The 56,813-nt window shown below is 72.0% G+C and carries 46 protein-coding genes and 2 pseudogenes (2 of these 48 running past the window's edge); 26 read left to right on the forward strand and 22 right to left on the reverse strand.

The features are described from left to right. Positions 1–228 carry the 3' end of an alginate lyase family protein gene (locus ACFY9S_RS18435; protein ID WP_391129385.1) on the forward strand. It extends 1,023 nt beyond the left edge of the window, so 228 of the gene's 1,251 nt are visible here — the last part of the coding sequence; its start codon lies beyond the left edge, outside the window; it ends in the stop codon at positions 226–228. A gap of 102 nt (positions 229–330) precedes the next feature. Beyond that, positions 331–1,875: a carboxylesterase family protein gene (locus ACFY9S_RS18440; RefSeq protein WP_391129388.1), complete on the forward strand. Its 1,545-nt coding sequence runs from the start codon at positions 331–333 to the stop codon at positions 1,873–1,875. Here the strand turns inward: ACFY9S_RS18440 and ACFY9S_RS18445 are convergent. From ACFY9S_RS18445 to ACFY9S_RS18455, 3 genes and pseudogenes are all read right to left on the reverse strand, one after another. After that, positions 1,823–2,377, reverse strand: coding sequence for a zinc ribbon domain-containing protein (locus tag ACFY9S_RS18445; RefSeq protein WP_391129391.1), 555 nt, complete (start codon positions 2,375–2,377; stop codon positions 1,823–1,825). The two genes, ACFY9S_RS18440 and ACFY9S_RS18445, sit on opposite strands and share 53 nt — an antisense overlap. After that, positions 2,353–2,802: pseudogene (locus ACFY9S_RS18450) on the reverse strand (transposase); the annotation flags it as partial. The pseudogene ACFY9S_RS18450 and the gene ACFY9S_RS18445, both read right to left, overlap by 25 nt. A 99-nt stretch (positions 2,803–2,901) precedes the next feature. Further along, on the reverse strand, positions 2,902–3,198 hold the full coding sequence (locus ACFY9S_RS18455; RefSeq protein WP_391129394.1) for a helix-turn-helix domain-containing protein: 297 nt from the start codon (positions 3,196–3,198) through the stop codon (positions 2,902–2,904). A gap of 341 nt (positions 3,199–3,539) precedes the next feature. Here ACFY9S_RS18455 and ACFY9S_RS18460 point away from each other — a divergent pair, with 341 nt between their 5' ends. After that, a complete protein-coding gene (locus tag ACFY9S_RS18460) occupies positions 3,540–4,352 on the forward strand; it encodes a MerR family transcriptional regulator (RefSeq protein WP_391129595.1) in 813 nt (270 codons plus the stop codon). A gap of 5 nt (positions 4,353–4,357) precedes the next feature. On the opposite strand, the gene ACFY9S_RS18465 is transcribed toward ACFY9S_RS18460, so the two are convergent. Next, positions 4,358–5,416 carry a substrate-binding domain-containing protein gene (locus tag ACFY9S_RS18465; protein ID WP_391129397.1) on the reverse strand — a complete coding sequence of 353 codons (1,059 nt, stop codon included), beginning with the start codon at positions 5,414–5,416 and terminating at the stop codon, positions 4,358–4,360. A 205-nt stretch (positions 5,417–5,621) separates the two neighbouring features. Between ACFY9S_RS18465 and ACFY9S_RS18470 the strand changes: the two genes are divergently transcribed. After that, positions 5,622–6,491 (forward strand): MBL fold metallo-hydrolase, encoded by an 870-nt coding sequence (locus ACFY9S_RS18470; RefSeq protein ID WP_391129400.1) that lies wholly within the window; start codon positions 5,622–5,624, stop codon positions 6,489–6,491. 127 nt (positions 6,492–6,618) lie between these two features. Further along, positions 6,619–7,299, forward strand: a complete 681-nt coding sequence (locus tag ACFY9S_RS18475; protein ID WP_391129403.1) for a methyltransferase domain-containing protein — start codon at positions 6,619–6,621, stop codon at positions 7,297–7,299. A gap of 180 nt (positions 7,300–7,479) precedes the next feature. On the opposite strand, the gene ACFY9S_RS18480 is transcribed toward ACFY9S_RS18475, so the two are convergent. After that, positions 7,480–8,151 (reverse strand): TetR family transcriptional regulator, encoded by a 672-nt coding sequence (locus ACFY9S_RS18480; RefSeq protein ID WP_391129406.1) that lies wholly within the window; start codon positions 8,149–8,151, stop codon positions 7,480–7,482. 131 nt (positions 8,152–8,282) lie between these two features. Between ACFY9S_RS18480 and ACFY9S_RS18485 the strand changes: the two genes are divergently transcribed. Continuing rightward, positions 8,283–9,440 (forward strand): serine hydrolase, encoded by a 1,158-nt coding sequence (locus tag ACFY9S_RS18485; RefSeq protein WP_391129598.1) that lies wholly within the window; start codon positions 8,283–8,285, stop codon positions 9,438–9,440. Between the two features lie 277 nt (positions 9,441–9,717). On the opposite strand, the gene mmuM is transcribed toward ACFY9S_RS18485, so the two are convergent. Beyond that, entirely contained in the window at positions 9,718–10,623 is a 906-nt protein-coding gene (gene mmuM, locus ACFY9S_RS18490) for a homocysteine S-methyltransferase (protein WP_391129409.1), read from the reverse strand. 129 nt (positions 10,624–10,752) lie between these two features. On the opposite strand from mmuM, the gene ACFY9S_RS18495 reads away from it, so the two are divergent. After that, positions 10,753–12,135 carry an amino acid permease gene (locus ACFY9S_RS18495; protein WP_391129412.1) on the forward strand — a complete coding sequence of 461 codons (1,383 nt, stop codon included), beginning with the start codon at positions 10,753–10,755 and terminating at the stop codon, positions 12,133–12,135. A gap of 9 nt (positions 12,136–12,144) precedes the next feature. Beyond that, positions 12,145–13,263 (forward strand): aminoglycoside phosphotransferase, encoded by a 1,119-nt coding sequence (locus ACFY9S_RS18500; RefSeq protein ID WP_391129415.1) that lies wholly within the window; start codon positions 12,145–12,147, stop codon positions 13,261–13,263. Between the two features lie 45 nt (positions 13,264–13,308). Here the strand turns inward: ACFY9S_RS18500 and ACFY9S_RS18505 are convergent, their stop codons facing one another. Next, positions 13,309–15,402, reverse strand: coding sequence for an autotransporter (locus ACFY9S_RS18505; protein WP_391129418.1), 2,094 nt, complete (start codon positions 15,400–15,402; stop codon positions 13,309–13,311). Positions 15,403–15,617: 215 nt separating this feature from the next. Between ACFY9S_RS18505 and ACFY9S_RS18510 the strand changes: the two genes are divergently transcribed. The 5 genes from ACFY9S_RS18510 to ACFY9S_RS18530 all read left to right on the forward strand — a co-directional run bounded on the left by ACFY9S_RS18510 (position 15,618) and on the right by ACFY9S_RS18530 (position 22,183). Next, the gene (locus tag ACFY9S_RS18510; protein WP_391129421.1) at positions 15,618–16,739 is read left to right on the forward strand and encodes a family 43 glycosylhydrolase; all 1,122 of its coding nucleotides are present in this window, start codon (positions 15,618–15,620) and stop codon (positions 16,737–16,739) included. A gap of 1 nt (position 16,740) precedes the next feature. After that, the gene (locus tag ACFY9S_RS18515; protein WP_391129424.1) at positions 16,741–18,153 is read left to right on the forward strand and encodes an RICIN domain-containing protein; all 1,413 of its coding nucleotides are present in this window, start codon (positions 16,741–16,743) and stop codon (positions 18,151–18,153) included. Between the two features lie 285 nt (positions 18,154–18,438). After that, positions 18,439–19,482: a GDSL-type esterase/lipase family protein gene (locus ACFY9S_RS18520; protein ID WP_391129426.1), complete on the forward strand. Its 1,044-nt coding sequence runs from the start codon at positions 18,439–18,441 to the stop codon at positions 19,480–19,482. 79 nt (positions 19,483–19,561) lie between these two features. Next, a complete protein-coding gene (locus ACFY9S_RS18525; protein ID WP_391129429.1) occupies positions 19,562–21,244 on the forward strand; it encodes a DUF2264 domain-containing protein in 1,683 nt (560 codons plus the stop codon). A gap of 117 nt (positions 21,245–21,361) precedes the next feature. Then, positions 21,362–22,183 carry an isocitrate lyase/phosphoenolpyruvate mutase family protein gene (locus ACFY9S_RS18530; RefSeq protein WP_391129432.1) on the forward strand — a complete coding sequence of 274 codons (822 nt, stop codon included), beginning with the start codon at positions 21,362–21,364 and terminating at the stop codon, positions 22,181–22,183. Positions 22,184–22,583: 400 nt separating this feature from the next. Here ACFY9S_RS18530 and ACFY9S_RS18535 read toward each other — a convergent pair whose 3' ends face one another. Both ACFY9S_RS18535 and ACFY9S_RS18540 read right to left on the reverse strand, forming a co-directional pair. Continuing rightward, positions 22,584–23,174, reverse strand: coding sequence for a WHG domain-containing protein (locus ACFY9S_RS18535; RefSeq protein ID WP_391129435.1), 591 nt, complete (start codon positions 23,172–23,174; stop codon positions 22,584–22,586). Between the two features lie 529 nt (positions 23,175–23,703). Beyond that, a complete protein-coding gene (locus tag ACFY9S_RS18540; RefSeq protein ID WP_391129438.1) occupies positions 23,704–24,471 on the reverse strand; it encodes a hypothetical protein in 768 nt (255 codons plus the stop codon). Positions 24,472–24,711: 240 nt separating this feature from the next. Between ACFY9S_RS18540 and ACFY9S_RS18545 the strand changes: the two genes are divergently transcribed. Further along, on the forward strand, positions 24,712–25,980 hold the full coding sequence (locus tag ACFY9S_RS18545) for an MFS transporter (RefSeq protein WP_391129441.1): 1,269 nt from the start codon (positions 24,712–24,714) through the stop codon (positions 25,978–25,980). Here ACFY9S_RS18545 and ACFY9S_RS18550 read toward each other — a convergent pair. The 7 genes and pseudogenes from ACFY9S_RS18550 to ACFY9S_RS18580 form a co-directional block, all read right to left on the reverse strand. Continuing rightward, positions 25,970–26,405, reverse strand: a pseudogene (locus tag ACFY9S_RS18550) (ABC-2 family transporter protein); the annotation flags it as partial. The gene ACFY9S_RS18545 and the pseudogene ACFY9S_RS18550 sit on opposite strands and share 11 nt — an antisense overlap. A gap of 200 nt (positions 26,406–26,605) precedes the next feature. Beyond that, positions 26,606–29,479, reverse strand: coding sequence for a glycoside hydrolase family 2 TIM barrel-domain containing protein (locus tag ACFY9S_RS18555; RefSeq protein WP_391129444.1), 2,874 nt, complete (start codon positions 29,477–29,479; stop codon positions 26,606–26,608). Between the two features lie 12 nt (positions 29,480–29,491). Next, positions 29,492–30,388 (reverse strand): carbohydrate ABC transporter permease, encoded by an 897-nt coding sequence (locus ACFY9S_RS18560; protein WP_180989680.1) that lies wholly within the window; start codon positions 30,386–30,388, stop codon positions 29,492–29,494. Next, positions 30,385–31,350, reverse strand: coding sequence for an ABC transporter permease subunit (locus ACFY9S_RS18565; RefSeq protein WP_391129447.1), 966 nt, complete (start codon positions 31,348–31,350; stop codon positions 30,385–30,387). The genes ACFY9S_RS18560 and ACFY9S_RS18565 overlap by 4 nt, the downstream gene beginning before the upstream one ends. Before the next feature lie 20 nt (positions 31,351–31,370). Then, positions 31,371–32,636, reverse strand: coding sequence for an extracellular solute-binding protein (locus ACFY9S_RS18570; RefSeq protein WP_391129450.1), 1,266 nt, complete (start codon positions 32,634–32,636; stop codon positions 31,371–31,373). 219 nt (positions 32,637–32,855) lie between these two features. Next, complete coding sequence (locus tag ACFY9S_RS18575) at positions 32,856–34,103, reverse strand: ROK family protein (protein WP_391129452.1); 1,248 nt, start codon at positions 34,101–34,103, stop codon at positions 32,856–32,858. Between the two features lie 199 nt (positions 34,104–34,302). Further along, the gene (locus tag ACFY9S_RS18580; RefSeq protein WP_391129455.1) at positions 34,303–35,067 is read right to left on the reverse strand and encodes an ANTAR domain-containing protein; all 765 of its coding nucleotides are present in this window, start codon (positions 35,065–35,067) and stop codon (positions 34,303–34,305) included. A gap of 135 nt (positions 35,068–35,202) precedes the next feature. On the opposite strand from ACFY9S_RS18580, the gene ACFY9S_RS18585 reads away from it, so the two are divergent. Then, positions 35,203–35,553, forward strand: a complete 351-nt coding sequence (locus ACFY9S_RS18585; protein ID WP_391129458.1) for a MarR family transcriptional regulator — start codon at positions 35,203–35,205, stop codon at positions 35,551–35,553. A 545-nt stretch (positions 35,554–36,098) separates the two neighbouring features. Here ACFY9S_RS18585 and ACFY9S_RS18590 read toward each other — a convergent pair. Next, a complete protein-coding gene (locus ACFY9S_RS18590) occupies positions 36,099–37,355 on the reverse strand; it encodes a D-arabinono-1,4-lactone oxidase (protein WP_391129461.1) in 1,257 nt (418 codons plus the stop codon). A 166-nt stretch (positions 37,356–37,521) separates the two neighbouring features. On the opposite strand from ACFY9S_RS18590, the gene ACFY9S_RS18595 reads away from it, so the two are divergent. The 6 genes from ACFY9S_RS18595 to ACFY9S_RS18620 all read left to right on the forward strand — a co-directional run bounded on the left by ACFY9S_RS18595 (position 37,522) and on the right by ACFY9S_RS18620 (position 45,223). Beyond that, positions 37,522–38,529 (forward strand): NAD(P)-dependent oxidoreductase, encoded by a 1,008-nt coding sequence (locus ACFY9S_RS18595; RefSeq protein WP_391129464.1) that lies wholly within the window; start codon positions 37,522–37,524, stop codon positions 38,527–38,529. A 126-nt stretch (positions 38,530–38,655) separates the two neighbouring features. After that, entirely contained in the window at positions 38,656–39,975 is a 1,320-nt protein-coding gene (locus ACFY9S_RS18600; RefSeq protein WP_102912238.1) for a radical SAM protein, read from the forward strand. A 236-nt stretch (positions 39,976–40,211) separates the two neighbouring features. Beyond that, positions 40,212–41,702, forward strand: a complete 1,491-nt coding sequence (locus ACFY9S_RS18605; RefSeq protein ID WP_391129467.1) for a cellulose binding domain-containing protein — start codon at positions 40,212–40,214, stop codon at positions 41,700–41,702. A 208-nt stretch (positions 41,703–41,910) separates the two neighbouring features. Next, entirely contained in the window at positions 41,911–43,017 is a 1,107-nt protein-coding gene (rsgA, locus tag ACFY9S_RS18610; protein WP_391129469.1) for a ribosome small subunit-dependent GTPase A, read from the forward strand. A 302-nt stretch (positions 43,018–43,319) separates the two neighbouring features. Then, complete coding sequence (locus ACFY9S_RS18615; RefSeq protein WP_391129472.1) at positions 43,320–44,729, forward strand: AlkA N-terminal domain-containing protein; 1,410 nt, start codon at positions 43,320–43,322, stop codon at positions 44,727–44,729. Further along, positions 44,729–45,223: a methylated-DNA--[protein]-cysteine S-methyltransferase gene (locus ACFY9S_RS18620; protein WP_391129475.1), complete on the forward strand. Its 495-nt coding sequence runs from the start codon at positions 44,729–44,731 to the stop codon at positions 45,221–45,223. Before ACFY9S_RS18615 ends, ACFY9S_RS18620 begins: the two co-directional genes overlap by 1 nt. A 4-nt stretch (positions 45,224–45,227) precedes the next feature. On the opposite strand, the gene ACFY9S_RS18625 is transcribed toward ACFY9S_RS18620, so the two are convergent. Next, the gene (locus ACFY9S_RS18625) at positions 45,228–45,710 is read right to left on the reverse strand and encodes a DUF456 family protein (protein ID WP_391129478.1); all 483 of its coding nucleotides are present in this window, start codon (positions 45,708–45,710) and stop codon (positions 45,228–45,230) included. A gap of 593 nt (positions 45,711–46,303) precedes the next feature. Here ACFY9S_RS18625 and ACFY9S_RS18630 point away from each other — a divergent pair. Then, positions 46,304–48,100, forward strand: coding sequence for a protein phosphatase 2C domain-containing protein (locus ACFY9S_RS18630; RefSeq protein ID WP_391129601.1), 1,797 nt, complete (start codon positions 46,304–46,306; stop codon positions 48,098–48,100). 65 nt (positions 48,101–48,165) lie between these two features. Continuing rightward, entirely contained in the window at positions 48,166–49,908 is a 1,743-nt protein-coding gene (locus tag ACFY9S_RS18635) for a pyruvate dehydrogenase (protein ID WP_391129481.1), read from the forward strand. Here the strand turns inward: ACFY9S_RS18635 and ACFY9S_RS18640 are convergent. Further along, positions 49,905–51,311, reverse strand: a complete 1,407-nt coding sequence (locus ACFY9S_RS18640; RefSeq protein WP_391129484.1) for a helix-turn-helix domain-containing protein — start codon at positions 51,309–51,311, stop codon at positions 49,905–49,907. The two genes, ACFY9S_RS18635 and ACFY9S_RS18640, sit on opposite strands and share 4 nt — an antisense overlap. Positions 51,312–51,543: 232 nt before the next feature. On the opposite strand from ACFY9S_RS18640, the gene ACFY9S_RS18645 reads away from it, so the two are divergent. Both ACFY9S_RS18645 and ACFY9S_RS18650 read left to right on the forward strand, forming a co-directional pair. After that, positions 51,544–52,167 (forward strand): hypothetical protein, encoded by a 624-nt coding sequence (locus ACFY9S_RS18645; RefSeq protein ID WP_391129487.1) that lies wholly within the window; start codon positions 51,544–51,546, stop codon positions 52,165–52,167. A gap of 427 nt (positions 52,168–52,594) precedes the next feature. After that, positions 52,595–53,077, forward strand: coding sequence for an ATP-binding protein (locus ACFY9S_RS18650; RefSeq protein WP_391129490.1), 483 nt, complete (start codon positions 52,595–52,597; stop codon positions 53,075–53,077). A 57-nt stretch (positions 53,078–53,134) separates the two neighbouring features. On the opposite strand, the gene ACFY9S_RS18655 is transcribed toward ACFY9S_RS18650, so the two are convergent. Together ACFY9S_RS18655 and ACFY9S_RS18660 are read right to left on the reverse strand one after the other, a co-directional pair. Continuing rightward, complete coding sequence (locus ACFY9S_RS18655) at positions 53,135–54,175, reverse strand: DUF2637 domain-containing protein (protein ID WP_102913248.1); 1,041 nt, start codon at positions 54,173–54,175, stop codon at positions 53,135–53,137. A gap of 304 nt (positions 54,176–54,479) precedes the next feature. Continuing rightward, positions 54,480–55,331, reverse strand: a complete 852-nt coding sequence (locus ACFY9S_RS18660; protein WP_391129493.1) for a (2Fe-2S)-binding protein — start codon at positions 55,329–55,331, stop codon at positions 54,480–54,482. Positions 55,332–55,508: 177 nt separating this feature from the next. On the opposite strand from ACFY9S_RS18660, the gene ACFY9S_RS18665 reads away from it, so the two are divergent. After that, the gene (locus ACFY9S_RS18665) at positions 55,509–56,321 is read left to right on the forward strand and encodes an FCD domain-containing protein (RefSeq protein ID WP_391129496.1); all 813 of its coding nucleotides are present in this window, start codon (positions 55,509–55,511) and stop codon (positions 56,319–56,321) included. Positions 56,322–56,659: 338 nt separating this feature from the next. Here the strand turns inward: ACFY9S_RS18665 and ACFY9S_RS18670 are convergent, their stop codons facing one another. Beyond that, positions 56,660–56,813, reverse strand: the end of a protein-coding gene (locus tag ACFY9S_RS18670) for a hypothetical protein (RefSeq protein ID WP_245936575.1). The gene runs 614 nt beyond the window's last position; the window shows 154 of its 768 coding nt (coding positions 615–768); its start codon lies off the right edge, out of view — the gene reads right to left on this strand; its stop codon occupies positions 56,660–56,662.

Below are 56,813 nucleotides of genomic sequence, written 5' to 3' on the forward strand. Positions count from 1 at the left end.
AACTGCTCCCAGCAGTCACACACCGCGATCAGCTCCATCTCCCGCGCCCAGCCCCGCCCGGTGTGGGCCATGCTCCACTACCACTACGGGCGGCGCCTGCTCCTCGACGACAAGTACATCGCCCAGATGTGCTTCTCCGTCCCCGCCGAGGGCGGGGGAGGCGACTACGGCACCACCAGCGGCGGCTTCGACCAGCTCGGATTCGGCACGCTGATGTACGCGAAGTAACCCGAACAGCCCTCCCACCCGCTCGTGCACCGGAATACCGGGCCACAATGAGTTGCTCTGATCTTCACGGTGCACGAGCGCGGTGAGGGGGCTGGTGGACGTATGACGGCAGACCGGACGGACCCCGTGGTGAGGACGCCCTTCGGTGCCCTGCGGGGCCGGTACGAGCGCGGTGTCGCGGTCTTCCGCGGCATCCCGTACGCCGCCCCTCCCTTCGGCCCCCGTCGCTTCCGCCCGCCCGTACCCCTCCCGCCCTGGGAGGGCGTCCGCGACGCCGGCGCCTTCGGCCCCACCCCGCCGAAACCCCCGTACTCCGAGGCCTTCGCGCACTACCTGTCCGACCTGGTCGTACCGGGTGACGACTGCCTCAACCTCAACGTCTGGACCCCCCAGCCCGGCCCCGGAGCCCGCCTCCCCGTCCTGGTCTGGCTGCACGGCGGTGCCCTGACCAGGGGCTCGTCCGCCGTACCCGTCTACGACGGCCACTCCTTCGCCCGTGACGGCGTGGTCTGTGTATCCATCAACTACCGGCTGGGTGTGGAGGGCTACGGCCTGTTCCCGGACACGCCCCCGAACCCCGGCCTGCGCGACCAGATCGCCGCCCTGACCTGGGTGCACGAGGCCATCGAGGCCTTCGGCGGCGACCCCGGCCGCATCACCCTCTTCGGACAGTCCGCCGGGGCGATCAGCATCGGCGCCCTCATCGCCGCCCCGCAGGCCCAGGGCCTGGTCCGGCGAGCGGTCCTGCAGAGCGGGCCGCCCGAGGCGTCCGAGCGGGCCAAGGTACGGCGGATGGTGCGCCGTATGGCCTCCCGGCTGAAGATCCCCGCCACCGCCGAGGCCTTCGCCGCCGTCGACCGCGACCTGCTGCTGCACACCCAGGCAGAGGTGGGCAAGCTCAGCAGCCCGGTGGTCGGCGGCCCCGCCTTCGGCATCGTCATCGACGGCGACGTCGTCCCACGCCACCCCCTGGAGGCCCTCACGGACGGCGGCGCCGCGCCCGGCGTCGAGCTGATGATGGGCTGGACCCGCGAGGAGTACCGGCTCTGGCTGGTGCCGGGCGGCCTCCTGGAGCGCGTCGACCGCCTCGGGGCCGTCGCCTTCGCGGCAGCCATGGCCCGCTGCCACTGCGGCAGCGAGGTCCCGCGCGGCTACCGCGCCCTGAACCCCGAGGCGAGCACGGCGGACATCGTGGGCCAACTGGTCACCGACCGTCTCCTTCGCATCCCCCTGCAGTACCTGGCCGACGCCCGTACGGAACCCTCGTACGCCTACGAGTTCGCCTGGCCCTCGAACCTCCCCGACCTGGGCTCCTGCCACGCGCTGGAGCTGGGCTTCGTGTTCGACACCGGACAGGCCGCGGAGTCCCGGAAACTGGCGGGGGAGGGTGCCCCGCAGGAACTGGCCGACGAGATGCACGCCGCCTGGGTGCGCTTCGCCACGGACGGCGACCCGGGCTGGAAACGCTGGGACACGGCCCACCCGGTACGGGTCTTCGGGGACCGCGCACCGGACGCCGAGAACGGCGTCGCCTACACGGCGTACGGCCCTCGGGACCGCGAACTCGCCCTCTGGGCGACCGACGCCGCCGCCGTCACTCCTGAGGAGCCAGTGCCGACAGGAAGGCGCTCCAGGTGGCGGGGGTGATGGTGAGTTGACATCCTCCCCTCCTGAAAGAGGGGGATTCCAACCCAGGTGGGTTGGGTTCACGGGCGCTCGAACGGCTGGTGGCCGCTGTCGCCCCTCCGGCACCGGCTGAGCACCGGGGGCGGGGGATCCCGTCCTGTCCTGCCGCGACGTTGGTTGCTGCGTTGTTGTCCGCGTTGCAGGTGAAGCCGCAGGACACGCACTCGAAGTCAGCTTGGCTCTTGCGTGACTTCTTCTCGATCCATCCGCAGGCGCTGCACCGCAGGCTGGTGTAGGGGGCGGGAACGTCTTCGACCCGGCCGGGGCTTTGTGTCCGGTGCGCTGCCGGAGCAGGCCCCAGCCCTGCGCGAGGATCGCCCGGTTCAGGCCGGACTTCTGCGCCACGTTCGTGCCGGGCTGCTCCACGGTTCCCTTCGCGGAGCGGGTCATGTTCTGGATGTTCAGCTTCTCGAACCGGACAAGGCCATAGGAGCGGGCGAGCATGGTGCTGGTCTTCTCGCACCAGTCCTTGCGCCGGTTCGCCTCCCGCGCCCTGAGCCTGGCGGCCTTCGCGTACTCGGCCGCCTTCTGAGGGCTGTCCTTCCTCGCTCTGGCCGCCCGCCGCTCATGCTTTCGGACCTGGGCGCGTTCCTTGATGGTGAGCTGTGGGCAGTTCAGCTTCCGGCCGTCCGAGAGGGCAGCGGTGATCGTGACACCCCGGTCGATGCCGATCACCTCGCCCGTGCCGGGCGCCGGGGTCGGCTCAGGGACGACTGCGAACGCGATGTGCCACTGCCCGTTGCGGAAGGTGACCCGGAACGTCTTCGCCTCGGGCAGCTTCGCACCCTTGCCCTTGGCGCTGAGACGGAACCGGACCCAGCCGCAACCGGGCACTTTGACCTGAGCCCACCGCCGGTTGAGCCTGTGCACGACGACCGACCGGCCCATGACCTGCTTGCCGGTCTTCGCGTTCAGCTTCGGCGACCCGTCAGCGTTGTACTCCGGCACTCGGCCGGCGCCGATGACCCTGAAGCCCTCGTGCCGGTACTACATGCGCCAGGTCGGCTCACCGAACCCGGACGTGAACCTGGCGTTCTTGGCCTTGGCGAAGTCCTTCAGTGCCTGCTGCTGCACGTCCGCGTTCCCCGAGCCCAGCCACTCGTTTGCCTGCCGGGCCTCGGTCAGCTGACGGCACTGCTCCGCGAAACCGGGCGCACTCCTACGCCACCGCCGCCAGTGCGCATGCTGCTCAACGGCAAGGTTCCAGACGTACCGGGCGTGCGCGCAGTGCGTGAGCATCTGCTCGGCCTGCGCGGGCGACGGATACATCCGGAAACGTGACACACCACGAACCTAGCCACCCCGTTCGCCTCCCGCGCACGTCTTCGGTCAGCATCACCCGTGAGAGTGACCGGCACGCTTTCGCCTTCCAGGGCAGTCCCCGACCACAGGACCCTCAACCCGCCGGCACCACGAACGGCTCGAGGTCAGCCTCACCGCCGTCTCTCCCGAGACGCCGAATCGCCCTGGCGGCGATTCGGCGTCCCTTGCCCCGTAGCGCGGGAGCGGGCATTCACTCCGGCCCTGAAGGACCGGGCACCCTGCCCGGCAAGCAAGGTGGTGTGAGTTCGAAGGCGGCGGGGATTGACCCTCACACCGTGTCAGCCAGTGAAGTGGATGACGTCATGTTCAGCATCGGAGCATTCGCCAAGTACGGCGGCGTGTCAGTGCGCATGCTGCGCCACTACGACGCCGTGGGGCTGTTGCGCCCCGCCCATGTCGATCCGCACACCGGCTACCGGTCGTATGAAGCCGACCAACTGGCCCGGCTCAACCGCGTCATCGCCCTCAAAGAGCTGGGCTTCACGCTCGAACAGGTCCGCGCCATCCTCGACGAGCAGGTGGACGCGGCGGAGCTGCGCGGCATGTTGCGGTTGCGGCGTGCGGAGCTGGAGTCGGCCATGGCGGCCGATGCCGCCCGGCTGGGGCAGGTCGAGGCGAGGCTCCGGGTGATCGAGAGTGAGGGACGGATGTCGTTCTACGACGTGGTGATCAAGCGAGTCCCGGCGATGCGTGCGGCGGAACTGACGGCCGTGGTGGAGAGCTTCGAACCGCGCTTCATCACCCCGGTGATCACCCCTCTCTACGAGGAGTTGTGGAGCCGGATGCAGGCTGCCGGGCTCCGGGCGAGCGGTGCGGCCGTCGCCTACTACGAGAATCTCGACGGTCCGGTGACGGTGCACGCGGCCATCCCTGTCGACGCCGTACCAGATCTTTCGCAGGACTTCGCGGTGGTCGACCTGCCGGCGGCGGAGGTCGCGACGCTGGTCCATGACGGCCCGATGGAGCACGTCATCCCCAGCGTCCAGGCGCTCGCCCGCTGGATCGACGCCCATGGCTACACGTCAGTCGGCCCCGCCCGCGAGGTGACGCTCTCCTGCCCCAACTGTGGCGATCACTCGGTGACCGAGCTGCAGGAGCCGGTCGCTCGCCCCTGAGAGCACTAGCGGGCCGGCGGCGCCCCCACCGAGTCCCGCATGACAACGTGCGTGCCCAGCAGCAGGTGTTCGTCCGGGGCGCCCGGGGTGCGCTCCAGTACCGTGCGGACGGCGAGGCGGCCGAGTTCCTCGTAGGGGACGTGGACCGTCGTCAGGGCGGGGTGCAGGTCGCGGGCGAAGGGGATGTCGTCGTAGCCGGCGAGGGAGACGTCGTCCGGCACCGTCAGGCCCGCCTCGTGCAGTGCGGTCAGGGCACCGGCCGCGACCATGTCCGTGGCCGCCACCACCGCGCTGAAGTCCAGGCCGTCCTTGAGTGCTTGCTGCGTCAGACGGTGACCGGAGTCCCGTGTGAAGTCGCCGTGCAGGACGAGGGACGGGTCCGGGTCCAGGCCGCGGGCCCGGTGTGCGGCGAGGTAACCGTGTTCGCGGCCCAGGGCCGTGGTGTGGTCCGTCCGGCCGCCGAGGTACAGCACCCGGCGGTGGCCCTGCGCGAGCACGTGGGCGACCAGGGTGTAGGCGCCGCCCTCGTTGTCGTACTCGATGACCGTCACCGGAGCCCCCGGGTCCAGCGGCGGCCGGCCGCAGAGGACCAGCCGGGAACCGGCCGAGGCGAGGGAGTCGGCCATGCGGTGGGTGCGTTCGCGGTACTCGGGGGTGTCGGCCGTGCCGCCGACCAGGATCACGGCGGCGGCGCGCTGGGCGCGCATCATCTCGACGAACTCCAGCTCGTGCCGGACGTCGCCCTCCGTGCTGCACACCAGGCAGAGATGCCCGAGACGGGTCGCCTCGCGCTCCACCCCGTGGGCCATGTGCGCGAACGACGGGCCGGTGATGTCCTCCAGGACGAAGGCGAGGGTGGGCGTGCCGACGCCCGCGACCGCCTTGGCCCGCGCGTCCGCCACGTAGTCAAGCTCGCGGACGGCCCGCATCACGCGGCCGCGCGTCGCCGCGCTCACCGGGTACTCGCCGCCCAGCACCCGGGACACCGTCGACGCGGAGACCCCCGCGCGCGCCGCCACGTCCCGGATGGTGCTACGGCTCGCGTCCCCGCTCTTCCTCGTCATGCCTGCCTCGTCTCTTCCGGGCACCGGTCCGCGCCCACCCCCGAGGGAACCGCGGCAACACCGTAGCAACCGGTTCCCTGAACGGAGGCTAGCAGTGGGGAGGGAGGGGGAGGAGCGGTGTGCGGGGACCGGTGTCTTCTTCTCGTGCTCGGCAGATCCTGGTAACGCTGGAGCTCCGCATGGAAGGCGTGGAAGGATCGCGGCCATGTCTCCCAGCGTTCCCCGCCTCCGGATCGGCTCGACCGAGATCATCGCCCTCGCCGACGCCGAGGGCCCGTTCTTCTCCTCGCGTGCCGAGGCCTTCCCGGAGGCCACGGCCGCGCAGTGGGCCGAGGTCGACCGCTACGACCCGGGCGCGGTCGACGCCGAGGGCCGCTGGCGGCTCCAGTTCCGCGCGTACGCGATCCGCGGCGACAACGGCCTCACCGTCGTGGACGCCGGGATCGGTCCGGCGGACAGCCCGGCCTGCTCATGGGCGCCCGTGCCCGGTGTGCTCCCGGAGTCGCTCGCCGCCGCGGGCATCGACCCGGCCGAAGTCGACACCGTGGTGCTCACACATCTGCACACCGACCATGTCGGGTGGGCGGTCGTGACCGAGGCGGCCGTCCCGTCAACGGGCGGCGCGGTGGACGGCAACGCCTCGGCCGGCGGCGCGACCAGCGGCCGCCGCCCTTATTTCCCGAACGCCGAATACCTTCTTCAGCGGGCCGAGTTCGACGCCCTCGACGCGCTCAACCCGCAGCTTCGCGAGACCCTCACCGATCCGCTCGCGGCCGCCGGCCGGCTCCGGCTCCTCGACGGGGACACGCCGCTGCGCGCCGGGCGCGCGGTCGCCACACCCGGTCACACGCCCGGCCACCAGAGCGTGCTGGTCGCTGACGGGCGCGACCTGGCGCTCGTCACCGGCGACCTCATGGTGCACGCCCTCCAACTGCTCCACCCCGAGCTCGCCTACGCGCACGAGGTCGACCCTGTGGCGGCCAGGCATTCGAGGGAGCGCATGCTCGGCCGCGTAACCGGCACCACGCTGCACCTGGCGACGCCGCATTTGACGGAGCCGTTCCTCTCGGCATGAGCGCGGCCTTTCGGCACGGGGCAGGCCGCGAGGGCATGCAGATGCTGCGTCTCTCGATGATCCGCGCCGGTTTGCCGGACCGGCAACAGGAGTGGCAGAGGCGGGTTAGGTGGGCGACGGTGGGCCCGTGACCGACAACATCGCAGCGGGATCGCCCAAGTCCGGAAACCCCTCGTCCGCCGACGGATACGTGGGAGACCCCGTGGTGCGGGCGGAGTGGGACAACCGGTACGCCGACAGGCAACAGTTGTGGAGCGGCCGGCCCAACGGTGCGCTAGTGGCAGAGGTCGCCGGGCTCACACCCGGGCGGGTACTCGACGTCGGCTGCGGCGAGGGCGCGGACGCCGTCTGGCTCGCGCGCCGCGGCTGGGACGTGACCGCGCTCGAGGTCTCGGGCGTGGCGCTGGAGCGGGCTGCCGGGCACGCGCGGGACGCAGGCGTCGCCGTTCACCGGATACACGCCGCACTCACCGAGGCGGCGCTCCCGCCGGCCTCCTTCGACCTGGTTTCCGCGCAGTACCCGGCCTTGCTGCGCACCCCCGACGCCGCGGCCGAGCGAGCGCTCCTCGCGGCCGTCGCACCCGGCGGTGTGCTGCTGGTCGTACACCACGCGGGGATTCACGCCCAGCAGGTGGACGACAGCGGCTTTGATCCGGCTGACTATGTCCGGCCCTCGATGGTCGTCGACGCCCTCGACGACGACTGGGAGGTAGAGGTGAACGAACAACGGCCACGCGTGGCACCCGACGGTGGCGCCGGCGCGCACCATACCGACGACCTGGTGCTGCGCGTGCGCCGGCTGCGCTGAGAGACTCCTCGGCGTTTGAGCTGGTTCACCCGCAACAGCGCCACAGGGCTCGGCTGGACCGTCGGGGGGGCGGCATCGGATTGGCCCTCAACGCCACGATCGCCCTTCTCGCCGAACCCGCCTGAATCCGCGTCAGACGCGACGAGTTCCAGCAGCGACGTCGATACCGGAAGCGGGCGGCTAACCCTTCGGCCGGCTTGGGCGGATCGCGGCCTCGATGTGGGCCAGTTGGGCGGCGAGGATCTCTTCGAACGCGGCGCGGCGATCCACCCCGAGAGGACGGACGTCGCGGGCGAAGTGGGCCAGGTTCGGGAAGCGTTCGGGGTCGGCGCCGAGTACCGCGACGCGGAACAGCTCCATGCCCTGTTCGTGCTCTCCGGGGGTGACGGCGCTGACCCCGGCCTCGGAGGCGATCAACGCGGCGATGAGGACCGCGATCCGGTGGTAGCGCGCCGGGATCTCCTCGTCGGGCAGTCCCGATGCGCGCAGTGCCTGGAGCACCTCTTCCATGACCATCCGGGAGCCGGTGCCCGATGAGGCGTAGCGTCCCCATACCGCGGCGAGTTGGGGCTGTCGGCCGAAGGCTTCCCGCACGCGCAGGGCCAGGGCGGTGATGCGCTGCTTCCAGTCGCCCTCGGGGCGGTAGCCGTCCATCGCCGCCAGGAGGATCCGGTCGGCGACCGCGCGCAGCAGTTCGGTCTTGCTGCGGAAGTGCCGGTAGAGGCTGGAGGAATCGGTCCCGAGGGCCGCGGCGAGCTTGCGCACGCTGAACGATTCCGCGTCGCCCGTGCGCAGCAGTTCCGCCGCCGCATCCAGGATCTCTTCGGTTGACCAACGCCTGCGGCCTGCCATCTCTGCTCCTCTCGCCGGACCCCAGAATACCCGTGCACTTGGCGTTGCACGCACCGCGTGCATAATGAGGACATGAGTATGCCGGGCGAGTCGGCATGCCACTCGTGCCCTGTTGTCCGGGTGGGCGACCGATGCGGTGTACACCCGGGGATCACGAAAGGACGCATGACGTGAAGAGCTCACTGGATCGCGCGGCACTGAACACCGCCTTGGAAAACGTCCACCGCGCCGGGATGACGGGCCTGTTCGCCGAGGTGAGAGATCGCGACCAGGTCTGGCGCGGCGCCGCCGGGGTCGCCGATGTCGTCACCGGCCGTCCCGTCACCGCCGACATGCGTCACCGGGTCGGCAGCGTCACCAAGACCTTCACCGCCGCCGCGGTCTTACAACTGGTCGAGAGCGGTCAGGTCGGCCTCGACACACCGATCGGCCGATACCTTCCAAAGCTGGTCCCCGGTGCACCCGGTGACGCGATCACGGTCCGGATGCTGATCAATCACACCAGCGGCCTCGCCGAGTATCTCCCGTACGCCTACCCCTCGCTCAAGGCGTTCCCCGTCCTGGCGGACACCGGGCCCCAGAGCCTGGACGACCACCGCTTCACGCGGTTCGACCCCGCCGAACTGATCGAGATGGGGGTCACCGCGCCTGCCGTCGGCGCCCCGGGCGGCACTCCGGGGGTGTACTCCAACACCAACTACCTGCTCCTCGGCGAACTCCTGGGACAGGTGACCGGGACTACGGCCGAGCGGTACATCACCCGGAACGTCATCGAGCGCGCCGGGCTCCGGGACACCGCGTTCCCCACCGGGTCGTGCGTCGACGGGCCGCACACGCAGCTCTACGAGGCGTGGTTCGGCATGATCGACCCGCCGCGCGACTACAGCGTCTACGACATGTCATGGGTGGGGCCGTCGGCCTCGCTGATATCGACCGTCACGGACCTCAACCGCTTCTTCGGCATGCTGCTGGCCGGAGAGATCGTCAGTCCGTCGTCGCTTGCGCAGATGCAACGCACCGTCCCGGTCATCTCCCAAGAGGGAAAGACGATCGACTACGGCCTCGGCGTGCACCCGATGGAGAGTCCCGGTGAGGGCACCTTCTGGGGCCATGGCGGCACGGTCTGGGGTGGTGGAGCGCTGGCCATGACCCGTGCCGACGGCAAGCGGCAGGTGTCCGTCGCGGTGAACCTCCAGAGGTGGAACCGGCTCGACTCATCCGGCACGCCGCAGGCCCACCCCATCGACGACGCGCTTGTGACTCTTCACCGCGTGGCGATGTACGGCTGACCGGGACCGTGAACCGTTCCTGAACAGTGTCCAGGAGTGACATTTGTTCCCAGCTCTTGGAACTGCGCGCATCCCGAACGGTGTTGGATGCGCTGGTCTCCCGCGTTCGCTGTGTCCCCGTCCGGCTGCGTGCATCGTGTGCACGCTCCGTGACGGGTGGGCGGGTTCCCTCACCCCCGGCTAACCCCCGGTCGGTGCGCCCGTCGTACGGCGCGTCACCGGCGCGCACCACTGCGCAACCCCGAGAAGCCGCCGCCTGCGGCGCGGGGGACCACCGTCAGCCGCTGAACCCGGCGATGTCCGAGATCGCCTTCGGGCCCACCCGGCAGCATCCGCCGATCAGCCGGGCCCCCGCCTGCTGCCAGGCCTTCACCTGGCCGACGGTGAAGGTGGAGCTGCCGGTCCAGGCGCGGGCCCCGGCGTCCCACGTCTCGCCGCTGTTGGGGTAGACGACGACCGGCTTGCCGGTGACCCGGGCCGCCGTCGCGGCCGCGCCGTCCACGTCCTGCGGAGCGCAGCAGTTCACCCCGACCGCGATCACCTCGTCCGCCTCGGCGGCCAGCGCGAAGGCCTCCTCCAGCGGCTGCCCGGCCCGGGTGCGGTCACCGGCGACGGAGTACGTCAGCCAGGCCGGCACACCGAGCCCGCGCACCGCCCGCAGCAGCGCAGCCGCCTCGTCCGCGTCCGGGACCGTCTCCAGTGCGAGGACGTCGGGCCCGGCCGCGGCCAGCACCTCCAGGCGCGGCCGGTGGAAACGCTCCAGCTCGTCCACGCTCAGCCCGTAACGCCCCCGGTACTCCGAACCGTCCGCGAGCATCGCCCCGTACGGGCCGGCCGAGGCCGCCACCCACAGGGGCCGCGGGACTCGCGCCCGCCGGGCCGCCTCCCGGGCCGACTCCACGCTCAGCGTCATGAGTTCGGCCGCCCGCTCACGGGCGATCCCGTGCTGGGCGAACCCCTCGAACGTGGCCTGGTAGCTGGCCGTGATCGCCACGTCCGCACCCGCCCGGAAGTAGGCGAGGTGCGCCTCGGTCACCGCCTCCGGCTGTTCGGCGAGCAGCCGCGCCGACCACAGCTCGTCGCTCAGGTCGTGCCCGGCCGATTCGAGCTGGTTGGACATGCCGCCGTCGAGGACGACCGTCCCGGCGGCAAGGGCTTCGGCGAGGGTGATGGTGCTCGTCATACGGACGACCGTAGCCGAGATCCGCCCGGGGCCCCCAGCCCAATGTGTCCATCACGTGAACAGATCGATCAGTATGTGGGATGGCGGCTACGATCAGGATCTTCCCCCTCCGCTTGTACAGGAATCCTCATGACCGTCCCCAGCCCCACCGAGGCCGCCGACCCCGTCGAGCCGCCCGGCCCCGCGGCGCCCGCTCCCCGCCGCACCTTCGGCCTCGCCGCCGCCACGGCCCTCGTCATGGGCAACATCATCGGCGGCGGCATCTTCGCCCTGCCCGCCACCGTCGCCCCCTACGGCACGGTCAGCCTGCTCGCCTTCCTCGTGCTCTCGGTCGGCGCCGTCCTGCTCGCCCTGCTGTTCGGCAAGCTCGCCCGACGCAGCCCCGTCACCGGTGGCCTCTACGTCTACCCGCGGGACGCCTTCGGCGAGTTCGCCGGGTTCCTGTCGGCCTGGTCGTACTGGACCATGTGCTGGGTCAGCATCGCCGCCCTGGCCGTCGCGGTCGTCGGCTACGTCGACGTCCTGATACCCCTGCACGGCAACCACGCCCTCCAGGCCCTCGTCGCCCTGGCCGCCCTCTGGCTGCCCGCCGCCGCCAACTTCGCGGGCACGCGCTGGGTCGGCACGGTGCAGGTCGTCTCCACGATCCTGAAGTTCGTCCCGCTGCTCCTGCTCGCCACGGTCGGCCTGTTCTTCGTCGACGCGGACAACTTCGGCCCGTTCAACGCCTCCGGCCAGAGCGTCTCCGGAGCGCTCGCCGCCTCCGCCGCTCTGCTGCTGTACAGCTTCCTCGGGGTCGAGTCGGCCGCCGTCAGCGCCGGCGAGGTCCGCGACCCCGAGCGCACGGTCGGCCGGGCGAGCGTCCTCGGCACACTGGCCTCCGCCCTGGTCTACGTCCTCGGCACCGTCGCCGTCTTCGGACTGGTCCCGCACGACCGGCTCGTCGACTCGGGCGCCCCCTTCGCCGACGCCGTGAACACGATCACCGGGGGCGGCTGGGGCGGCACCGCCATCGCCCTCGTCGCCGTCGCCTCGATCACCGGCTGCCTCAACGGCTGGATCCTCATGGCCGCGCAGATGCCGTACGCCGCCGCCCGCGACGGCCTCTTCCCCGCGCCGTTCGCCCGCCTCGGCAAGGGCGGCGTGCCCGGCTTCGGGGTGTGGGCCTGCGTGGTCCTCGGCAGCCTCCTGATCGGCCTCAACTACACGGCCGGCCCGGACACCACCTTCCGCGTCCTCGTCCTGATCACGACGTTCACCGGCTGCGTGCCCTACCTGCTGTCGGCCGCCGCCCAGTTGTACTGGCTGGCCCGCGGCACCCGCGACCGGGTCCGCCCCGCAGGTCTCGCCCGGGACCTGACCGTCGCCGTCCTCTCCTTCGGCTTCTCCTTCTGGCTGATCGCCGGCGCCGGGTACGCCGCCGTCTACCAGGGCGTGCTGTTCCTCTTCGCCGGGATCCCGGTGTACGTGTGGCTGCGGGGACGCAAGGACACGGCGGAGGCGTCGGCATAGCATCGGGGGATGCCCGAAGTCGCTGCAGCGCATGCCGAAGTCCGCGAGGTCCTGAAGGTCCCGGCGCACGAGGCGGTGTTCGAGCCGCTCCCGCACAACCCGGCGAACGGTGTCACGGCCGGGGTGTGGCGGGTCGCCGGCGGCGGCCGCTCGGCCGTCCTGAAGGTGCTGACGCGCACGAAGGAGACCGGCGTCACGTGGTCGGCGTCCAACGACCCGCGGCACTGGAACTTCTGGCGCCGCGAGGCGTACGTCTACCGGTCCGGGCTGGCAGAGGTCTGGCGGCGGCACGGCATCCGCGCGCCCCGGCTGCTGGAGTGTGCCGAACGCCCGGACGGCGACGTGGCGTTGTGGCTGGAGGACGTGCCGGGCGAACCGGCGACGACCTGGTCCCTCGCCCGCCACGTCGACCACGCCCACCGCCTGGGCGCCGCACAGGGCGCGGTCGGTGCGGGGGAGGACACCCCATGGCTCTCCCAGCGCTTCCTGCGGGACTACACGTCGGACAGGACGACGGATGAGGCCCTGCTCGACGACGACCGGGCCTGGCGGCACCCCCTGATCCGGGAGCACTTCCCGCCCGGCCTGCGCGAGGACATGGTCCGCCTCCACCACGACCGGGAGTGGTTCCTCACGGTCATGGAGTCGCTGCCCCGCGCCCTGAGCCACCTCGACCAGTGGCCGGCGAACGTCCGCTGCGGCGGCGCCGGGACCAGCGTCCTGCTCGACTGGGCGTTCACCGGCGACGGCGCCCTCGGCGAAGACCTCGGCAACTACCTCCCGGACTCCGTCTTCGACCTGTTCGTGCCCGCCGCCGAGCTGCCCGGCCTGGCCAAGGCGGCGTACGACGCCTACGTGCAGGGACTGCGCGGGAGCGGCTGGCACGGCGACGAACGCCTCGTACGGCTCGGCGTGTGCGCTTCCGCCGTGAAGTACGACTGGCTCACGGCACTGATGCTGGCCCGGGCGGACGAGGAGCCGGTGGCCTATGGCGGCGGGGGCGCCGTCCCGGCCGGACTCCGCTACCGGGAGCGGGGCCTGACCTTGGCGTTCCTGGCCGAATGGGCGGCCGAGGCACGACAGCTGGCTCCCGGGCTCGGGTTTCCCGAAGCCCCCAGCGGCCGCTGAATGGTCCTTGAGCCCGGCGACGGAAGAGAAGGAGCACCGGGCGGGTCAGCGCCGCCCGCGGCCCGCGTGCCGTCCGCCCCCGCGCCCCTTCCGCCCGCGTCGTGTCGCCACCGGTATGGCGAGGCTGATGGTCAGGGCGGCGCCGAGGGCGTAGGGCCACCAGCCGAAGCCGACGGTGTCCGAGGCTCCGGCGCTGCGCGGGTTCGCGGGGGCCGGGGCGGACGGGGCAGTGGCCGAGTGGCCGGCGGTGGTGACGGCTGTCAGGACGACGTCGTTGCCGTCGCCGCCCCGGTAGCTGATGCGGTAGGTCCTGCCCGCCCGCTTCACACGGGCCCCTTCCCTCAGGCCGGTGAAGGTTCCCGAGGTTCTGGCCTCGCCCCTGTGGTCGAGCACGGTGATGTCGTGAGCCGTGTGAGGAGCGGCCGGCACGTCGAGGTGCCCTGCCAGCCGAACCCGGCCCGTCACCGTCAGCGGCTCGTCGCGGAGGACCAGTGAGCCCTTCGGGCTCTGGGTGTAGGAGCCGTCGACGGTGAGGCCCGTCGTGACGGTGCCGTCGTTGGTGACCGTGCCGCTCACCGTGCCTTCGCCGGTCAGCGTCGTCGCCACGCGCAGACCCGGCCGGCCCGCGTCCAGCTTCGCGCCGGCCGTGGTGAGCCGGATCGACCTGCTGCGGGTGAGGGTGGCCCCGTCGCGCAGTGCCAGCGTGCCCCGGGTGACCGTGGTCGTCCCGGTGTAGGTGATCCCGCCGCCCGTCAGGGTCGTCGGGGCGGTGCCCGACTGGGTGAGGGAGCCGCTGCCGCCGACGCGGGACAGGGTGAGGGGCCTGGCCGTGTTGCGCAGGACCAGGGAGCCGTCGTTGACGAGCCGGTAGTGGGCGCCGCCGGTGTACAGGCCGCCGTCGCCGCCCCGTTCGCCGCTGCCCAGGCGCAGGACCGCGCCCTTCTCCACCGTGGTGGAGCCGTCGTAGTACTGGACGGCCGCGAAGGTCACGTCGTTGCCGGGGGTGCCCGCGATCACGATGTCGCCGGCGCCGGGGGCCGACAGGGTGTCGTGGAACCTGCCCCCGCCGATGGGGGCGCCCAGCGTCACCGGGCCGTTGTAGTCGAAGGTGAGCCGGGAGCGCGAGCGGGCCGCCAGCAGGTTGATGTAGACCGTCTCCGCCGTGCCCGGCATGAAGATCCGGTCGGTCGTGCCGTCGCCCCACCGGACGTTCGCGCCCTTGATGTTGGTGCCGCGCTTGTTGACGTGTCTGCGGGCCGGCGTCCAGTTGAGGGCCGGGTCGCTGAGCGACGGGTCCGTGTCGCCGCCCCGGTCCGACCAGCTGTACTGCCCGGTCAGGACGACCTTCCCGCCGGGCCGCGACTGGACGTTGATGTCGCTGCCGTACTCGCGCTGGTAGAAGTCCATGCCCATCGTGACGGTCCGGCCCAGCGGGGTGTCGGCCGTCCAGGTGCCCTGGTTGAGGACCTTGCGGACACGCGGGAGCGAGGTCGCGTACTCGGGCCGCCCGGCGTTGGTCTGCGTGCCGTTGTCGATCACCCCGGAGAAGGAGTGGGTGCCCGACAGGTCCCACGTGCCCCACAGGAACCTGGGCTGCGTGATCAGGCCCGAGCCGCTGATCGTGCCCAGGTTGTAGGCGCTCTTCAGCGACAGCCGCAGGGTGCCGTCGACGCGGATGTTGTCCTGGTTGAGGCGGAACGCCGGGGTGTTGTACGGGAAGTGGCCGATCAGGCCCGTCGTCCCGCCGTCGCCGTACTGGAGCGTCGCGCCCCGCTCCACCGTGATCGCCGGCGGGTCGGGGCGGGTGACGGTGACGTACGGGTGGTTGCCGCCCGGCGTGAGCACCTGCTGCCGCTGCCGGGACTTCGGGAGCGTGAAGTCGCTGTCCCTGGTGAGGACCAGCGTTCCGCCGCCGCGCACCGTGAGCGTGCCCTCGCCGCGGAAGACGCCGTCGTACGTCGTCGTCCCGGGCGGCACGGTGACGACCGTGTCGCCGTCGAGCGTCACGCTTCGCCCGGCCAGCACGTCGGCCGTGACGTCCCGGGGGCCGGCGGCCACCGCCGGGGGAGCGGTGAGCAGTGAGGCGACCGCCGCGAGGACGCCCGCGGCCGCTGCTGTGGTGTGGGTGAGGCTGGGCACATGACCGGAGACGGGTCATGCCCTCGCCGATAACAGAAACTTCGGCGCCCGCTGTTTCCGGAACAGGCCGGACGGGTTGCTCCCGTCAGACCCGTTGACCTCCTCGTGTCACCCCCTTACCTTTCCACCGTTCGTAATGACAGATGGTGTTCGACATCTCAGACGCCGCATCGGACGACACCGTGTGTCCCTCAGTGAGAGGCAGGCCCCACCGCATGAGCCGCGACCGCGACCACGCTCTGCCCGAACCCCCCAGCCGCAGACTGCTGCTGAAGGGCGCCGCAGCCGCCGGCGCCCTGGCCGCAGTCCCCGCCCTCCCCGGCGTCGCCGAAGCGGCGCCCCGGGGCGAAACCGCTGCCGGAACACCCGCCGGGCGCCCGAAGCCGGCCCCCTTCGTGAACCCGCTCGTCCGCAACCGGGCCGACCCGCACATCCACCGGCACAAGGACGGCTTCTACTACTTCACCGCCACCGCCCCCGAGTACGACCGCATCATCCTGCGTCGCTCCCGCACCCTGGGCGGACTCGGCACGGCGGACGAGTCCGTCATCTGGCGCGCCCACGCCACCGGCCCCATGGGCGCCCACATCTGGGCGCCCGAACTGCACCGCATCGGCGGCAAGTGGTACATCTACTTCGCCTCCGCGCCCGCCGAGGACGTCTGGGCGATCCGGATATGGGTGCTGGAGAACGCCCACCCCAACCCCTTCAAGGGCACCTGGGTGGAGCGGGGCCAGATCAAGACGGCCTGGGAAACCTTCTCCCTGGACGCCACGACCTTCACCCACCGGGGCAAGCGCTACCTCTCCTGGGCCCAGCACGAGCCCGGACTGGACAACAACACCGGCATCTTCCTCTCCGAGATGGCGAACCCGTGGACCCTGAAGGGCCCGCAGGTGCGGCTCTCCACCCCGGAGTACGACTGGGAGTGCATCGGCTTCAAGGTCAACGAGGGCCCGTACGTCCTCAAGCGCAACGGCCGGCTCTTCATGACGTACTCGGCCAGCGCCACCGACTTCAACTACTGCGTGGGCCTGCTGACCGCCGACGCCGACAGCCACCTCCTGGACCCCCTGAGCTGGACCAAGTCGCCGACCCCGGTCTTCACCAGCAACGACACGACCAAGCAGTACGGCCCCGGCCACAACTGCTTCACGGTCGCCGAGGACGGCCGCACCGACGTCCTCGTCTACCACGCCCGCCAGTACAAGGAGATCAACGGGGACCCTCTGAACGACCCCAACCGTCACACCCGCGTCCAGAAGCTCGGCTGGAAGCGCGACGGCACCCCCGACTTCGGCGTCCCGATCGCCGACGCGGTGAAGGTGAGCGAATGACATGAGACGTGCGTTCGCCACCCTCCTCGCCCTGTGCCTGGGCCTGTTCACGGCCCTCGCCACAGCCGGACCCGCCCAGGCCGCGCCCCGGACCGTCACCAATGGCACCCAGTTCACGGACACCTCGGGCGGCCCCCTCCACGCGCACGGCGGCGGAGTCCTCAAGGTCGGCACCTACTACTACTGGTTCGGCGAGCACCGCAACCCCGACAACACCTTCCGGTACGTCGACGCCTACCGCTCGACGGACCTGAAGAACTGGGAGTTCCGCAACCACGTCCTCACCGAGGCCAGTGCCCCGGAGCTCGCGACCGCCAACATCGAGCGGCCCAAGGTCATGTACAACGCCTCCACCGGCAAGTTCGTCATGTGGATGCACAAGGAGAACGGCACCGACTACAGCGAGGCCCGCGCGGCCGTCGCCGTCTCCGACACCGTCGACGGAAACTACACCTGGAAGGGCAGCTTCCGGCCGCTCGGCCAGCACATGTCCCGCGACATCACGGTCTTCACCGACACCGACGGCGCCGGCTACATGATCTCCGCCGCCCGCGAGAACTACGACCTCCAGATCTACCGGCTCACCGCCGACCACACCGGCATCGCGAGCCTGGTCGCCAACCCCTGGCCCGGCGGCCACCGGGAAGCCCCCGCCCTGTTCAAGCGGAACGGCGTGTACTTCATGCTGACCTCCGGCGCCACGGGCTGGAACCCCAACCAGCAGCAGTACGCCACGGCCACGAACCTCGCCGGGCCCTGGTCCGCCATGAAGAACGTCGGCGACTCGACGGCCTACGGCTCCCAGACCGCGTTCGTCCTGCCCGTGCAGGGCAGCTCGGGCACCTCGTACCTGTACATGGGCGACCGCTGGGGCAACTCCTTCGGCGGCACCGTCAACGACTCCCGGTACGTGTGGCTGCCGCTGACCTTCTCCAACTCGACCACCATGTCCATGTCCTGGTCGCCGGAGGTCACCATCGACACGGCGGCCGGGACCGTCACCGGCACCGGTGCCACGTACAACACGCTGATCGCCCGCCACTCCTCCAAGTGCGCGGACGTGACGAGCCAGTCGCTGGCGGCGGGCGCCCAGCTCAAGCAGTACGACTGCAACGGCGGCGCCAACCAGAAGTACTGGTTCAAGTCCGTCGGAAGCGGCTACTACCAGCTGATGGTCCGGAACAGCAGCCTCTGCGTGCGGGAGAACGCGAACACGGTCACCCAGGAGAACTGCGCCTCCTCCGCGACGAGCCAGCAGTGGTCGCTGACCACCACCGGCTCGTACGTCAACGTCAAGTCCCGCGCGAGCGGCGAGTGCCTCGACGTGAACGGCGCGTCCACCGCCAACGGCGCCGCGCTCATCACGTACACGTGCAACGGAGGCACCAACCAGCAGTGGACGCGCGGGACATGACGATCCGGACGGCCCCTGGGGCGCGCAGGTGGGCGCGGCGGGGATCGCCGGGGTCCAGGTGCCGTTGACGGTGACCCGGGGCCGGCCGTTCGCGTACGCCGTCGTCACACCGACGTGCGGGTGTGCGCGGCGGCCGCCTGGGCGAGAGTTGAATCGATTTCACGAAAGGGCTTTCACTCGGGTGTAGTCGGCGATCTGGTGAATGCTGCTTGGGGTCTAGAAAGCGCTTGTCCGGAGCGGTACGGTCCCCCTCCAGGACTTGTCGTGTGCTGGGAGGAGCCCGGAGTGAGACGTTTCAGCATCGCCGTCATGGCGGCGGTGACCTTGGGGACCGCGTTGTCGTCCGTACCCGCCCACGCGGGCGCGGGGAACGGCGGCCGGGGCCTCGCCCACTGCACGGCCGGCACCTGCCACTTCGACGTCACGCCGGGCACCTACGACGTCCGGGTCACCCTCGGCGGGAAGACCGCCTCCGCCACCAGCGTCAGCGGCGAGACCCGCCGGTCCCTGCTGCCGGAGACGGCCGCACCGGCGGGCAAGCGCGTCACCCGCACCTTCACCGTCGACGTTCGCACCCCCGAGGGCGAGCCCACCGGCCCCGACGGAACCCCCGGCCTCGACCTGAGGATCGGCGGCTCCGCCCCCGCCCTGGCCGGCATCAAGGTCACCCCCGCCCGGCACGCCCGCCAGATCTTCCTGGTCGGCGACTCCACCGTCTGCGACCAGCCCGGCGACCCGTACTCCGGCTGGGGCCAGCAGCTGCCCCAGTACCTCCGCGAGAGAGTGTCCGTCGCCAACTACGCCGATTCCGGGGAGAGTACGGTCTCGTATCTGGGGAACCCGAAGCTGTGGGCCACCGTACGGCCCCTGATCCGCCCCGGCGATCTGGTGCTCGTCCAGCTCGCGCACAACGACAAGACCACGGACGAGGCCACCTACCGGGCCAACCTGGAGACCCTGGTCGCGGGAGTCCGGCAGCGGGGCGGACAGCCGGTCCTTGTCACTCCCATCGTGCGGCGCTGGTTCAACCCCGACGGCACGCTGAACAACGGAACCGCGCTCCTGGTCAACGGCCTCGGTGTCGACCATCCGGCCGTCACCCGCTCGGTCGCGGCGGCCCAGGACGTCCCGCTGATCGACCTCACCGCGAAGACCAAGGCACTGGTGGAGTCCCTCGGCGTGGAAGGATCCAAGGCGCTGTACCTCACCGACGAGGCCCGGGACAACACGCACACCTCCGTGCGCGGTGCGACGGCCTACGCGGCCCTGGTCCGCGACGAACTCGTCACCCGGCATCTGGTGCCCAAGGGCAAGGTGCGGGTGGGATGAACCCCTGGGGCGCCCCGACCGGAACCGGGGCGCCCCAGGCCCGATCCGTATCCACCCGCCCGAGCACGAAAGACATCCGATGCACCTGCCTCCCGCCGACCGCACGACGTCCCCGTTCACCGGCTGCACCCGCGCCCACTGGGAGGCGGCGGCCGACTCCCTGCTCACCGCCGTAGAGCCGTACGCGAGCGAGGACCAGGCGCTCTACCACCTGCCCGGCGACCGGGCCAGCTGGTCGGGCCGCCTCTCCGACGGCCTGGAGGGCTACGCCCGCACCCTGCTGCTCGCCGCCTTCCGCCGCGACGAGAAGGCCCTGGAGCGCTACGCGACCGGCCTCGACGCCGGCGTCTCGGGCGTCTGGCCCCGCATCGAGGACCGCAGCCAGCCCCTGGTGGAGGCCGCGTCCATCGCCCTCGCGCTCCGCCTGACCCGGGACCTGCTCTGGGACCGACTGGACGACGGAGTGCGCCAGCGGACGGCCGCCTGGCTGGGCGACGCCCTCACGGCCGAACCCTGGCCCTGCAACTGGGAGCTGTTCCCGGTCACGGTGGGCGGCTTCCTCGCCGAGATCGGCCACGAGCCGGACGCCTCCCGCGCGGCGATCGACCGCGGCCTGGAACGCATCGAGCAGTGGTACGTCGGCGACGGCTGGTACACCGACGGCGACGGCCGCAAGTACGACTACTACAACGGCTGGGCGATGCACCTCTACCCGGTGCTGCACGCCTGGCTGGAGGGCGACGAGCGCCTGCTGGACCTGTACGGCGACCGCCTCTCGCGCCACCTGTCCGACTACTCCCGGCTCTTCGGCGGCGACGGCGCCCCCATGCACCAGGGCCGCTCCCTGACGTACCGCTTCGCCACCACGGCCCCGCTGTGGCTGGGCGCGCTGACCGGCCGTACGCCCCTGCCCCCCGGCGAGACCCGGCGGCTGGCCTCGGGCGCGCTGAAGTACTTCCTGGACCGGGGCGCCGTGGACGACCGGGGCCTGCTCTCCCTCGGCTGGCACGGCCCCGACGAGTCCGTCCTGCAGGGCTACTCGGGCCCGGCCTCCCCGTACTGGGCGAGCAAGGGCTTCCTCGGCCTGCTCCTGCCCCCGGACCACGAGGTCTGGACGGCACCGGAGGAACCCGCCCCCGCCGAACGAGCGGACTTCGTCACCGCCGTCGGCCCGCCCAACTGGCTGCTCCAGTCGACCCGTTCCGACGGCGTGGTCCGGCTCCACAACCACGGCAGCGAGGACGTCCGCTACGACCCGTACTACACGCGGCTGGCGTACTCCACCGTGACCGCGCCGGCGCACACGTACGACAACAGCGTCCTCGTCGCCGGCGACCCGAGCCGCACCGGCATCGAGCCGCTCGGCGCGGGCGAGGGCTGGGCGGCGTCCCGGCACACGGCGGGCGGGGGAGCCCGGGTGACGAGCGCGGTGCTGGCGCACGGGGCGGTGGAGGTGCGTGCGCACCTGGTGGTGGGCGCGGAGCCGGGGACGGAGGTCCGTGTGACCGGCTGGAGCGCACCGGACGGCCTGCGGGCGGAACTGCTGCCCGTCGTCGGCCTCGACGACGACCTCACCGGCGTCACGACCGGGGACTCCACCCTGTTCGTCGCCCTGGCCCGGCTCACCGCCGAGCCGGATCCGGCTCCGCTGGCGGAAACGGTCGCCGTGACCGCTCGCGGGGACGGGGAGCTGAAGGTCCGCTGGAGCGAGGGGCCTGAGGTGCGGGTCCGGCTGGACGGGGCCGGGGTGAACGTCGGCTGAGCTCTGCGCGGCCGGGTCCGCCTCGCGGCCTCCGTCGAGGTCTGCGCGGCCGGGTCCGCCTCGCGGTGCCTCCATGGTTCGGTCGGCGCCGAAGCGAACCGGGTCCAGCATGGCGGCATGACCGCACATCCGCAGCAGACGCCGTCGAGCCGGGCCGTGACCGCCTTCGCCGCCCTCCACCGTGCCGGGGAGCCCCTGCTCCTGCCCAACGCCTGGGACCACGCGTCCGCCCGGGCCCTTGCGGGGCAGGACTTCCCGGCCGTCGGGACGACGAGCCTGGGCGTCGCGGCGGCCGCGGGACTGCCCGACGGGGCCGCGGCGACCCGCGAGGAGACGCTGCGGCTGGCCGTCGCCCTCGGGTCCGAGCCGTTCCTGCTGTCCGTCGACGCGGAGGGCGGATTCAGTGACGACCCGGACGAGGTGGCGGAGTTCGCGCGGGAGCTGTACGCGGTCGGCGCGGTGGGCATCAACCTCGAAGACGGACTCGGACCGGCCGCCCGGCACGCGGCGAAGATCGCGGCGGTCAAGCGGGCCGTGCCCGGCCTGTTCGTCAACGCCCGCACGGACACCCACTGGCTGGGCGACGGCGACGGCACGCTCGCCCGCCTCGACGCCTACCAGCAGGCGGGCGCGGACGGGGTGTTCGTGCCCGGCCTCACCGACCCGCGCGGCATCGAGGTCCTGGTGCGCCGCCTGGAGGTGCCCCTCAACGTCCTCCACTCGCCCGGCGGCCCGCCCGTCGCCCGCCTCGCCGGCATCGGCGTACGCCGCGTCAGCCTCGGCTCGCTGCTGTACCGGCGGGCGCTGGGCGCGGCCCTGGAGGCGGCGGCGGACCTCCGGGCCGGCCGGACACCGACGGGTGCGACACCGTCGTACGACGACGTGGCGGGGCTCGCCGCGCCGGGCCGCGCGGCGGGCCAGGGGCCGATGGCGGAGTGACTTCCCAGCCGGCGACCGCTCGCAGCGTGGCCGCCGCGCCCGGATCCGCCGGGAAGAACGTCTCGACGGCGATCTCGTCGAGGGTGACGTCCCAGGGCGAGGCGAACACCGTCGTGGTGTACGGCAGCGCGAGTTCGCCGTACCCGGTCGACAGCCGTACCCGTCGCTCGGGCCCTCGACGGCTCCCTCACCGGCCCGGTGGAGCAGCGCCGTGGTCCGGCCGAACCACTCCAGGACGGCGGGGCCGGAGGGGTCGGCCTCGGCACCGTCGATCCAGTCGTACGGCTTCACCCAGGACCCGCCGCCCGGGGAGTCGCGCGCGAGGATCATGGTCCAGGGGCCGGTGCCGAGGGCGTACAGCTCGGCTGTGGCACCGGTCCGGTCATCGGACGGGGTGGGTTCAGCCGACGCCCGTCCTCTTCTCGCGGGGCCAGTTCAGAAGCAGCACGTGCAGGGCGTCGATCGCCCTGTCCCAGGAGGCCTGCACGTCACGGGGCGCGCCGAAGGCGCCGGTGGACTCCAGGGCACAGTAGCCGTGGAAGGTGCTGCGCAGCAGGCGCACGGCGTCGGTGAGGTCCGGTTCCTCCAGTCCGTAGGCGCGGAGCATGCCGTAGGTGACGTCGGCCGTGCGGCGCATCGCGGGGGAGTCCGCGACCAGTTCCTGGTCGATTGGGATCTGTGTCGCCGCGTACCGGCCGGGGTGCTCCAGGGCGTAGGCCCGGTAAGCGGCGGCGAAGGCGCGCAGCGTGTCCCTGCCGGCCTCCCGCCCCTCGACCGCCGCCGCGATCCGGTCGATCATCTCGCCGCCCACGAGGAGGGCCATCCGCGTGCGCAGGTCCTTGAGGTTCCGGACGTGGGTGTACAGACTCGCGTCCTTCACCCCGAAGCGGCGGGCCAGGGCAGAGAGGGAGACGTGGTCCAGGCCGGCCTCGTCGGCGAGGTCGGCCGCGGCGGTGACGAGGCGGTCGGGGGTGAGGCCGGCTCTGGGCATGGGCTGTCGGGGCCTACCTCTCGAACAGGACCATGTCGTTGGCGAAGCACAGGAAGAGCTGGTCGTCGACGCGGTGACGGCTGTGACGGCCAAGGGGAGGGCGATCGTCTGGACGCATTCTCCTGTGCGGAGGTTACAGAGGCGGGCGGTGTGGTCGTCGGCGCCGGTCAGGGCGTGGGGTTCGCCGTCGAGGTCGACACAGCGGACCACGTTGACCGGGCCGGTGTGCCCGGCGAGGTGGAGGACGGTTTCTCCGGTGAGAACCTCCCACCGGCGCACGGTGTGATCGTAGCCTCCCGTGACCACGTGGGGCCGACCGCCGACGCTGATGAGGTCCGTCTTCGACAAGGAGCCCTCGAGGCCGCTGAGATCACGGACGTGTGCGCCCGTATGAGCATCCCCGGGGCTCAGCGGATCGGCGGGTACACCACACCCGGCTTGTCGATCTCCCCGCCCGGCCCGTGAAGCCCACGCTCTGCCGTCCGGACGGAGCCGTGGAGGTCTTGCCCGGCGCTGAAATCCTGCTGAGTCAGGGGTGACGCAGGAGTTCCAGTTCCGTGCCCCAGGCGTCCAGCACAGGGCCGTGGCCGGCCCGCCGTGCCGTCTCCTCGATGTCGGCGAAGAGGGTGCGCTGGGTGGGCGGGTCGCCGTCGGCCAGGATGCGACGGACGACCGGCAGGAGCCGGCCCGCCTCCCACCGGGGCTCGCCCAGCGGCTGCCGCTCCAGCTCCCACCGGAGGTACTTGTTGTAGGGCCGGACGCGGCGGTGCAGGGCGAAGAGCACCTCCAGGGCGAAGGGGACGGACTCGGCGGCGTCCAGGTGGCCCAGGGCGGGGCGGCGGTCGCGGTAGCTCTTCAGGGAGCGGTACGTCTGGTTGACGTACGCGTCGAGCCAGCCGTCGACAGCGGCCCCGGCCTCACCGGCGCCCAGGGTCCGTTTCTCGTCGAGGATCCGGGCGACGGTCCCGTCGAGCCGGTCGAGCAGCACCTCGGCGTGGACGTAGGAGTAGCGCGCGAAGCTGTCCGGGCGGCCGGGCATGCCGCGCGTGCGGAACTCCGCCAGCGGAATGACCACGAGGTCCAGGTGGGCGGAGCGGAACCGGTCCAACTCGGCGATCGGCGAGGCGTGCTGATCCCTCAGGATCACGTGCAGGTCGTAGTCGGAGTGGACCGTCGGCATGCCCTCGTGGACGCGGGAGCCGCTGAGCACGAGCCCGGCGACGCCGGGATCGGCGGCCGCCCGTGCGGTGAAGGCGGCCACGGTGTCGTCAGGAGTGTTGCCCAGGGTGATGTGCATGGTGGTCTCTCCGCGCGGAACGTCAGGGGTACGGGCCGGGTTCGCGTCTGCGGTGTCCGGGACACCGCGGGAGAGTTCAGCTCACGGTCCGGACGCTACTCCGTCCGCGCCGCCCACCGGTACCGGATTTTCGCGGGCGTTCGCGGACATCGGAACGCGGGCGGGTGCGGCATTCCTCGGTCGCGGCAGGGAGTCGTAGGGTTGCCGAGGCCAGGGAGCGGGGGACATGGGGGGCACGGCATGACGCACGGGGCGGCGCGGCGCGAGGGCGTCGCCGACGAGGGCTTACCCGGCACCCGCCCCCTGTGGCGGCAGCGTGACTTCGGCGTCTTCTGGGTCGCCCAGACCCTCTCCGTGCTCGGCGACTCCTTCGCCCTGATCGCCCTGCCCCTGTTGGTGCTTCAGTCCACGGGGTCGGTAGCGCGGATGGGCCTGCTGACGGCGGTCGGAGGGGCGGCGGCGGTCGTGGCGGCGGTGTTCGCCGGGGCGGTCGTGGACCGGGTGGACCGACGCCGGCTGCTCATCGCCTGCGACCTCGTGCGCATGGGGCTGTACGGGGTGATCCCGCTGGTGTGGCTGTTCGGCCCGCAGCTCTGGCTGCTGTACGTCGTCCTGCCGCTGTGCGAGGCCGTCGGCATGCTGTTCGCGGTCGGCTACGTCACGGTCGTGCGCGCGCTGGTCGGCACCGGGCAACTCACGGAAGCCAACGGGCGGTTGAACGCCACGGCCGCCGCGGCGGGCGTCCTCGGCCCGCTGTGCGCCGGCCTGGTCGCCGCCTGGTCCGGCCCGGCGGTGGCCGTGGGCGTGGACGCGGCCAGCTTCGGGCTCTCCGCCACCTGCCTGCTCTTCGTCCGCTTCCGAAAGCACGCCCCCGACGACCGGCAGGGCAGGCGCACCGGCCTCTGGCAGGACCTGCGCACCGGCATCGCCTTCCTCTACGGCCATCCCGTGCTGCGTTCCCTCACGGCCCTCCTCTTCGGCTTCAGCTTCCTCACCCTCGGTCTGAACGACCTGGTCATCTACCACCTCAAGCACGACCTGGGCCACGACGACGGCACGGTCGGCACGGTCATGGCGGTCGGCGCGCTCGGCGCCATCACCGGCGCCCTGCTGGTGGCCCGGGTCCGCCGCCGTTTCGGCTTCGGCCCGACGTGGACCGGCTCGGTCGCGGTGTGCGGCCTGGCCTTCGCCGGTCTCGGCTGGGCCCGCGACGTCCCCGTCGTCGCGGCCCTGAGCGCCGCCTTCCTCGCCTGCGCCGGCATGGCGGGCACCTGCTCGATGTCGCTGCGCCAGGAGGTGACCCCCGAACACCTCCTGGGCCGCGTCACCTCCGCCTTCTGGACCCTCCAGTACGCGGCGGCCCCCATCGGCGCGGCCGTCCTCACCTGGGCCGCGGAGGAGCAGGGCACGGCCCCGGTCGCCCTGGCGGCCGGAGCGACCTGCGTCGCCCTGGCCGTCACGGGCCTGCTCACCCCGATCCGCGGTTCGGGCCGGGCCGTCAGCCGTTGATCCCGCTGTAGTGCCGCAGACTCCACCTCCACAGCATCCGCGCCGCCAGATACGCCAGCAGCCCGAGCAGGGGTGAGGCCGCCGCGAGTCAGTACGGGACTCCGGTCGTGTGGCCGTGGCCGGTGAGGATCGCGGCCGGGAAGTAGGCGACGAACCCGAGCGGCAGTCCGTAAGGGCAGGACGTTCAGCGGGTAGCTGCCGAACGCGCCGAGGAGTTCCTCCAGCCGGCGGCCCCACATGCCGGCGGCCGGGAAGCGCAGGGACGCGCCGGCCACGACCGTGAACAGGGCCGCCTCCAGCAGCATGCCGCCGAGGACGGCCGCGACGAGGTAGGTGACGCGGCCCGCCGTCCAGTCCAGGTCACTGCGGGAGAGCGTGCCCACCATCAGGCCCGCCGCCGTCAGGTCGCCGATCGCGTTGGTCGGCGCCCGCGAAGCCGGGGCGGCGGACGGTGGTGTGGAAGGTACGGGACAGTCCTCGGACCTCGATGGCGACACTCAACCGACCCACCTGCTCCTTGCGGTGAACACAGCAGCGGCCGGTCGGCACGAGGGCCGACCGGCCGCGGACGACACCCTGACACTGTCGGAATGTCGATCAATCGGTCAATCGATCAATCAGCTTCTTACCTGGTGGTCGAGAACACGAACGAGAACTCCACCGGCTCCGCCTTCAGGAAGTACTGCGGCAGCGGCCCCGGGCCGCAGGACTGCGAGCCGATGCCGTGCAGCCCGTGGTCGAGGTTGACCCACACCGTGTCGCCGGCCGCGAGGTCGGTCCGGTGCCGGGCGGCATCGAGCTGCTCGGTCGTCCAGCGCCGCGCCGTGAACCAGAACTCCGGGTCGCCCTCGATCCTGAGACCGCCGAGCTCCACCCACCGGACGTCGGCACGGGCGCCGTTCTCCTGCGGGCGGACGTACGGCGTCTGCAGCCGGTCCACCGTGGACTGCCAACGTCCGACCAGGGACGCTGCCTTGCTGTCCGGGTAGGCCTCGCCGGGACCGCCGCCGAACCACTCGACCCGGTCCGCCTCCGGCAGCCCGAAGCGGACGCCGAGCCGGGGCAGCGGCACCGTCCAGTCGCCCTCCGGCGTCACCGACACGGACAGCCGCAGCCGCTCGCCGTCCGACGTCCAGCGGTACACCGTGTCCAGGCCCACCTCGCGGGCGGCGGGAGCCACCCGGGTCCGTACCGTCAGAGCGTCGTCGCCCGCCTCGGCCGAGACCAGGCGGTGCCGCATCCGGTGCAGGCCGAGCGTGCGCCACAGCATTCCGTAGCGGGTGTCCGTCTGCCACTCGGCACCGTCGTCGTTGTCGGTCGGCGCCCGCCACACGTCCAGCCGCGGCGTCGCGCCGACCTCCACCCCGCCGATCGAGAGCAGCGCACCGCTGCGGGCGTCGAACGCGGCCGGGCCGAGCGTGATCCGGCCCTCGTCCGGCACGGGCCGGTCGGTCGCGGGGAAGGACGGCAGCGGCCGCGCCCCCACCGCGAACTGGCCCCAGGCCACGACGTGGTCCTTCGCGGCCCACACCGTGTCGCCGGCGAGCAGCGCGCGCACGGTCCACTGGCGTTCGCCGCCCCGGCCGTCCACGGGCGGCTCCGGCAGCTTCACCTCGGCGCTCTCGCCCGGCGCCAGCGCAGGCACCGACAGCGAACCCGACTCGACCGTCTCACCGTCCACCTGGCACGACCACTCGAAGGCCAGCGCGGACAGATCGGCGAAGTCCTGCTTGTTGGTGATCCGCACGATGCCGTTCGCGCCGTCGCCCTCGATGTGGACGGGCTCGATGACCTTCTTGTACTCGATCAGGCCCGGCGACGGCGTCCGGTCCGGGAAGACCAGCCCGTCGCACACGAAGTTGCCGTCGTGCAGCTCCTCGCCGAAGTCACCGCCGTAGGCGTAGCCCAGCTCGGCGTGCTTGACGCCGTGGTCGATCCACTCCCAGATGAACCCGCCCTGCAGCCGGTCGTACTTCTCGAACAGTTCCTGGTAGTCGGCGAGACCGCCGGGGCCGTTGCCCATGGCGTGCGCGTACTCGCACTGGATGAACGGCAGCTCGCGCCGCTTACGGGTACCGCCGTCGAGCTGCTGCCCGACCTTCTCGACCTCGTCGTGGGAGGCGTACATCCGCGAGTACACGTCCGTGTCGCGGCAGTTCCAGTCGCCCTCGTAGTGCACGAGGCGCTCGGGGTCACGGTCGTGGATCCACTCGGCCATGGCGGTGAGACCGCGGCCGGTGCCGGCCTCGTTGCCCAGCGACCAGAACACGATCGACGGGTGGTTCTTGTCCCGCTCGACCATCCGCGCCGCACGGTCCAGCAGGGCCGGGGTCCAGCGGTCGTCGTCGACCGGGTTGTCCCGCCAGTCCTGCTCGGTGAAGCCGTGGGTCTCCAGGTCGCACTCGTCGATGACCCACAGGCCGTACTCGTCGCACAGGTCGAGGAAGGCCGGGTGCGGCGGGTAGTGCGAGGTGCGCACGGCGTTGAGGTTGTGCCGCTTCATCAGCAGCACGTCCTCGCGCATGGTCTCCAGGTCCAGGGCGCGGCCCCGCTCGGGGTGCCACTCGTGCCGGTTGACGCCCTTGAAGAGGACGGCCGTGCCGTTGACCTTGACGAGCCCGTCCTCCAGGACGACCGTACGGAAACCGATCCGAAGCGGCACCCGCTCCCCGTCCGTGGCCAGCACGCCGTCGTAGAGCTTCGGCGTCTCGGCGGTCCACGGCCGCACCGCGACCGTCACCGGCTCGCCGGTCGCGACATCGATGTCCAGGGCCGGGACGAGCACCCGCCCGTCGACGTCGGAGTCGACGCGCAGGGTGCCCTCGCCGGTGGTGTGGTCGTAGGAGGCGTGCACGAAGAAGTCGGCGACGCTGCCCGCCGGGCGGTGCAGCAGCGTCACGTCACGGAAGATGCCCGGCAGCCACCACTGGTCCTGGTCCTCCAGGTACGACCCCGCCGACCACTGGTGCACGCGCACGGCGAGCACGTTGCTCCCCGGCTTCAGCAGCTCACCGACGGCGAACTCGTGCGGCAGCCGGGAGCCCTTGAACTCGCCGAGCTCGGTGCCGTTGAGCCAGACACGGGCGCAGGACTCGACACCGTCGAAGCGCAGCACCGCCGCGCCGTCCGACGGCCAGTCGGACGGCAGGTCGAAGACGCGCAGGTGGTCACCGGTCGGGTTCTCCGTCGGGACGTACGGCGGGTCCACCGGGAAGGGGTAGAGGTGGTTGGTGTAGATCGGGGAGCCGAACGCCCCGTCGCCCTGGAGGACCCAGTGCCCGGGGACCGTGACATCGGCCCAGTTCCCGGCGTCGTAGCCCTCCTCGGCGAACGAGTCGTCCTCGGCGCCGGCGGTCGCGGACAGCCGGAACCGCCAGCTCCCGTTCAGCGACAGGGACCGCGCGTCCGAGGACGCGTACCAGGCACGGGGCGGCAGGGCGCCGCTGCCCGGGGAGACGTCCTCGACGTAGTCGACGGATGGGGTCGTGCGGAAAGACATCGGTCTCCTAGCTCAGCCCTTGATGCCGGTCTGGGCGATCCCCTGCACCAGCCAGCGCTGGAGGAAGAGGAAGACGAACACCAGGGGCAGGATGGAAATGGCCGTGGCCATGAAGATCATGTGGAAAACGACGGTCTGGTTGGTCATGTAGCTGGAGAGCGCCACCTGGACGGTCCACGAACTCGGATCCTGCCCGATGACCAGCGGCCACAGGAAGGCGTTCCAGCCCGCGATGAAGGTGATGGTCGCCATAGCCGCGAAGAAGTTCAGCGAGTTGGGTACGACGACACGCCAGTACGCACCCCAGTAACCCAGTCCGTCCATGCGCGCCGCCTCCTCCAGCTCCTTGGGGAACCCCAGGAAGTACTGCCGGAAGAGGAAGCAGGTGAAACCACTGAACAGGCCCGGAATGATGAGACCCCGGTAGGTGTCCACCCAGCCGAGCGAGGAGACGAGCACGAAGCTCGGCACGAAGGTGACGGCGGTCGGGACCATCAGGGTTCCCAGAACGGCGTAGAACACCTTGTTGGCGTGCTTGTACGGGATGCGGGCCAGACCGTAGCCCGCGAGGGAGCACACCAGCAGGACGCCCACGGTGTGCAGGGTGGCCACGACCGCCGAGTTCCACAGGGTCTGGGCGAAGGGGACCGTCTCGTCGCTGAAGAGCTCGCTGATGTTGCCCCACTGGATGTCCGTGGGGAAGAGCTTCCAGTTCTCTCCGGTGATCTCGGCGTCGGTGGAGAGGGCGTTGCGGACGAGGATGTAGAACGGGATCAGGAAGAGCAGGGCGGCGACGCCGGTGGCGATGTAGAGGCCGGTGGAGCTCATCACACCGCCGCCGCGCCCGGCCCGGCTGGGTGTGTCCGCCTTCGGTGCGGACTTGCGCACCTTGGGGATGGTGGTGGTCACTTGGACTCGTCCCCCCTTCCGAAGCCCATGATCTTGCCCTGGAGCAGGGTCACGGCGCAGATCAGCACGGTCAGGATGAGTGCGCCCGCGCTGCCGGCGCCGTAGTCCTGGCTTTCGCCGAGGGCCTTGTAGTACAGCTCGACGAGGGGCGGGCGGCCCCAGGTGGTCTTCGACAGCAGGTTGAAGAACTCGTCGAAGGCCTGGTAGGCGGCGACGAGCAGCAGCAGGATCACCGCGGTGGACGTGGCCCGCAGCTGGGGCAGGGTGATGTACCAGAAGGTCTGCCAGCCCGACTTGGCGCCGTCGATGGCGGCGGCCTCGTACAGCTCCTCCGGGATGTTCTGCAGCGCGGCGATGAAGAGGATCATGTAGAAGCCGGACTGCAGCCACAGCCGGGCGGTCACGATGACCAGCCAGTACCAGGGCGGGTTGGGGTCGATCAGCCAGGCGATGTTCTCGACCCCGAACCAGCCGAGGACCGTATTCATCAGGCCGAAGCGGACGCCGCTGAAGATGGACATCTTCCAGATGAGCGACGCGGCGACGTAGCTGACCGCGGTCGGCAGGAAGAAGACCGACCGGAAGAACGCCCGCATGAAGCGCAGCCGGTTCACCAGCAGGGCCAGCCCCAGCGAGAGCGCCCAGGTGGTGGGCACGATGAACGCGGCGAAGGCGGTGAAGGTGCCGAGCGAGCCGACGAAGTCGTCGTTCGTCAGCATGTAGACGTAGTTGTCGAAGCCGACGAACTTGTCGGGCGTGACGGTGAAGCGGGCTTCGAAGAAGCTGAGCCACAGGCTCCAGAGGATCGGCGCGTAGACGAAGATCGCCAGACCGATCAGGAACGGGCCGGTGAAGAGCCAGAAGGTGAAGGCCGGACTGCCCCGCAGACCCCGCCGCGGCTTGGCCGGGGAGGCCTTGGCCGTGGCGGAGTCCGGGACGTCGAGCTTGGTGGTCGTCGACATGTCGTGGTCCGTCCCGCGACCTATCCGAACAGCTTCTTGAGCTCGCGGTTGACTGCCGTGTCGCACCTGTCGAGGGCCTTCTCCGGGTCCATGTTCTTGCGGACGGAGTTGGCGAAGACGTCCTCGAAAGCGGTGCGCATGGCCTGGGTCCAGCCGATGTTGTCGAAGTGCCCGAACTCGTTGAAGAGCTTGACGCCCTCAGCGGCGTTCCCCGACTTGAGCTTGTCGGCCTTCGCGGCGATCGAGGTGCGCGGCGGGATGTGGAATCCGTAGGAGGTGGCCCAGTCCTCCTGGTACTCCGCCTGGTCGATCCACAGCCACTTCACGTACTCCTTGGCCGCGTCGACGTTCTTGCTCTTGGCGTTGACGAACATCGACCAGCCGCCGTTGTAGACGGACGGCTTTCCGGAGTCCGTGACCTTCGGGAAGGGGAAGACGCCCCAGTCGTCGCCGAGCGCGTCCTGGATCGCCGGCATCGCCCACATGCCGCAGAACTGGATGGCGCACAGGCCCTGGTTGAACGAGGAGGGGTCCCAGGACTCGGTCGGAGCGCCGAGGAGAAGGTCGCCGCTGGTGAACAGCCGGCGCATCTTCTTCAGGCCCTCGACGACGCCGTCCGTGTGGTAGGCGATCTCGTTCTTCTCGTTGAGGTGCTGGGCGCCGGACGACCAGATCAACGTGTCGTTCACGCTGTGCAGGTCGTTGCCCATGTACAGGCCCTTGACCTTGCCGGTGGTGAGCTTGGCGGCGGCCTCCATCAGCTCGTCGAGGGTGGTCGGCACCTCGACCTTGGCCTTCTCCAGCATCGACTTGCGGTAGAAGAAGAACTGCGGGTCGTCGATCATGCGGACGCCGTATATCTTCCCGTCGACCGTGTGCGACTTGATGTCGGCCGGGTTGAAGTCGTCCTTGACCGGCTCGACGAGGTCGGTCAGATCCGCCACCTGGCCGCTCTTGACCATCTGGATCTGCGGGTGGAACTCGAAGAGATCCGGCGCGTTCTTGGTGAGCAGCGCCGAGAACAGCTTGCTCTCGAAGTCCGAGCTGGTGATCCACTGCGTGGTCACGTTGGCGTCCTTGTACGCCTTCGCGTACCGCTTGATGGCCTGCTCGGTGCCTGCCTCGCCGTACGCGTGGAACATCTGCGTCAGGTTGGTGCCCGACCCGGACCCGCCGCCGCGTCCGGTGTTGCCGCCGCACGCGGCGAGTCCGCCCACGGCGGCCAGGCCCATCGCGGCCCGCAGTACGTTTCGGCGGTCCCAGTTCATGTTGCTCGATGCCGACATGCTGACGTCCTTGTCTCGAGTGCGGCTGCGGCTCTGCGGCTCACTGCCTGATGGCTCACGGCCCGGGGGCTCGCGCCAGATGGCTCAAAGAGAGGTGCGGTGCGGGACGCTAGAGCTTCGGCTAAGGCTTCGGCAAGGGGTTGGACGAAGTCTGTGCGAAGCGTTGTATCCCGTTCGCCATTTCGAACACGCGGGGGGTGCGGAGGAGTTGATTCCGCGCTACGACGGCGGGGCGGTGGTGCGGCTCCTCACGGGTGCGGTGCGTTTGCCGTTCTTCTGCCCGACGGCCTGGAGGGCGCCTTCGAGCGCGAACGTGGCCGCGCCCAGGCACACCGGGTCGGTGGGGATCGGGGAGAGGACGATCTCGGTGGCGGCCAGCGGCCGTGGCAGCGCGTGCCGGGTCACGGCCTCGCGCACCTCGTGCAGCAGCGGCTCGCCCAGGGTGCGGGCGACCCAGCTGCTCAGCACGACGATCTCGGGGTTGAACAGGTTCACCAGGTCCGCGACGCCGGCGCCCAGGTAGCGGGCGGTTTCGTGGACGACCCGGCGCGCCACCGGGTCGTCCGCCGCGACTCCGCGGGCCAGGGCGTCGATGGTCGCCGTCTGGTCGTCCGCGTGCAGCAGTTCGCTGTCGGGGCCGATCTCCCGCAGGTTCAGCATGATGCCGCGCGCGCCCACGTACGTCTCCACACAGCCGTGGTTGCCGCAACGGCACAGGCGCCCGTCCAGCACCATCGTGGTGTGGCCCCACTCGCCGGCGCTGTTGCTGACACCACGGTGCAGCCCGCCGCCCAGGACGAGCCCGGCGCCCACGCCGGTCCCGAGGTTGACCACCACGGCGTTCCCGCGTCCGCGCGCCGCCCCGAACCACAGCTCGGCGACCGCGCTGGCGCGCAGCGGGTTGTCCAGGTACAGCGGGTAGGCGATGTGCTCGGTGAGCAGGTCCAGGAGCGGTACGTCGTGCCAGTCCCAGTTGGGCGCGTACTCCGAGGTGCCGGTCGCGCGGTCCACCTGCCCCGGCACGCTCACGCCGACGCCGAGCACCCGGGCACCCTCGATGCCGGCCTGCATCACCACCGAGCCGACGGCGGTGGCCACATGGCCCACCACCTGCTCGGGCAGGCTCTCGCTGGGCCGGACGTCCTCCTCGGCGCGGGCCAGTACGTTCAGCCCGAGGTCGAACAGCTCGACGTGGACGTACGTCTCGGCGATGTCGACGCCGATCAGCGCGCCGCCCGAGGAGTTGACGGCGACCAGGCCCCGGGGGCGCCCGCCCGCCGAGTCCTCGAAGCCGACTTCGGTGATCATGCGGAGGTCGAGCAGCTCGCCGACGAGCGTGGCGACCGTCGCGAGGCTGAGGCCCGTGGCGGCTGCCAGCTCCTGCCGGGAGGTGGGTGACTCCGCGATCATCTGGCGCAGCACCTCGTAGCGGTTCGCGGTGCGGATGTCACGTGATGTGCGCTTCACCGGGGTGCCCCATTCCTTCCCAGACCGGCCGGGCCGGGTCGACGTCGGCACCGGCGCGGCGCAAGGCTATGGGCTGCCGGGACTTTCGACAAGGGGTTTGGAAAGGGGCTTTATAAAGTGCTCGCCCAGCAAGGAGCGGAGGTGGCCGGGCATGGCCTGCCCATGATGCCTCACGCCGGGTGCGTCGGCGCCCGGTGTCTCAGTCCCGGTCCTCGCCGGGGCCCGTCGGGCAGGCCGCGGCCTCACCCGGGCGGTTCGCGCCGGCGACCGCGGCGGAAAGCTGTTGCTGCACCTGCTCCGGCAGTGTGCTGCCGCCTACCGTGCCCACGAGATCCCGGGCCAGGTGGTGCAGCTTGGTGTTGGTGTTCTGGGACGTCCTGACCAGCACGCTCCAGGCCGCCTCGGGGGTCAGGTTGAAGGACGCCATCAGGATGCCGCGGGCCAGGTCGATGGTGGGCCGGGTCTGCATGGCGCGGCGCAACTGGGTGACCTCGGCACGGAGGTCCTGGCCGCCCTCCTCCGGTGGGGCGGTGTCGGGCCGGGCAGGGGGCGCGGGGCGCTCCGGCCGGGCGGAGTCCGTGAACAGCTCTCGCGTGCCGGTCAGGTCGAGAAGGCGCTCGACCGCGACGCCGCAGGACCGGATGGTGACGGTCTTGCCCTGGTCGACCGCGCGGGTGCGCAGATCGAGCAGGGCGTTGAGGCCGGAGCAGTCGCAGAACCCGACGGCGTCCAGACGCAGGTCGACGCCGCCGCCCGACAGGGTGAGCATGTCGTACAGCTCGGGCAGCAATCCCCGGCTGCCCAGGTCGAGTTCACCCCACATCGACACGGTCATGCGGTCGCCGTCCGGAACGACGTCCATGGTTGCCATGCAGGGCGGGATCGCCGTCGGCGCGCTGTCGCCCGCCGTGGGTGCGGCGTCCTCCTGCGTGTGGGACCGCGCAGCGTGCGCAGGCTCCGGCATGGCCCTGTTCTCCCTTTGCTCTTTCGCCTTGCCTCCGCTTCCAGCGTTCCCTCCCTACCCCATGCACGTCAACCGATACATGAAACGAAGTACGTGTTTTTGGGTGCGCGAATGTTCGGTCGCTAGAGTTGGGGCATGGATGGAGTGCCCGAGCCACACAGCGGATGGACGTTCCTCACCAACCATGCCCGCGTGCTGGCCGCCATTGCCGACAATCACAGTGCTCGTATACGGGACATCGCGGCCCACTGCCGGCTCACCGAGCGAGCCGTGCAGAAGATCATCGCCGACCTTGAGCAGGACGGATACCTCTCCCACACCCGGGAGGGGCGCAGTAACACGTACCGGATCGACCCCGGCAAGGTACTGCGCCACCCGGCCGAGGCGGGCCTGACCGTGGCGTCTCTGATGTCCCTGCTCGTCCAGGACGAGGCCGACCGGGTCACGACCTCCGCCACCCGCGGCCGCCCACACGCAGCGACCTGACCGACGCGCCCGCGCGACCCGTGCCCACGTGCGGGGACCTGACCGGCGTGCCCGTGCGACCCGTGCCCACGTGCGGGGACCTGACCGGCGTGCCCGTGCGACCCGTGCCCACGTGCGGGGACCTGACCGGCGTGCCCGCGCGACCCGTGCCCACGTGCGGGGACCTGACCGACGCGCCCGCGCGACCCGTGCCCACGTGCGGGGACCTGACCGGCGTGCCCGCATGACCCGTGCCCACGCGCGGCGATCCGACCTACGCGCCCGCACGCCCTCTGCCCGGTGAGCCGCCGGACCCCGACGTGCCAGGGCCGTCGGCCGTGCCCCGACGGGTCGGCGACACCGTGCCCGGCCGTCCGGCCGTCGGCGAGCTACCGCCTGCACGAGGGCCGCACACCCGAAGGCCGTGCCCGCGGCCACGCGCGCGGGCCCGACCGGCGGAGCCGTCGGTCCCGGACTGTCGGTCCCTGGGCTGTCGGTCCCCGGGCCCTCCACCTCCGGGCCCTCCACCTCCGGGCCGTCCGCCGACGGCCGCCGCCTCCGGCCCTCTACGCCCCGGCCAGCACACCCCGTACGAACGCGTTGGTGAACTTCCCCCGGGGATCCAGGTCCTGCGTCAGTGTCCGGAAGTCGCCCAGTCTCGGATACAGCCCGGGCAGGGCCGAGGTGGGCACCGTGGAGACCTTCCCCCAGTGCGGCCGGGCCCCGAAGGGAGCCAGTGCCGTCTCGACCAGCCGCACCACCGGCAGGACCGCATCCGTGTCCTCGACCCACGTGAAGTGCGCCGCGACGGTGTCGCGCCCGTAGGAGGGGCTCAGCCACTGGTCGTCACCGGCGACCGTGCGCACCTCGCAGGTCTGCAGAACCGGGGCCACGGCCTCCCGGATCGCGTCGAGCGCGTGCAGCATCTCCACGGCATGCCCGCGCGGGAGCAGGTACTCCGACTGCAGTTCCGCCCCGCTGCTCGGGACGAACTCCGCCCGGAAGTGCGGCAGCCGCTGGTGCCACGGCCCCGGCACGCCGAACTGCTCGGTGCAGTTGACCGCGGGCATACCGGGCACCGGATGCATCTTCTCCGTGGCCGGAGCGGCCCAGGGAAAGGCGGGCAGCGGCTGGTCGGTGCGCCGCTTGAGCCACACCTGCCGGAAGCCCGGCTCCCGCCAGTCGGTGAACAGGCTGACGCTGTACCCCGTCGCCATCACCGTCTCGAACACCCCGGAGTCCAGGCCCTCCGACGGCAGTTCGATGAACACGTGCTGCTCGACCTCGTAGGCCGGCTCCAGGTCCAGGGTGAGCGCGGTGACGACCCCGAGCGCGCCGAGTGACGTGACGGTGCCGCCGAACCGCTCCTCGTCCCGGCCTATGGTCACCGCCGAGCCGTCGGCCGTGACCAGCTCCACCTCGCGCACGGACACCGAGAGCGGCCCGTTGAGCACCCCCGAGCCGTGGGTGCCGGTCGCGACCGACCCGGCCACCGAGATGTGCGGCAGGGACGCCATGTTGTGCAGCGCGAGTCCCTGCCCGTGCACCCGGCGGGCCAGTTCCGCGTAGCGCACACCGCCGCCGACCCGGACCGTCCGGGCCGCCGTGTCGACATCCACCTCCGGGGGCAGGTCGGCCAGCGACAGCAGGACGCCCTCGGGGCCCGGCTCGGCGATCTCGTTGAACGAGTGCCCGCTGCCCAGCACCCGCACCCGGTCGCTGCCCCCGACGAGCGCGCGCAACTCGGCGAGCGAGCCGGGCCGGTGCAGTTCCTTGGCCGCGTAGGTGATGTTGCCCGCCCAGTTGGTCACGGTCTCGTTCATCCACGTCGTCCTTCCCCGAGGCAGCGGGGGCCGGGAAGCCCCCGCCGGAACCTACCCCGGCCCGCCGTCCATTGCCGCCGCCGCCCGGCTCCGCCTACCGTGGGGCATCGTAGAGAGCGGTTTCTATCGCATTCGCTTCTCGTTCCCGAGCCGGAAGGTCACCTCCTTGAGCCAGCGCCCCCAGGCACTGTTCGCCATGACCCCCGAGAACGTGCCGCAGGTCTTCCCGCCCGAGGTGCTGGCCCGGCTGCGCACGTCCGTGGACATCGAACCGGGCCTCGTGGCCCAGGACTTCACCGACTCACGCGTCCTCGGCGCGCTGGCCCGGGCCGAGATCCTCGTGACCGGCTGGGGATGCCCCCGGCTGGACGAGGCGGTGCTCGACGCCGCTCCCCGGCTGCGTGCGGTGCTGCACTCGGCCGGATCCGTGAAGTCCTTCGCCACAGTCGCCCTCAGGGAGCGCGGCATCGCCGTCTCCTCGGCGGCCGTCGCCAACGCGCTGCCGGTCGCCGAGTACACCCTCGCCATGATCCTGCTCGCCGGGAAGGACGTCCTCGCCGCCCGCGACCGGATGCGCACCGCCCGCGTCTCCGCCGGCTGGGGCGTCATCCCCGGCATCGGCAACTACGGCCGCCGGGTCGGCGTCATCGGCGCCTCCCGCATCGGCCGTCGCGTCCTCGAACTGCTCCGCCCCTTCGACCTGCGGCCCGTCCTCAGCGACCCGTACGTCGACGAACGCCAGGCCGCAGCGCTCGGCGCCCCCCTGCTGCCCCTGGACGAGCTGCTGCGCACGTCCGGCATCGTCACCGTCCACGCCCCCGAGACGCCCGAGACCCACCGCATGATCGGCCGCCGTGAGCTGGCCCTGATGCCCGACGGGGCGGTGCTGATCAACACCGCGCGCGGCGCGCTGGTCGACCACGACGCCCTCGTGGCGGAGCTGCGCACCGGGCGCCTGACCGCGATCCTCGACGTCACCGACCCGGAGCCGCTCCCCGCCGACTCGCCCCTCTACGACCTGCCCGGTGCCTTCGTCACCCCGCACCTCGCGGGCTCCCAGGGCAATGAGCTGGCCCGGCTCGGCATGTCGGTCGCCCAGGAGGCGGAACGGCTGCTGGCCGGGCAGGAGCCGGCGTACGCGGTCGACTGGGCGGCGCTGGAGCGCGAAGCCTGATTCATGACACTCGCCAGAACGCCACAAACGGGGCGTTCCGTCGGCTCGGGGGGACCCGGTACCGGCCGCGTACACCGATGGGCATACCGTGAGGAGTCGTACGTCCGAACCGGGAGGAGCAACGGGATGGGCAGCCGTACCGCGCTGGTCGAGGATCTGATGGAGCGGTTCCCGCACGTGCCGCGGGAGGCCGTCTTCAAGGAGGACCTGCTCCGGGGCGGCGTCGCCTTCGACCCGTCCGCGCTCAGCGACAACGAGAGCGGAGAGGTCAAGCCGAAGTCGTACTTCATCTTCTCCTTCGACCACGGGACCCTGCCTGAACTGGGCGAGGCCGCGCTGCGCCGCCCGCCGGAGGAGATCATCCTCACCGGCGGCCCCTACGACCTGCGCCGCACCGTCGTCTCGGTGCGGGTGAACCCGGCCTCGCCCTACCGTGTCGCGGCGAACGAGGACGGCGTGCTCGGCCTCTACCTCGACGGCAAGCGGATCTCCGACGTCGGCGTGCCGCCGATGCCCGAGTACTACCGGCACACCCTCGCCAGCGGGAAGTCGGTCATGGAGGTCGCCCCGACCATCCAGTGGGGCTACCTGATCTACCTGACCGTCTTCCGGGTCTGCCAGTACTTCGGCGCCAAGGAGGAGTGCCAGTACTGCGACATCAACCACAACTGGCGCCAGCACAAGGCGGCCGGACGGCCGTACACGGGCGTGAAGGACGTCGACGAGGTCCTGGAAGCGCTGGACATCATCAACCGGTACGACACCGCGAAGGTGTCGACCGCGTACACGCTCACCGGCGGTGCCATCACCTCGAAGCTGCAGGGCCGTGACGAGGCCGACTTCTACGGCATGTACGCCAAGGCCATCGAGGAGCACTTCCCGGGCCGCTGGATCGGCAAGGTCGTCGCGCAGGCGCTGCCCAAGGACGACGTGCAGCGCTTCAAGGACTACGGCGTGCAGATCTACCACCCCAACTACGAGGTGTGGGACCGCCGCCTGTTCGAGCTGTACTGCCCGGGCAAGGAGCGTTACGTCGGCCGCGACGAGTGGCACAAGCGCATCCTCGACTCGGCCGAGGTCTTCGGCGCCCGCAACGTCATCCCCAACTTCGTGGCCGGCGTGGAGATGGCGGCGCCCTCCGGGTTCACGACCGTCGACGAGGCCATCGCGTCCACCACCGAGGGCCTGCGCTTCTTCATGTCGCACGGCATCACGCCCCGCTTCACCACCTGGTGCCCGGAGCCCACGACGCCGCTCGGCAAGGCCAACCCGCAGGGCGCGCCGCTGGAGTACCACATCCGCCTGCTCCAGGCCTACCGGCAGACCATGGAGGACTTCGGCCTCTCCTCGCCCCCCGGCTACGGCCCGCCCGGCGCCGGCAACGCGGTCTTCTCGGTCAGTTCCTTCATGGACAGCCTCCCGGCCGACGAACCCACCGCCGTTTGATAACAGTTCGATGACATCGCCCCTTCCGGTGGCACGACGTTGAGTCGCAGGGCGGCCGTACCCGTATGACACTCCGAGGCCGGAGCCATGGGGGGGCGGCCGTCCTGTCGTGATATCTGAACAGGGCGCTTGTCAGTTGTGTGGGAGGCGTGAAAAGCTCTTGCACCGCCGCGAGGTTCCCCCCAACTCCAATGCCGACGTGGTGAGTTGACCTCGCTTGTGAACGCAGGAGACTCATGCCCGACCTGCCGACCCCTCAGGACGCCTCCGAGGCCGCGCTGTTCTCCGAGTGCTGGGACGCGGTCCTCGCGTACGCGGACCTGTGCACGTCCGGTTCCACGGCTGCCGCACAGCTCGGCCGCGAGGCGTTCGCACACGGCATACGCGAGGCCCGCGCCGCGGAGACCGGCCAGGTCCGCGGCGCCCGGCGCCCGGCCCTGCTGCCCCGCATACCCCTGCTGCTGACCTCCGTCCGCACCACCGCCGCGGCCTGGGAGGAAGGCGGACAGGGCCACAAACTCGACCCCGACCTGCGCCTGTGGCTCAACTCCGACAAGGCCGCCCGCTACTCCGGCCCGCCCCTGCAGCGACCGCTCGCGCTGCGCGGCCTGCGCGACCTCCAGCAGGCGGACGCCGAACTGCTGTGGTTCACCGAGGTGGAGGCGCTGCCGCCGGCCCTGGTCGCCGGCCGCCTGGGCCTGGACCCGGCCGGCGCCGCGGAGGAACTCCGCCAGGTGCGCACCCTGTTCCGGGACCGCTGCCACCGCAACCACCTCGACACGCCGATGGACGCCCGGTGCCGCAGCTACGCCCGGCTGCTGGACGCCGTCACCCGCTCCTCCGCCGCCGAGACCCCGGACGACCTCTCCCGGCACCTTGCCACCTGCGTGCAGTGCGCCGAGGCGGCCGCCTGCCTGCGCCTGCACGGCGGATCCCTGCCCGGGGCGCTGGCCGGCGGCGTGATCGGCTGGGGCGGCCTCGCCTACCTGGAGCGCCGCCGCCGCGCCGCCGAGGTACGGCTCGGCGTCGGCCGCCCCGGCTCCGCGGACAAGGCGGCCGGAGAACCGCAGGACGGGGAGCAGAAGGCGCGCGTCGCCCGCAACGGCCTCCTCGTCGCCGCGGTTCTGGTCTCCGTGCTGGCCCTCGGCGTCTCGCTGATGCCCTTCGGCGGCGCCGGCGACGACCTCGGCGCACCCGGGGGCGTCGACCGCCAGCCGGTGGCCGACCCCGCGCCGCCCCTGCCGTCCGCCCCGTCCCTGCCGCCCGCGACCTCGAAGCCGGCCGACCAGACCACCCGCGGCACGAAGCAGCCCCGCAAGCCCGGCGCCTCGGAAGACAACAACCGCCACACCCAACCGCAGGGCACCTCCTCGCCCACCGCCCGGACCGAACCCGACGAGAGCGCGGAACCCGTCTGCCGGGTCGAGTACGACCTGGTCAACCAGTGGCCCGACGGTTTCCAGGCCACCGTCACCGTCACCAGCGCCGAATCCCTCGACTCCTGGCGCGTCGCCTGGTCCTTCCGGGACGGCCAGCGGGTCGGCCAGATCTGGGACGCCTCCGTCTCCCAGGACGGCTCCCGCGTCACCGCCACCGCCGCCGACTACAACAAGTCGGTCCCCGCGGGCGGCGACCTGGCCTTCGGATTCATCTCCTCCTGGCGGGGCAAGAACTCACCGCCGTACGACTTCGAGCTGAACGGCCACGCCTGCGCGAAAAGCAGTTGACGCGCCTCCGCCGTGACGGGATAGCGTTACGGCGGTTCCGCACACACGGCGGTTCCACGAAGCAAAGCGACGAGCGTAGAGGAGGTGTCGACCGATGGCTGTCATTGCGACGAGCGCTGCCCGCATCCAGTTCATCACGTCCACCTCCGTGGCCGCCGGCTGATCCGACCGACTGTCGGGCCGGGGGCCGACCTTGGAAGGGTCACCCTTGTCTTCCTCCTCCGCTTCATCCGTTTCCACCGCGCTCACTCCCTACGGCTGGGACGAGGCCTGGGCCGAGGCGTTCGCCCCGTACGAGGCCGAAGGCCTCCTCCCCGGCCGGGTCGTGCGCGTCGACCGCGGGCAGTGCGACGTCGTCACCGCCGACGGGCTGCTGCGGGCCGACACCGCGTTCGTCACCCCGCACGACCCCCTGCGCGTCGTCTGCACCGGCGACTGGGTCGCCGTCGAACCCGGCGGGAACCCGCGCTACGTCCGCACCTGTCTGCCGCGGCGCACCGCCTTCGTCCGCTCCACCTCCTCCCAACGGTCCGAGGGGCAGATCCTCGCGGCCAACGTCGACCACGCCGTCATCGCGGTGTCCCTGGCGGTCGAACTGGACCTCGGCCGCATCGAGCGCTTCCTCGTGCTCGCCTGGGAATCCGGGGCCCAGCCCGTCGTCGTCCTCACCAAGGCCGACCTCGTGCCGGACGCCGTGACCCTCTCGTACCTCGTCCAGGACGTGGAGACGGCCGCGCCCGGCGTGCCGGTCGTGCCCGTCAGCTCCGTCGAGGGGGGCGGGCTCGACGTGGTCGCCGCGCTCGTCGGCGGGGGGACGTCCGTGCTGCTCGGGCAGTCCGGCGCGGGCAAGTCCACCCTCGCCAACGCGCTGCTCGGCGAGGACGTCATGGTCGTCCAGACCACCCGGGACGTCGACGGCAAGGGCCGCCACACCACGACCACGCGCAACCTGCTCGCCCTGCCCGGCGGCGGCGTCCTGATCGACACCCCGGGCCTGCGGGGCGTCGGCCTGTGGGACGCCGAGACCGGCGTTTCGCAGGTGTTCTCCGAGATCGCGGAGCTGGCCGAGCGCTGCCGCTTCCACGACTGCGCCCACGAGGCCGAGCCGGGATGCGCCGTGCTGGCCGCCATCGAGACCGGTGAGCTGGCGGAACGGCGGCTGCAGAGCTACCGCAAGCTCCAGCGGGAGAACCAGCGCATCGTCGCCAAGACCGATGCCCGCCTCCGGGCCGAGATCCGTAAGGACTGGAAGCGGAAGGGGGCGATCGGCAAGGCCGCGATGGAGGCGAAGCGGGGACCGTACCGGCGTTCCTGACCTCTCCCGGCCTGGGGGACTGGGGACTGGGCCGCCGTGTCCTGGGGCCTCGGACCTGGCCCGATCGTGTCCTGTCGCTTGGGCCCTGGTCCGATCGCGTCGCGGCGCCAGGGCCTTGGTCCGATGGTGTCCCCGCCCCGCGGGTCCTGGTCCGGTCGTGTCCCGCCCGCCCGGGACTCGGCCCGATCGGGTCCCGCCCCCGGGCCCCGGCCCGATCGGGTCCCGCCCCCGGGCCCCGGCCCGATCGCGGTGTCCGATTTCCGCCAGCGGCCGCCCGGCCGACGGCGGAGACTGGACGGGTGATGGACCAGGGAACGGACGAAGACAGCAGGTACGAGGCCGTACGCGGACGCGACGCCCGTTTCGACGGCGTGTTCTTCTTCGCCGTCGAGACGACCGGCATCTACTGCCGGCCGAGCTGCCCCGCGGTCACCCCGAAGCGGGCCAACGTACGGTTCTTCGCCACGGCCGCCGCCGCGCAGGGCTCGGGTTTCCGGGCCTGCCGGCGGTGCCGCCCGGACGCCGTGCCCGGCTCCGCCGAGTGGAACGTCCGCGCGGACGTGGTGGGCCGGGCCGTGCGGCTGATCGCCGACGGCGTGGTCGACCGGGAAGGCGTCGCCGGGCTCGCCGGACGCCTCGGCTACAGCGCACGGCAGGTGCAGCGGCAGCTCACCGCCGAACTCGGCGCCGGGCCCGTCGCCCTCGCCCGGGCCCAACGGGCCCACACCGCACGCGTCCTGGTGCAGACCACCGAGCTGCCGATCACCGAGATCGCGTTCGCGTCGGGCTTCGCCAGCGTGCGGCAGTTCAACGACACGATCCGGGCGGTGTACGCGTCGACCCCCAGCCGGCTGCGCGCCGCCGCGCCGAAGACCGGCCGGGGCCGCCGCGCGGCCACCCCGAACGCCGGCATCCCGCTCCGGCTCGCCCACCGCGGCCCCTACCGGGCCGGACCCGTCTTCGACCTGCTGGCTCGCGAGGCCGTACCCGGCATCGAGGAGGTGAGCGGCCCGCCCGGCACCCGTACCTACCGGCGCACCCTCCGCCTCCCGTACGGCACCGGCATCGTCGCCGTCGACGAACCCCCGGGCACAGCCCGGACCGGGAGCGGCGCCCACCCGGGCGGCTGGCTCGACGCCCGGCTGCACCTCACCGACCCGCGCGACCTCACCACCGCCGTCCAGCGGCTGCGGCGGCTGTTCGACCTCGACGCCGACCCCTACGCCGTCGACGAGCGCCTCGCCGCCGACCCGCGGCTCGCACCCCTGGTCCGAGCCCGGCCCGGGCTGCGCTCACCGGGCACCGCCGACCCGCAGGAACTCGCGGTGCGGGCCCTGACCGGGCGCACGGAGGCGGAACGGCTCGTCCGCCGCTACGGCAAGACGCTCGACGCCCCCTGCGGCAGCCTCACCCACCTCTTCCCCGAGCCGGCCGTCCTCGCCGGGGCCGAGCCCGGCGGCACCCTCGGCGCGCTCACCGCCGCCCTCGCCGACCACGCCGTACGGCTCGACCCGGGCGCCGACCGGGACGACGCGCAGGAGGCCCTGAATGCCGTGCCCGGCCTGGACGCCCGTACGGTGGCCGAGATCCGCACCCGCGCCCTCGGCGACCCGGACGTGGCACCCCCCGGCCATGACGTCCCCGACCACTGGCGCCCCTGGCGCTCGTACGCCGTCAACCACCTGCGCGCAGCAGGGGAGTGGGAGTTCTGATGACCGACCCGACCTACTGGACGACTGTGACCGGCCCGCTCGGGCCGCTGCTCCTCACGGCCGCCCCGACCGGCGAGCTGACCTCCCTGTCCGTGCCCGGCCAGAAGGGCGGACGCGAGGTGCGGGACGGCTGGCGGCGTGACCCCGGGCCCTTCCGGGAGGCCGAGGAGCAGATCGCCGCGTACTTCGCCGGGGAACTGAAGGAGTTCCGCCTGGCCCGGCGGACCGAGGGCACCGCCTTCCGGGAGAAGGTCTGGGCCGCGCTGGACGACATCCCCTACGGCTCGACCGCGACCTACGGCGAGATCGCCGCGCGCATCGGAGCGCCCCGGGCGGCCGTGCGGGCCGTCGGCGGTGCGATCGGCGCGAATCCGCTGCTGGTGGTCCGCCCGTGCCACCGGGTCATCGGGGCGGACGGCGCGCTGACCGGCTATGCGGGGGGTCTGGACCGCAAGGTACGGCTGCTGACGCACGAGGGCGTGCTGCCCGCGTGAGGGATCAGCCCCACAGGACCGCGCCCGCCCAGGCCGCCGCGATCAGCTGGCAGGTGAACAGTTCGGCCAGGATGCCGGAGCCGCCCGCGCGCATGACCGTGCGCAGGGCGGCGACCGCGTCCGTGTGACGGCCGAGACGGACCCGTTCGAAGAGGTAGACACCGGCCAGGAATCCCGGGATCGCGCCCAGGACGGGGATCAGCACGAATCCGAGCAGGGAACCGGCTCCGGCGCAGGCCAGCATGCGGAGGGTGGTGCCGTTCATCCGCAGCCGGCGGGGCGGCAACGCCCAGCGGACCCCCTGGGAGACGAGCAGCAGCACCGTGGCCCCGACCAGCACCCACCAGGTGACGGGCTGCGGATCCTTCAGCGCCCACCACATGACCGCGGCCCACACCAGCAACGATCCCGGCATGGCGGGCAGCAGCACTCCGCACAGCCCGAGCAGGATGACCAGCCCGACCAGCAGGAGGTCCCACACTCCCATCTGACCAGCCTGCCGGAACACGCGAGAACGCGCAGGTCAGAAGCGTGTCCGTGGCCCAGACCCGCAGGTCAGCCGCCCGCCGCCCGCCGGCCCGGATTTTCGTATGACCGTTCTACGGATCACTCGACGTGCCGTTCAGCGTCCCGTGACGGGCCGGTTTTTTCCACAAGCCCCGTTTTCATCCGGCTCGTGCGGTGGACAATCAGGGCATGAGTCAGCAGGGGGGAAGGCCCACCGGTCACGAGGACGACTGGTGGAGGGAGTTGTACGACGACTCCACCGACGACACGGGCCCCACACCGGCACGCGATTCCCTGGACGACCGGTTCGCGTCGGCGTCGGGAGCGGTGGGAGACGGGGCGGAGCGGACCGGGCCCCCGGACCGGCCGGCCGGGCGGCCCTTCGGCGCGGAGCCCACGGTTCCGGCGCCCCGGACCGGAGCCGACGACATACCGGACCCGACCCGCCCGAACGGCCGGCCCCCGCAGCGCGCACCCTGGGAGCCGCCGCCGGCCCGGCCCGCCGGCCCCAAGAACTTCCCGAACGCGGCGACACCGCCGAGGCACACCGGGCAGCCGTCCGGCCGCGCGCCCATGCAGGGGCGACCGGGCGACGAGGCCCCGCCGACCGGTCCCCGTACGCAGGCGGACGCGGGCCTGCCCGATGCGGACGTCGGCAGGCTCACGGGTGCGGGGTCAGGTGGCCCGCTCTCGCCGTCATCCGGCCCGGGACCGTCATCGGACGCGCGGTCGGGCGCCGCGGGCCCGCCCGCTGCCGACCCTGGCGGGCCTTCGGGCCCGGGGTCAGGTGGTCTGCCCTCGCCCTCAGGCCTCTCTCCTGCGCCCTCGGATGCGCGGCCGGGCGCCGCGGGCCCGCCCGCTGCCGACGTCGGCAGGCCCTCGGGCGAGTTGCCGGGCGACGTGCCACCGCCCTCAGCCGGCCCTCGTACGTCCTCGGAGAGTCCCGGGCAGCAGCTCCCCGCCCCGAGCATGCCCGGCCCACCGGCGAATCCGGTCCCTCCGCCACCCACGGCCCCTCCGGCCTGGCCGGCCGCGACTGCGGACCCACCCGGCAGGCCCGCGCCGCCGACCCCGGCCCCGGCCACAGAGCCCACCGATCCCGTGGGGCCCATCGATCCCGTCAATCCCACCGGTCCCGGCGGGCCCGTGTCGCCCGCCGCCGGCCTCGGGGAGGCCCCGTACCCGGCCCCGGCCGGCCGGCCACCCGTGCCGCCGCGCCCCGCCGCGCCACCCGCGCCCCCGGCCGACCGGCCGCCCAGGCCTCCCGGCACCGGCACCGAGCCGTCGAGCCGGGCTGATCAGACGTCCGTGCCGCCGCCCCCTGCCGAGCCGCCGGGCCCGCACGCCACCGACCCCCCGCCCGACCGGCCCGGCTCCCGGATCGAGCGCCCCACGCCCACCCCGCGGCCCCGAGGCCACGTCGGCACCCGGCCCCCCACCTACGACGCCGAACCCACCGCCCTCCCGGCCGCCGATCCGGACGACCTCGACGACCTCGTGGCGGACACCGTGCTGGAGGGGGCCCGGTACGGGGCCTGGACGTTGCGGGCCGTTTCCGTGCGGGGGGACTCCGCGCGGTACCGGGGCGAGCCCCGCAGGGACGCGCTGCTCACCGCCCGGTTCGGCACGGGGGAGCACGCGCTGCTGCTCGTGGCGACGGCGACCGGGGCCCGGGCCACGCCGGGCGCGCACCGGGCCGCCGCCGAGGCCTGTCACTGGATCGGGCGGGCCGTCGGCCGCAGCCACGCACGGCTGGTCGAGGACATAAGGGACGGCCGCCGCGGCGACCTGAAGTCCGGGCTGCACCGCCTCACCGACCGCAGCCTCGGCAAGCTCCGGGCCAGCGCCTCCGAGCAGGGCGTCGATCCCGGCGAGTACGCGGCCAGCCTGCGCTGCCTGCTGCTGTCGGCCGACCCCGAGTGCCGTACGCGGGTGTTCTTCGGGGTCGGGCCCGGCGGGCTGTTCCGGTTGCGGGAGGGCGAGTGGCAGGACATCGAGCCGCAAGTGGCCGAGGGCAAGGGCGAACCCGTCATGGGCTTCGGCTCGCCGCCCTCCGAGACGGCCGGGGGCGACCGGCTCACCATGGACCTGGGCATCCCGACTCCGCCGAGCCCGTACGAACCGGCCCCGGAGCCGCCCCGGGAGCCCTTCCGCTTCCGGACCTCCGTCGCCCGCCCGGGTGACGCGCTCCTGATGTGCAGCGGCGGCCTCGCCGACCCCCTGCGCGGCGAGCCCGAACTGGGCGAGTACCTCGCCGAGCGGTGGTCCCGCCCCGACCCGCCCGGCCTCGCCGCGTTCCTCGCCGATTCCCAGGTACGGGTCAAGGGTTATGCGGACGACCGGACGGCCGCCGCGGTGTGGGAGGCGTGAGCGCTGCCCGTGTGACTTGATGGAACCCGGAGGGATCCCAGGAGACCGAAGGGCAGACGAGAACCATGGCCACACAGAACGTCGCGGAACAGTTCGTCGACATCCTGACCCGCGCCGGAGTCACACGCCTCTACGGCGTCGTCGGCGACAGCCTCAACCCGGTCGTCGACGCCGTCCGGCGCAACTCCGCCATCGACTGGATCCACGTCCGGCACGAGGAGACCGCGGCCTTCGCCGCCGGCGCCGAGGCGCAGATCACCGGCGGGCTCGCCGCCTGCGCCGGCTCCTGCGGCCCCGGCAACCTCCACCTCATCAACGGCCTCTACGACGCCCACCGCTCGATGGCCCCGGTCCTCGCCCTGGCCTCGCACATCCCGTCCAGCGAGATCGGCCTCGGCTTCTTCCAGGAGACCCACCCCGACCGGCTGTTCGCCGAGTGCAGCCACTACAGCGAGATGATCTCCAGCCCGAAGCAGATGCCCCGGCTGCTCCAGACCGCCATCCAGAACGCCGTGGGCCGCAGCGGCGTCAGCGTCGTCACCCTGCCCGGTGACATCGCCGACGAGCCCGCCCCGGAACAGGCCGCCGAGACCGCCCTCGTCACCTCCCGGCCGACGGTCCGCCCCGGCGACGCCGAGATCGACCGGCTCGTCGAGATGATCGACGACGCCGGCAAGGTCACCCTCTTCTGCGGCAGCGGCACGGCCGGCGCGCACGCCGAGGTCATGGAGTTCGCCGGGAAGATCAAGTCGCCGGTCGGGCACGCCCTGCGCGGCAAGGAGTGGATCCAGTACGACAACCCCTTCGACGTCGGCATGAGCGGGCTGCTGGGATACGGCGCCGCCTACGAGGCCACCCACGAGTGCGACCTGCTGATCCTGCTCGGCACCGACTTCCCGTACAACGCCTTCCTCCCCGACGACGTGAAGATCGTCCAGGTCGACATCCGGCCCGAACACCTCGGCCGCCGCTCGAAGCTGGACCTCGCGGTGTGGGGCGACGTGCGGGAGACGCTGCGCTGTCTGATTCCGCGGGTGAAGGAGAAGAAGAACCGCCGCTTCCTCGACCGGATGCTGAAGAAGCACGCGGACGCGCTGGAGGGGGTGGTGAAGGCGTACACGCGCAAGGTCGAGAAGCACACGCCGATCCACCCCGAGTACGTGGCCTCGGTACTCGACGAAGTGGCCTCCGACGACGCCGTGTTCACCGTCGACACCGGCATGTGCAACGTCTGGGCCGCCCGCTACATCTCACCCAACGGCCGCCGCCGCGTGATCGGCTCCTTCTCCCACGGCTCGATGGCGAACGCGCTGCCCATGGCGATCGGCGCCCAGTTCACCGACCGCGAACGGCAGGTCGTGTCGATGTCCGGCGACGGTGGCTTCTCCATGCTGATGGGCGACTTCCTGACGCTGGTGCAGTACGACCTGCCCGTGAAGGTCGTCCTGTTCGACAACTCCTCCCTCGGCATGGTCGAGTTGGAGATGCTGGTCGCCGGGCTTCCCTCGTACGGCACGGCCAACAAGAACCCCGACTTCGCCGCCGTCGCCCGTGCCTGCGGTGCGTACGGGGTGCGTGTCGAGAAGCCCAAGGACCTCGCCGGCGCGCTGAAGGACGCCTTCAAGCACAAGGGACCGGCCCTCGTCGACGTCGTCACCGACCCCAACGCGCTGTCCATCCCGCCGAAGATCAAGGCCGAGATGGTGACCGGCTTCGCCCTGTCGGCCTCGAAGATCGTGCTGGACGGCGGGGTCGGCCGGATGCTCCAGATGGCCCGCTCCAACCTGCGCAACGTGCCCCGGTTCTAGCTGTACGGCCTCCACGCACGTGCGGACGTGTCGTACGTGTAGCGCGGCAGGCCCTTGATGCCGCTGGTCCGGAACGGGCGGCCGGCGTCGTCGATCCTGACCGTGCCCGTGCGGCCCTGGGAGGACCAGTCGAGCTCCAGGTACCAGCGGCAGTCGCAGCCCTGGGTCCTGGCGTTGACCAGCAGCACCTCGGGGTCGCGGGCGGAGACCCGGTAGGGCATGCGCACCGCCGGGATCGGCCCGTCCACGCCGCCCCCGGCGACCGCGCGGGCGATGGGGCGGTCCTTGTCCAGGTTCACGTCGAAGGTACGCGGGGTGATCGAACCGCCGCAGCCCTGGTTCATGGCGTAGGCGTTGCCCGGCACGGGTGCCGAGCGCCCCACGACGCGCACGCGCAGCGCCTCCAGCACGACGGCCGTGTCGGTCCGCCCCTGCACGGAGAGCCGCACGAGCGTCTCGCCGCCGTGCACGGCGTTCTGCGACGCGGCCCAGACCCCGGCGTCCTGGGGGACCGGCGGCGGTGGCACCTGCCCGGGCGGCGCGTCGACGATGTAGTCGTGACCGCAGCCCAGCTTCCACGCCTGGGAGTCGGCGGACCAGGTGAGGGGGACGGCGGAGGCCGTTCCACCGGCGGGCGGAGTGGTGCGGACAGAAGGTGACGGGGAGGGCTTCAGCCGCTTCGGGGCGGCGGAGGGTGAAGACCGCCGCGGAGCGGGGGTGGTGCCGCTCGGGGTAGGGGAGGGGCTCTTCCCGGCCGGGGTTTCGGTTGTTTCCGTCTTCGGCGTGCCGGACGTGGCCGGAGCGGCAGTGCCGGGCCGGTCGCCGGCGGACGCACGCCGCCCGTCCGGCAGCGCGGCGAGGCTCCCGAGCGCCGCGAACACCGCGCAGGCGGCGGCCAGTCCGACCGCGACGCGTCTGCGGCGGTACCAGGGGCGGCCGGGACGCGGGTCCGCTTCCGCAGGGATGCCGACGGGGCCGTCCACCGCGGCGGAGTCCGGGTCCGGGTCCGGGTTCGGGTTCGTGTCTATATCCGTGCCTGTGTTGGCCGCTGTCGTGCCGGCCGCTGTCGTGCCGGTCTCCGTCGTGCCGGCCCCCGCCATGCCTGTCTCCGTCGTGCCGGTAGCGCTCGCCGGCCGGGGACGCTGGCGCGCCGCCACCGCGAGGAGCCAGCGGCGGTGCAGCTCCAGACGTTCCTCCGCCGACGCCCCGCACAGGGCGGCGAAGCGCTCCACGGGCGCGAAGTCGAGCGGGACCGCCTCGCCCGCGCAGTAGCGGTGCAGGGTCGAGGTGTTCATGGCCAGGCGCCGGGCCAGTGAACCGTAACTGCGGTCGGTGCGCTCCTTCAGCGTCCTCAGCAGCGCCGCGAACTCCCCGACGTCGTCGACGTCGTCCTGTAACGACACCGTTCCCCCCGTTCTCTCAGCCCGGCCCGGCCCGGAACGGCATCCCAGGCACCCCATGTACCTGCACGTCAGACGGGCTGGGATGGTTCCACCGTGCCGGATCGGATGCCGGCTGTTGCATTCGAGAGGTGGGACCGCTGATGCTCTTGGTGTCGCACCGACCAGGCCCGGGCCGACCAGCCGGCCTCGGCGCGGCAACCACATCCACGCACTCGTCCACGGGGGAACACCCATGTCCATGCGCATTCGAACAAGCGCTCTCACCGCCCTGACCGTCGCCGCCCTCGCGGCCGGCACGGTCCTCACGGCACCGGCCGCCGGTGCCGCGCCGAAGGCCGCCGCACCGAAGTTCCTGTCGGCGTCCCAGCTGCCGCCGCACCCGACCTCGGCCTGGACGGCCGGCCCGGTCACCGAAGGGTTCCCGGAGGGACTCGGCTTCTGCGTGAGTACGGAGGGCGTGCTCGACTACGAGTACCGGCACCGGGAGTTCCGGACCGACCTGGACACCGGCGCCGTGCAGTTGACCGTCGTGGCGAGCACACCCGCCCTGGCCAAGGCCCTGGCGAAGCACTACGACGATCTGATCCGCACCTGCGCCGACCGCATCGAGAACTCCTCCCCGGACATCGAGGCCGAGGGCCGGGACTACGGTTCGCTGCCCGTCGAGGAGGGCGCCCGCGTCCGCGGCCTGCACACCGAGACGTCCTGGGGCGCCACGGACATCTCGCTGCTGTCCGTGGGACGGGACGGCAAGACCGTCACCGTCGTGTCGTGGGGTCAGATGGGCGACTTCGACGACGCGCCCGTAGCCGCCTTCAAGAAGACGACGACCACCGCCGTCAACAAGCTGTACTGACCGCCCGTCCGCTGGAAGACCGGGGCCGTCCTCCCGCCACGGGGGTGGGGAGGACGGCCCCGTACCGGTCCCGGTGCCCGTCAAGACCGTCGCACTTCGGCCAACTTCACCGCAGCGCCGCGCACCTCGGTTCGCCGCCCCGGCCCTTCACCGCGTACGCAGGGATCGGCAGCCGGCCGTCGGCCCATCGTCCGATCTCCGGCGGTCAGGATCCGCCGGGGAAGCCGGACCGGCTACCCTCTTGTCCCCCTCTCCTCCACCGCAGTGCCGCTCGGCGGCCCGCCGCCCGGGCCGCCCGCCCCGTTCCGGTGGCCGAACACCCGGTCGTTGACGATTCGACATGACTGCCGCGTTCCCGATGGGGCATGGATCCCCGTGAACGTGTTCGAGCAGGAGGGGAACCGACATCGGCGCGCGGGCGGGGGTCATGGAGAGGCAGGCACGACTAGGCGGTCCCATAGCGATCGGGGGCTTCTCGGCGAAGACGGTGGAGGACGGGACCGACGACGTCACGGAGCGGGAACCGGCACCGCAGTTGCGGCGCAGACTCGGGCGGGCGGACCTGCGGGCCGTCCCGGAAGCCCGCAGGGCCCTGCGGGAACTGCTCGGGCAGTGGGGGAAGCAGGGGCAGTCGGACGTGGCGGAACTGCTCACCAGCGAACTCGTCACCAACGCGATCGTCCACACCGACCACGACGCGGTTCTCACGGCCACCGTCGGCCCCCGCGGACTGCGGGTGGAGGTGCGGGACTTCGTGGCCCGCAGGCCCCGGCTGCGCCTACCGGTCGCCGACGACGGTACGAACGGCAGGGGTCTGTTCCTGGTGCAGTCCCTCGCGGACGCCTGGGGAGTCCGGCCGCACGGAGTGGGCAAGGCCGTCTGGTTCGAGCTGGAGGCCGGGGCGGCGTGAACGCCGAAGGGGCGCGGCCCGCAGGCCACGCCCCTTCGCCGCTGTGCTGCGATCCGGTCAGCCGAACTGCTGCTCCAGGTCCTTGAGCTTGCGCTCCAGGGAGTCCAGACGCGGCAGAGCCATGGTGTCGTCCTCCGCGGTGAGGTCGACGGTCACCGGGTCAGCTCCTTTGCGGGCCGCCTGAAGGGAGGGACGCGAGCGCACGGGCAGGGGCTCCGGCGCGGATATGGCAGGCTCCGCGGTGACCTGCGAGGAGCCGCGCTCCACCTGCACCTCCAGCGGGCGTCCGCCGCCACGGCCGAAGTGGCCGCGGTGGCCGCGACTGATCGCCTTCAGCTGGGCCCGCTCCACGCGCTGCTGGTCGCGCCGCCGCTGCCGGGTCTCTTCCTTCTTGCGCTTGTCGTCGCGCACCTCGTCGACGGCCTCGTCCAGGCTGCGCACACCCTCCAGGAGCATCAACGACCAGGCGCGGTAGGTCTCCCTCGGGGCGCGCAGCCAGCGCACCATGCGGATCTGCGGCAGCGGGCGGGGCACCAGGCCCTGCTCCCGCAGGGCGGCCCGGCGGGTCTGCTTCAGCGCGCGGTCGAAGAGCACCGCCGCCGACAGGGACATTCCCGCGAAGAAGTGGGGGGCACCCGCGTGCCCGACGCCCCGGGGCGCGTGCACCCAGTTGAACCAGGCCGCGGCGAAGGCGAACGTCCAGACCAGTATCCGGGAGCCGAGCGCGGCGTCCCCGTGGCTGGCCTCGCGCACCGCGAGGACGGAGCAGAACATCGCCGCGCCGTCCAGGCCGAACGGGACGAGGTACTGCCAGCCGCCGGACAGTCCGAGGTTCTGCTCGCCGAAGCCGACCAGGCCGTGGAAGGACAGCAGGGCGGCGACGGCCGCGCAGCAGAACAGGAGAAGGTAGGAGAGGGTGCCGTAGACGGCTTCCTTGCGTCTGCGGCGTTCCTCGCTGCGCTCCCAGGAGTCGTCCGCGCTCGTGTCCTTGACCGAGGAGCGCTTGCCGCGCGCGAGCACCGCCACCGCCGCCAGCATGCCCAGGAGAAGTACGGCGCCCGGAAGCAGCCAGTTCAGCGATATGTCGGTCAGTCTCATCTGGGTGGTCCCTTGCATTGGGATAGGGCGTAACGCCCGCCATATTGGCCCAATCCCATCGGCCCTCAGGGGGTTTCGGGGCAAGAGGCCGCCAAGGAAGTGCAAGGGATTGTTCAGGGCGGCGTTCTGCTCGAACTGGCGCTTGAGGGGCGGGAGTTGAGTTCGAACAAGACTACCCGTACGGGTGGTTCCCCGGAAAGTTTCCGTGACGCGTGAGGAAGTCGTGAATCGCCTTTGGGCGTGTGGGTGTCCGGTACCGCGATGATCTTACGGGACGACGGGAGCGATCGACCCCGCCCGTGCGTCAACTGGCCGTGGCCAGCAGCTTGGTGACCCGGTCCGCGTCGCAGGTGCGCGGGCAGGTGGCGCAGGTGTCCTCCGGGCGCAGCGTGTAGAACATGCAGCAGCTCGCGCGGTCCCGGGTGAGCAGCGGCTCGCCGCCGGGGCCGGTCAGCTCCCGGAACGCCGCCGTGCCGACGTAGGGCTTGGTCGCGCCCGGCAGGAGCAGTTCCAGCTCGCGCATCGCGCGCCGCTCCTCGATCTCGCCGAGCGACTGGGCGATGTACCAGATTCCTTCGACGATCTCGTCCGTCGCCATGCCCCACAGGGCGCGTCCGCGGCGCCGTATCCGGGGGCCGAAACCGGCCAGGACCGGTTCCAGGTGCTCGGCGACCGCCGACCGCACCTCGGCACGCAGTGCTTCCTCGTCGGGGACGACCCGGGCGCCGGGCAGCCCGGCCGCCTCGTCGCCGGGCAGGCAGGCGAAGCCGGCGGGGCGGACGGCCAGGTGTCCGAGGGCGTGGCCCGGGGCGGTGCGGTCGTACGAGACGTGGGTCACGGGGTAGCGGGGGACCCGGCGGTGCAGGAACCACGGCACGGTGATCAGCAGGCAGGCGGGCCAGGCGTAGCGGTGCAGGCCGAAAGTGGCGACGACGTCGGGGCGGGCCTGCCGGCCGTAGTCCCGCTGGATCTGCTCCACGTCCCACGCCAGGAAGCGGTCGAGGGCGGGGCCCGCGGCCGCGAGGTCGGCGACCGCGGTCCAGCCGCCGCCGTGCGGGGTCTCGTGCCCGGGGTCCAGTTCGGTGACGGCCAGCCCCGGAAGGATCTCGGCCAGGCGTGTGTAGGCGCCGGAGACGGCCGAAAGGGGCGCAGGCATGTGATCACCGATCCGTCGGGCTGAAACGGGGCTCTTGAAGGTAAGCCTAACCTTACTCGCGATCTCCGAAAACATGACCAGGATTTGAACTGGGCTCCGGGGCGCTTATGGTGCTTGACGGACGAGTAACAACCCGCCGTAATGACCCCAAGTACCGATACGTCCGGAGGAGGACCCGTGAGGCAGGGAGCGCAGGGCTCCGCGGACACGGGGACTCCGTGGGCAGCGGCGGCGGCAGCGGCGAAACCCGCCGGGCCCGCGCGGGTGCCGCAGCAGGCCGGGGCGGCGCGGGGGGAACACACGCACAGCGAGCCGCCCGCGCCGGCCGTGCCGGTCGTACCGCGGGTCCGGCCGGTGATCCAGCGGGCCTCGGTGCGCGGGCAGATCCTGGCCGCGCTGCGGGCCGCACTGGTGGCGGGGGATCTGCGGCCGGGCGAGGTCTACTCGGCGCCGGTGCTGGGCGATCGGTTCGGGGTCTCGGCGACGCCGGTCCGGGAGGCCATGCAGCAACTGGCCCTCGAAGGGGCCGTCGAGGTCGTGCCGAACCGTGGGTTCCGGGTGGTCGAACGGGGGGTGCGGGAGCTGGCGGAACTGGCCGAGGTCCGGGCGCTGATCGAGGTTCCGGTGATGCTGCGGCTGGCCCGTACGGTTCCCGCCGAACGCTGGGCCGAGATGCGGCCCCTCGCCGAGGCGACGGTCCGCGCGGCGTCGACCGGCTGCCGCGCGACCTATGCGGACTCCGACCGGCGGTTCCACCGGGCCGTGCTGTCCCTCTCGGGCAACGAGCAGCTGGTCCAGATCGCGGAGGACCTGCACCGCAGGGCGCAGTGGCCGTTGGCCGGCGGTGGGCCGGGGGCTCGGGGGCGGGCCGACCTGGTCGCGGACGCGCACGAGCACGCGGCGTTGCTGGACGCGCTGGTCTCACGGGACCTGGACGTGGTGCGGGCGCTGGTGGGCGAGCACTTCGCGGGGGCGACGGCTGCGGGCTAGCGGGGGTCCTTCGCCTTCTCGCCCAGGGTGGGCCGGGGCCGCGCCGGGGGATGCCCGTCCTCGGCACGGCGCGATGGACCTCCCCACCGACTGACTGGCGTTGACGCGCCAACCGCTGCGGGCGAGACCCCCCGACACGTCCCCCCCTCGCCGTACGCGGGTGCGAGAGCGTCGTGGCTCGCGCAGCTGCGGGCATACGTGCCGGCCCCACCCCTCAGCTGCGGGCATGCGTGCCGCAGGGGCGCTGGGGGTCGCCCCTGCGCTGAGAGCATGGGGGGCACCTGGCTACGCCGGGCTGCGGACCCACCCGGCCCCGGCGCCGAGTACCCCGCGCCCCCTCAAGCCGTCGCAGCCGGCGGCACCGGCGGAGCCAACTGGCGGGACAGCCACGTCGGTACGCCCCCGAGCAGCCGGAACAACCGCCGGGCCTCCTCCCGCAGCCGGGACGCCTCCGGCTCCGTCTCGGCGTCGGCGAGGGACACCAGCGCCGGA

Source organism: Streptomyces sp. NPDC012474, from assembly GCF_042955185.1.
Classification (GTDB): Bacteria; Actinomycetota; Actinomycetes; order Streptomycetales; family Streptomycetaceae; genus Streptomyces; species Streptomyces cahuitamycinicus.

Excerpts from the sequence above, each read along its gene's own strand:
- ACFY9S_RS18440 (WP_391129388.1), top strand. The coding sequence starts at position 331 with ATGACGGCAGACCGGACGGACCCCGTGGTGAGGACGCCCTTCGGTGCC.
- ACFY9S_RS18460 (WP_391129595.1), top strand. The coding sequence starts at position 3,540 with ATGTTCAGCATCGGAGCATTCGCCAAGTACGGCGGCGTGTCAGTGCGC.
- ACFY9S_RS18465 (WP_391129397.1), bottom strand. The coding sequence starts at position 5,416 with ATGACGAGGAAGAGCGGGGACGCGAGCCGTAGCACCATCCGGGACGTG.
- ACFY9S_RS18470 (WP_391129400.1), top strand. The coding sequence starts at position 5,622 with ATGTCTCCCAGCGTTCCCCGCCTCCGGATCGGCTCGACCGAGATCATC.
- ACFY9S_RS18480 (WP_391129406.1), bottom strand. The coding sequence starts at position 8,151 with ATGGCAGGCCGCAGGCGTTGGTCAACCGAAGAGATCCTGGATGCGGCG.
- ACFY9S_RS18485 (WP_391129598.1), top strand. The coding sequence starts at position 8,283 with ATGCGGTGTACACCCGGGGATCACGAAAGGACGCATGACGTGAAGAGC.
- mmuM (WP_391129409.1), bottom strand. The coding sequence starts at position 10,623 with ATGACGAGCACCATCACCCTCGCCGAAGCCCTTGCCGCCGGGACGGTC.
- ACFY9S_RS18495 (WP_391129412.1), top strand. The coding sequence starts at position 10,753 with ATGACCGTCCCCAGCCCCACCGAGGCCGCCGACCCCGTCGAGCCGCCC.
- ACFY9S_RS18500 (WP_391129415.1), top strand. The coding sequence starts at position 12,145 with ATGCCCGAAGTCGCTGCAGCGCATGCCGAAGTCCGCGAGGTCCTGAAG.
- ACFY9S_RS18510 (WP_391129421.1), top strand. The coding sequence starts at position 15,618 with ATGAGCCGCGACCGCGACCACGCTCTGCCCGAACCCCCCAGCCGCAGA.
- ACFY9S_RS18515 (WP_391129424.1), top strand. The coding sequence starts at position 16,741 with ATGAGACGTGCGTTCGCCACCCTCCTCGCCCTGTGCCTGGGCCTGTTC.
- ACFY9S_RS18525 (WP_391129429.1), top strand. The coding sequence starts at position 19,562 with ATGCACCTGCCTCCCGCCGACCGCACGACGTCCCCGTTCACCGGCTGC.
- ACFY9S_RS18530 (WP_391129432.1), top strand. The coding sequence starts at position 21,362 with ATGACCGCACATCCGCAGCAGACGCCGTCGAGCCGGGCCGTGACCGCC.
- ACFY9S_RS18535 (WP_391129435.1), bottom strand. The coding sequence starts at position 23,174 with ATGCCCAGAGCCGGCCTCACCCCCGACCGCCTCGTCACCGCCGCGGCC.
- ACFY9S_RS18540 (WP_391129438.1), bottom strand. The coding sequence starts at position 24,471 with ATGCACATCACCCTGGGCAACACTCCTGACGACACCGTGGCCGCCTTC.
- ACFY9S_RS18545 (WP_391129441.1), top strand. The coding sequence starts at position 24,712 with ATGACGCACGGGGCGGCGCGGCGCGAGGGCGTCGCCGACGAGGGCTTA.
- ACFY9S_RS18555 (WP_391129444.1), bottom strand. The coding sequence starts at position 29,479 with ATGTCTTTCCGCACGACCCCATCCGTCGACTACGTCGAGGACGTCTCC.
- ACFY9S_RS18565 (WP_391129447.1), bottom strand. The coding sequence starts at position 31,350 with ATGTCGACGACCACCAAGCTCGACGTCCCGGACTCCGCCACGGCCAAG.
- ACFY9S_RS18570 (WP_391129450.1), bottom strand. The coding sequence starts at position 32,636 with ATGTCGGCATCGAGCAACATGAACTGGGACCGCCGAAACGTACTGCGG.
- ACFY9S_RS18580 (WP_391129455.1), bottom strand. The coding sequence starts at position 35,067 with ATGCCGGAGCCTGCGCACGCTGCGCGGTCCCACACGCAGGAGGACGCC.
- ACFY9S_RS18585 (WP_391129458.1), top strand. The coding sequence starts at position 35,203 with ATGGATGGAGTGCCCGAGCCACACAGCGGATGGACGTTCCTCACCAAC.
- ACFY9S_RS18590 (WP_391129461.1), bottom strand. The coding sequence starts at position 37,355 with ATGAACGAGACCGTGACCAACTGGGCGGGCAACATCACCTACGCGGCC.
- ACFY9S_RS18600 (WP_102912238.1), top strand. The coding sequence starts at position 38,656 with ATGGGCAGCCGTACCGCGCTGGTCGAGGATCTGATGGAGCGGTTCCCG.
- ACFY9S_RS18605 (WP_391129467.1), top strand. The coding sequence starts at position 40,212 with ATGCCCGACCTGCCGACCCCTCAGGACGCCTCCGAGGCCGCGCTGTTC.
- ACFY9S_RS18615 (WP_391129472.1), top strand. The coding sequence starts at position 43,320 with ATGGACCAGGGAACGGACGAAGACAGCAGGTACGAGGCCGTACGCGGA.
- ACFY9S_RS18620 (WP_391129475.1), top strand. The coding sequence starts at position 44,729 with ATGACCGACCCGACCTACTGGACGACTGTGACCGGCCCGCTCGGGCCG.
- ACFY9S_RS18625 (WP_391129478.1), bottom strand. The coding sequence starts at position 45,710 with ATGGGAGTGTGGGACCTCCTGCTGGTCGGGCTGGTCATCCTGCTCGGG.
- ACFY9S_RS18630 (WP_391129601.1), top strand. The coding sequence starts at position 46,304 with ATGCAGGGGCGACCGGGCGACGAGGCCCCGCCGACCGGTCCCCGTACG.
- ACFY9S_RS18635 (WP_391129481.1), top strand. The coding sequence starts at position 48,166 with ATGGCCACACAGAACGTCGCGGAACAGTTCGTCGACATCCTGACCCGC.
- ACFY9S_RS18645 (WP_391129487.1), top strand. The coding sequence starts at position 51,544 with ATGTCCATGCGCATTCGAACAAGCGCTCTCACCGCCCTGACCGTCGCC.
- ACFY9S_RS18650 (WP_391129490.1), top strand. The coding sequence starts at position 52,595 with ATGGAGAGGCAGGCACGACTAGGCGGTCCCATAGCGATCGGGGGCTTC.
- ACFY9S_RS18655 (WP_102913248.1), bottom strand. The coding sequence starts at position 54,175 with ATGAGACTGACCGACATATCGCTGAACTGGCTGCTTCCGGGCGCCGTA.
- ACFY9S_RS18660 (WP_391129493.1), bottom strand. The coding sequence starts at position 55,331 with ATGCCTGCGCCCCTTTCGGCCGTCTCCGGCGCCTACACACGCCTGGCC.